Consider the following 46,512-nt stretch of genomic DNA (forward strand, 5'->3'; position numbering starts at 1 on the left):
AATCCGGGCACGGCGCTCAATAACCCGGTGGCCTCCTTGTCGAAGTCCGCAGCGGACCGCGTTGCGGGCAGCCATGGCGGCGGCGTCTCGGGCAGGGCGGTGGGCGACGGCGCGAATGCGCGCATGCCGTCGAGCGGAGCATCCCAGCGACTCGTTGCGGGCAGCAGGAACGCAAGCAGGTCCGCAGGCACTCGCTCGCGCAGCGCCGCGTGTGACAGCACATGCGTGACCTGGCCGTACTGCAGGTCGATGTACATGGCATAGACGGCGAGCAACGTGTCCTCAGGGCGCCACGGGACCGGTTGCGTGCGCAGCAGCCAGTATTCGAACGGCCGCGCGCGAAGCGAGTGCAGGCCGTCGTTGACGCCCGCCGCATAGCGTTCGATCAGTTGCCGCTGGTCTGCGGGCAACGCGGGGAGCGCTGCCCGCGCGTGTTCGCGAAAACGCATAGGCCGGTCGCGCCGGTCCAGCGCCAGCGCAGCCGGACCAATGAGCGCGGCCATCTCGCCGGCGGCGACCCGGCGCAGCAAATCCATCTGAAAGAAACGGTCCTGGGCGTGAACGAAACCGGTCGCATACGCGACGTCGTCACGTGTGCTGCCTTGTATCGTCGGCACCCCGAGCGCGTCGCGCGCGATCGTCACCGTTGCGGATACCGGTGCGTCGCGCGTGCCGTCGAGTGTCGGCAGGCTCGCCCGCAGAGTCAACCCGGCGGCCACCACCAACGCGGCCAAAGCGATGACTACGACGCACAGCAGAATCAGCGGCCACGCGCGGCGCCGCTTTTGCGGGAATGGCTCGAACGGATCATTGTGGATCATGCAGGCGGTCGTCCAATGCTTGCTGCAACGGCAATCTGATCGCCGATGCCTTACGACCATAGCATGTTCGTGTAGAGACAATATGTGTGGACGTCACCGGAGCCGGAGAATGATCGTCGTCGCGCTCCGCAATGAGGCGTGCTGATCTCCCGCGTTGACAAGCTCCGCTGGTGCTTCTGGCATGCCGAGCGGGAGAAGGCGAAAGCGCGGATGCAGGGCATTCTGACCATCTGTCGGGTAATTGTGCCTAAGACGCCGGGCATTGCGGAAAGTCTGGCGCAGCTTGACTTTCGGACTGGAGAGCTTTTTGAATACATCGAGGTAAATGGCGGGTCGACGATCAACTACGGCGCAGGACATGGTGGTGGCAAACCTATCCCGACCGCAACGGCCGAATCTGCGGTCAATCAGGTGTTGAACCGGCGCATGTGCAAGCGTCAACAGATGCGCTGGTCGCCGATCGGAGTTCATCTGCTTGCCCAGGTCCGATGTGCTGTCATCAACGGTGACCTAGTCGAAAGACTTGCGAGATGCGAGCCGCCAAGTGACATTGTCACGCGAAGCTGCCGAGCTTATGGAGCAGTTCGGGCTAGCATCAGAGTTACAGCCCCAAGGTTTTTAACGCTCCCGGCATCTACTGACAAAAGGGGATGCCTTTCGGAGGTCGATCTTGCAATTAGAGGCTGACTCCTATTGCGATGACAAACGGTTCTTTATTCTTTGCTTTCCAGTCCTGACGCATTGCTCGAGGTTTCCGATACCGTCCGCCGGAAGAGGGGCATGTCGATCGACGACGGTCGCTGGCGCTGCTTTGGATATCAGAACAAATTCGTTCCATCCCAGTCGCTGGGCGAATGACAATGCGATGAGGCCATTGACTATCTGATTGAAGATCCGTACATGCGCGGGAGGAAAGTCCGTAAGTTGGCGGCCTAACTAACGACGCCTTGCCTGACATAGAACGAAACGCGGAGCGCTGAAAATGCCTTGGTCCGTCAGACGGGAAAGGAATTCCGGCAGCGTCTGGAGCGTGCAGGGCGGTGATACGGTGCGAGCGCGGCGACGAACCCTTGCCGCCGTCTTGATCGTCGCGCTCGCTCTTGCGTGCCTGGAAAGAGAGTTGTCCCGCAAGCATGACGGTTCGCTTCGTTCGCTGCTTGCGCCATATATTGTCAAACTCACGGCGCGCGGGCTAACTGAGTGATGGGGGCGGTTTCGTTCAACAAAACGGATCAACTATGAGCCTGCGAAACAGGTGGTACGGATACGCTTTCGGCGTATTGATCAGCTCGACGATAATGTGCGCCGGCATGCTTTCCGCGCAGGCCGAGCCCAACCACGGTGGCACCCTGACATGGCTCGTCGCCCCGGAGCCGGCGTCGATCGTGCCGTTGACGACCACTGCCGGCGGCAACGCGGAGATTGGTCCGAAGGTAGTCGAGGGGCTGCTCACGTACGACAAGGATCTCAATCCGCAACCGCTGCTGGCGACCGCGTGGTCCGTCAGCAAGGACGGGCTCGAGTATCGCTTCACGCTGCGCCGGGGCGTGAAGTGATACGACGGTAAGCCTTTTACGTCCGCCGACGTCGCGTTCTCGATTCTGACGCTCAAGCAGGTACATCCGCGCGGCCGAAGCACGTTCGCGAACGTGACCGACGTGAAAACGCCGGACCCCTACACCGCGGTGATTGAACTGTCGAAGCCGGCGCCGTTCCTGCTGACCGCGCTAGCGGGCACCGAATCGCCGATCATCCCGAAGCATCTGTACGAAGGCACGGATGTCGCAGCGAATCCGTACAACAGCGCGCCGGTCGGCACGGGCCCGTTCATCTACAAGACGTTCGTGCATGGCAGCCATATTCTTCTCGAACGCAATCCGGACTACTGGGACAAACCGAAACCGTATATTGACAAGATCATCGTGCGCTTCCTGCCGGATGCGGTTGCGCGCGCGGCGGCGCTCGAATCCGGCGCCGCCAATCTCGCCGACCAGGCGATTCCGCTGTCGGATGTGAAGCGCTTCACGACGCTGCCGAACTTCAAGGTGGACACGACGAACTGGCCGTACAACAGCAATCACCAGCAATTGATCTTCAATCTCGACACGCCGGTTCTGAAGGACAAGGCGGTGCGCAAGGCGATATCGCAGGCGGTCGACGTCAATGCGTTGAACCGGGTCGTCTGGTATGGCTACGGCCAGGTGTCCGCTGCCGCAATCGGCGCGGCTAACACGAAGTATCACGACGCCGATATTCACTACTTCCCCTACGACGTGGCTCAGGCCAATGCCGCGCTCGACGCCGCCGGACTCAAACGCGGACCGGACGGCAAGCGCTTCAAGCTGCGACTGCTCTTCAACCCGTTCCAGGACCCGCGAGCCGCCGACTTCGTGCGGCAATCGCTCGCCCGAATCGGCATCGACGGCGAGATCGAAAGCTACGATTTCGCGACCTACGTGAAGAAGGCCTACACCGATCGCGCCTTCGACATCACGCTCGAAGCACTGTCGAATACATTCGATCCGACGGTTGGCGTGCAGCGGGTGTTCTGGTCGAAAAACTTCAAGATCGGGCTGCCGTTCTCGAGTGCCGCGCATTACTCCAACCCGGAAGTCGACCGTCTGCTGGAAGCGGCATCGGTCGAAACCGACGATGCGAAGCGGCGTCAGCTATTCATACAGTTCCAGCAACTCGTTCACGATGACATCCCATCGATCGAGTTCGGCGCGAACCCCAACATCACGATCGTGACGAAGTCGGTGAAGGACTACGCACCGACGGGCGAGGGACTGCGCGGCAATTTTGCCGATCTGTATATTCAGCCGTAAAGCCGGCAGCTGGCGGGCATGAGATATCCCCATCGTTCGCATGCTGCTTCCGCGTGCTCCGGATCTTTCAGGCAGATGCGACCGTCGCTATGTCTTCGGTTGCGCACCGCGTGCGCACAGCTTCGTGCGCTGCGCGCCGCAGCGCTTTCGCATTGCAGACACGCGAATAACGTAAGCGCAAATCGGTTGTTATCCGCGCAAAGACGCATCCCTATACTCACATGCTGTCCTATCGATAAACGTCGACGCCCGGCACATGCGTGCCGGTCTGCCTGTCCAGCACGAGGAAAGACGAATGCCCGCACCCGATCAACAGAACACCGCCGCGCACGAGCGGCTACGGACCGCGCTCGCGTCGCTGCCCGCGCTTGCGAGCGCCATCGGCGCGGACGCCGCGTCGCGCGAAGCGCGCCGCGAGTTGCCGTTCGACGGCTTCGCATTGTTCCGTCGCTCCGGTCTCGGGCGCCTGCGCTTGCCGGTCGAGTGGGGTGGCCTCGGCGGCTCGCTCGAAGACGCGTTCGAGGTCATCGCGACGCTGGCCGCCGCCGACAGCAATCTCGCGCACGCGCTGCGCATCCACTTTGATCAGGTCGAAGCGTTGCGGCTGTCGCCACGCACGCCGTTCAACGAAGTCCAGATTCAGCGGATCGCCGATGGCGCGATTTTCGGCGGCGCTTCAACCGAGCTGGGCACTGCGCGTCCCGGCGAAATCACGACACAGTTGCGCCGCGACGGTGCGCATTACCGGCTGAGCGGCCGCAAGTACTACGCGACCGGCACGGCTTTCTCCGACTTCGCGCGCCTGAACCTGCACGACGAGAACGGCAACGCGGTGCTCGCGATCGTGCCGGTGAAGCGCGAAGGCCTGCGCGTGCTCGACGACTGGGACGGCATGGGACAGCGCATGACGGCAAGCGGCAGCCTCGAATTCGACAACCTGCTGGTTCGCGACGATGAATTGACGCCGCGCGTGCAGACGACGCTCGTCGGTCGTCATGGCGGCGCACTGCGGCAACTGCATCTGGTGGCGGTGGCGGCGGGCATCGTGCGCAACGTCATAACCGATGCGAAGCACTATGTGTTGCGGCATGGCCGTCCCGCGCTGCACAGCCCCGCGCCGTCCGCACGCGAGGACGCGTTCATCCAGCAGGTGATCGGTGATCTGGGCGCGCACAGCCATACGATCGATGCGCTCGTGCGCGATAACGCACGCGTGCTCGAGCGCTCGGCGCGGGCGATCCGCGAGGGCGCTGCCGACGCGGATGCGCTCGTGCTCGAAGGTGCGCTGGCGACGGCCCGCACACAACTGGTGGTCAGCAAGCTCGCGCTCTACGCGGCGGAGCGCATGTTCGAGGCGGGCGGCGCGTCGGCGACGTCGCGCGCGCACAACTTCGACCGGCACTGGCGCAATCTGCGCACGATCTTCAACCACAACCCGCTGCTGCATAAGGCGCGCGTGATCGGCGACTACGAGCTGAACGGCGTGACGACGCATCTGACGGAAGGGCGAGTTTTTTAACCGACGCCGCACGCGGCGGCGAAATCGCGCCGCCAGCTCTCCAACAAGTTCGCTATCGAATTCATAAGGGAACCTACGCAATGAGCCGAGACCTTCTGATCCTGCTGGAACCTGGTTTCACCGATCCGCGCCATCCGGGCGAACGTTTCATCTGTCCGGACGGCGCGCCGATCGAGGGGCTGCTCGCGAGCGACCCCGCGCGCGTCGCTCGACTCGACGTGCTGCGCGTGCCGTTCGAGCGGCCCCGCAAGGCCGTCATCGAAGCGCTCGACGAAGCGCATCAGGGGCTGCCCGCGCTCGTGTTCGGCGACCAGCAGCCAGCGCCCGCCGATGCCGAATCGCTCGGCGAGCGGCGCTTCGTCACCGATCCGCGCCGCATCCTCGATCTGCTCGCCGAGCGGCACGGCTTTCCGAAAGTACATTGATCCAAAGCGGGGGACATCGCCGATGAGCCACCTTCCGGCACGCGCCGCACCGCGCCGTCTGCATCTGAACGTCAACATCCTGCACTCGGGTTTCGTGCCTTCGGCATGGCGGCTCGAAGAGGCTGATCCGCGCGCGTTCATCGATGTGGATCACTACGTTCACGTTGCGCGGATCGCCGAGGCAGGCAAGCTCGACGCGGTATTCCTCGCCGACAATGCGGCGATCGTCGATCAGATCGATTTCCGCCCGATTACCGCACTCGAACCGACGGTGCTGCTCGCCAGCATCGCCGCGGCGACGACGCACATCGGCGTGATCGGCACCGCCTCGACGAGCTACAACGAGCCGTACAACATCGCCCGGCGCTTTGCCACGCTCGACCACGTCAGCAACGGCCGCGCCGGCTGGAACGTCGTGACCACTGCGGACCTGCCGTCGGCGCGCAACTTCGGCCGCGACGCGGTGCCGAACCATGCCGAGCGTTACGAACGGGCCGCCGAATTCACCGAAGTGGTCAAGGCACTGTGGGATAGCTGGGAGGACGATGCGTTCGTCGGCAACAAGGCGGGCGGCCGCTTCGTCGACGTCGCGAAAGTGCATCCGATCGCGCATCGTGGCCGTTACTTCGACGTACAGGGCCCGCTGAACCTGCCGCGCACGCCGCAAGGGCATCCGGTGCTGGTGCAGGCGGGCGCTTCGGCGGACGGCCGGGAACTGGCAGCGCGTCATGCTGAAGCGGTCTTTTCAGCGTCGCAATCGTTCGAGGAATCGGCGGCTTACCGGCGCGATCTGAACGAGCGGGCAGCCGCCTATGGCCGCGCGGCCGTCAAGGTGCTCGCCGGTCTGACGACGATCATCGGCGCGACGCACAGCGAGGCGCTGCGCCGGCGCGATGAGCTCGTCGAGCAGATTCCGTGGCGCTACAGCCTGAATCGCCTCGCGGGTACGCTCGGCATCGACGTCGAGCGCCTGACGCTCGACGCGCCGCTGCCCGACGATCTCGCACTGCCGGGCGGCGGTAACGGCAATCACACGTTTTTTCACGCGACCATCGCCGAGGCGCGCCGTCACGGCCACACCGTGCGCGAGCTGATCCGCGCGCTGGCGGGCGGCACCGGTCATCGCGTGATCGTCGGCACGCCCGAGCAGATCGCGGACGACATCCAGCGCTGGTTCGACGGCGGCGCGGCCGATGGTTTCAACCTGATGCCCGACGCGCTGCCCGGCGGATTGCGCGATTTCGTCGATGGCGTCGTGCCGATCCTGCAACAGCGCGGCATTTTCCGCAGCGAGTACGAGGGGACGACGCTGCGCGAGCACCTCGGACTGAGCCGTCCCCACAACCCGCAACGCTGGCGCGACAGCGCCTAGGGTTGCGCCGCATCACCGCCGGATCAACGACTTGCACGGACCATGAGCCAACGTAAAGGACATCTGCGCCTCGGCGCGTTTCTCTATCCGACCGGACATCACATCGCCGCGTGGCGTCATCCGGACGCGCACGCGGATGCCGGCCGCGACTTTCGTCACTACGTGCAGCTCGCACAGGCCGCGGAAGCCGCGAAGTTCGATCTGATCTTTCTGGCCGACGGCTCGGGCACGCGCGGCGATAAAGTGGAGTTCCTGAGCCGCACCGCGCACAGCTATGTGGCCCAGTTCGAGCCGATCACGCTGCTCTCGGCACTGGCCGCGCTGACCGAGCGCATCGGCCTCGTCGGCACCGCTTCGACGACCTTCAACGAGCCGTATCACATCGCGCGCAAGTTTGCGTCGCTCGACCAGATCAGCGCAGGGCGAGCGGGATGGAATCTCGTCACGTCGTCGAGCGCGCACGAGGCGAAGAACTTCGGCTTCGACGAACATCTCGCGCACGCGCGGCGCTACGAGCGCGCGGTCGAATTCGCGGAGGTGGTCGACGGCCTTTGGGACAGCTGGGACGAAGACGCGTTCGTGCGCGACAAGGCCGCGGGCCGCTACTTCGATCCCGCCAAACGCCATGTGCTCGATCATCGCGGCGAGTTCTTTAACGTGCGCGGACCGCTGAACGTCGAACGCTCGCCACAAGGCCGGCCGGTCGTCGTGCAGGCCGGATCGTCGGAAGCGGGCAAGGCGCTCGCGGCACGCACCGCGGAAGTCATCTTTACCGCGCAGCAGACGCTCGACGACGCAGTCGCGTTTTACGCGGACGTGAAGGGCCGCCTCGCGCAGTACGGGCGCGAAGCGGACGACCTGAAGATCATGCCGGGCGTGATGCCGATCGTCGGCAAGACCGAGGCAGAGGCGCGGGAAAGGTTCGAAGCGCTGCAGGCGCTAATCGACCCGGCGGTTGGTCTTTCGCTGGTGTCCACGCTTACAGGCGGCTTCGATCTGTCGGGCTACCCGCTCGACGGTCCGATTCCCGAACTGCCCGAAACGAACGCGAGCAAGAGCCGTCAATCGCTGACTCTCGAACTGGCGCGGCGTGAGAATCTGACGATCCGCGAGCTTTATCTGCGGGTGGCCGGCGCGCGCGGGCACTGGCAACTGGTCGGCACGGCCGGGCAGATCGCCGATGCGCTCGAGGAGCGCTTCGTCAATTACGGCGGAGACGGCTACAACGTGATGCCGGCGTTGCTGCCAAACAGTCTCGACGACTTCATCCGGCTCGTGCTGCCGGAGTTGCGGCGCAGAGGCTTGTTTCGCCACGAATACGAAGGCCGCACGTTGCGCGAGCATCTCGGCTTGCGGCAGCCGGTGTCGCGCTATCAGCGCCAAGCCGTGACGGATTGAAATCAGCTGGCAGCGACGCGCAACGTCATATCGATAGCACCATCGCTTGGTTCGCCGTGGCCGTGGCCGTTGCTAGGATGACGAGCTATTCACTCCCCATCGATCCCGCAAGGAACCCGACCGAATGGCCCGTTTGACGCGACGCGAATTTTTGATTGCATCCAGTTCGGCATTGGCCGGCCTCGGCTTGCCTGGCGCGACGCGCGCACAGACCGTGACGCCAGCCGTGCCTCGCGGCGGCACGCTGAACGTGCTGATCAATCCCGAGCCGCCGGTGCTCGTGTCGATCTTCCAGACCACCGGCCCGGCGCTCGCGGCGAGTTCGAAAGTGCTGGAGGGGCTGCTCGCCTACGACTTCGACCTCAAGCCGAAGCCGCAGCTTGCAACGGCTTGGAGCATCAGTCCCGATGGCTTGCGCTACACGTTCACGTTGCGGCAAAACGTGCGCTGGCACGACGGCAAGCCGTTCACGCCGCAAGACGTGGCGTTCTCGATCGAGCTGCTCAAGACAGTGCATCCGCGCGGACGCAGCACCTTCGCCAACGTGTCGAAGGTGCTGACGCCCGATGCGCGCACCGTCACTATAGAGCTGACCAAACCGGCGCCGTTTCTGATCAAGGCGCTTTCAGCGGGCGAGTCGCCGATCGTGCCGAAGCATCTGTACGACAGCGGCGACCCGCTGACGAACCCGCACAACAATGCGCCCATCGGCACCGGACCGTTTCGCTTCAAGACGTGGACGCGCGGTGCGAGCATCGTCTACGAGCGCAATCCGGACTACTGGGACACGGGCAAGCCCTACATCGATTCGCTCGTCTACAAGGTCATTCCGGACCCGGCCGCGCGCTCGGCGGCATTCGAGACCGGCGCGCTCGATCTGGGTGGTGAGAATCCGGTGCCGCTGACCGATTTGCCGCGGCTCACGCAGCTGCCGCAGCTCGCCATCGAGACGCGGGGTTACCGCTTTCTGCAGCCCTTGTCCGAAGTCGATTTCAATCTCGACCATCCGATCCTGAAGGATCTGCGCGTGCGCCAGGCCATCGCGCACGCGATCAACGCGCAGGTGGTGCAGAAGACAGTGGCCTATGGCTATGCCGATCTGTCGCCGACGCCGATCACGCCCGCCTCGCCGTATCACGACGCCCAGCTTGCGCCTTATGCGTACGACCCCGCCGCGGCCGAGAAGCTGCTCGATGCGGCGGGACATCCGCGCAGCGCCGGCGGCGTGCGCTTTCAACTGACGCACGACTATCTGCCCTACGGCGACATGTATCGCCGCCAGGCCGACTACGTGAAGTCGGCGCTTGCGCGTGTCGGCATCGATGTGACGGTGCGCGCCCAGGATTTGCCGTCGTTTCTGAAGCGCGTCTATACGGATCGCGAATTCGACTTCACGAGCATCGGCGTGAATACGTTGTTCGATCCGAGTGTCGGGGTGCAGCGTCTGTACTGGTCGAAAAACATCCGGCCCGGCGTGCCGTTCTCGAATGCGCCGCACTACAGCAACCCGGAAGTGGACCGGCTGCTCGAAGCGGCGTCGACGGAACCCGACGAGAGCCGCCGCGTTTCGCTCTATCGCGACTTCCAGCAAACCGTCTATCGCGATCTGCCGATCCTGAATCTGGTCGCGCCGCGCATGGTGACGCTCGCGAACCGCCGCGTGCATGACCATACGGTCAGTGCGCAAGGGCTCGAAGGCAATTTCGCCGATGTATACCTGAGCGCCTGAGCACGAGGACCATCCCATGACACGACGCGCACGCTGGCAGACGATTCTGCGCCGAACCGCATGGCAGGCGCTGCCGACGGTGCTCGGCATCGTCGTGCTGAACTTCCTGCTGCTGAAGCTGATGCCGGGCGATGCCGCCGATGTGCTCGCCGGCGAAGCCGGGTCCGCCACCGCCGAAACGATGACGATGCTGCGCGCGAAGTTCGGCCTCGACCAGCCGCTGCTGCATCAGCTATGGAACTACCTGTCGCATCTCGCGCACTTCAGCCTCGGCTATTCGCCGCGCTACGACATGCCGGTGATGCAACTGATCCTGTCGCGTCTGCCGAACACGCTTTTGTTGATGGGGGTTGCGCTGTCGCTCGCGCTCGTCGCCGGCATCGTGCTGGGGGCCGTGATGGCGCATTGGGCGGGCAGGTGGCCCGATCGCGCGCTGTCGGTGCTGGCGCTGCTGTTTTATTCGACGCCGGGCTTCTGGATCGGCCTGCTTGCGATCGTGCTGTTTTCCGTGCATCTCGGCTGGCTGCCGAGCGGCGGCAACCTGACGATCGGCGCGAACCTGCACGGCGGCGCGTATTTCGCCGATCTTGCGAAACACGTGCTGCTGCCCGCTGCGACGCTCGCGACGTTCTTCGTCGCGATCTATGCGCGGCTCACGCGCGCGGCGATGCTCGAAGTGCAGCGCCAGGATTTCGTGCGCACCGCGCATGCGAAGGGCCTGCATCCGTGGCGCGTGACGGTTCGCCACGTTCTGCGCAACGCGTTGATGCCGCTCACGACCATCGTCGGTATGCACTTCGGCACGCTGCTTGGCGGCGCGGCCGTCACCGAGACGGTCTTCAGCTGGCCGGGCCTCGGGCGGCTCGCGCTCGACGCCGTGCTCGCGCGCGATTTCAGCGTGCTGCTCGGCGTGCTGCTGCTGTCGTCGCTGCTCGTGATCGTCGCGAACGTGCTCGTCGATCTGCTCCAGGCATGGCTCGATCCGCGCATCGCGTGATGCGTGAGAGGTGACGCGTATCCATCGTTTGTGAAGGGACCTGCCATGAGTACCGATTCCTCCGATTTTGATTCACCGGTAGCCGCCGAGGACGCGCCAGTGCACTCGCCGTGGCGGCGTCAGCTCGCGGGCGCGCTTTTCGGCCGCCGCGCTGGCGGACCAATCGCGGATGCACCTCGCCGCACAGGCGCAGGCGCATGGCGTGCGCTGCTGCGCAACCCATCCGCCTGCGCCGGACTCGTGCTGCTCGCCGCGTTCATCGCGCTCGCTCTGCTAGCGCCGCGCCTCTTTCCCGGCGATCCGCTCGACATGGTCGGCGCGCCGTTCGAATGGCCCGGCACCGATCCGCAGTACTGGCTCGGCACCGATTCGCTGGGACGCGACGTGGCCGCCGGCATTGCGCACGGCACCCGCGTATCGCTGCTGATCGGCGCGGCGTCCGCGGCGCTCGGACTCGTGGTCGGCACACTGGTCGGCGCGATCGGCGGCTACGCGGGCGGACTCGTCGACGATCTGCTGGTGCGCGTGACCGAACTGTTCCAGACGGTGCCGTCGTTTCTGCTCGTCACCGTGATCGTCGCGATCGGCAGACCCAACGTCGTCGTCATCGCGCTGGCGATCGGCATCGCTTCGTGGCCGACGGTCGCGCGGATCGTGCGCGCCGAATTTCGCGCGCTGCGTCACGCCGATTTCGTGCTGGCCGCACGCAGCCAGGGATTCAGCGACGTTCGCATCGTCTGCGGGGAAATCCTGCCGAATGCGTTGCCGCCCGTGATCGTCACCGCGTCGGTGATGGTGGCGAGCGCGATCCTGATCGAGTCGTCGCTGTCCTTTCTCGGCATGGGCGATCCGAATGTCGTTAGCTGGGGCGCGATGATCGGCGCCGGGCGCGAGTCGCTGCGCACCGCCTGGTATCTGACCGCGCTGCCCGGCGGTGCGATCGTACTCGCGGTGCTCGCGCTCAATCTGCTCGGCGACGGCCTGAACGATGCGCTCAATCCGCGGCTGCGGCAACGAACCTGAGAGAGGCGACGTGAGCCATCTGCTTGAAGTGCGCGACCTGCGCGTGAGTTTCGGCGCGCATGAAGCGGTGCGCGGCATCAGCTTCGAGATTGCGGCGGGCGAAACGCTCGCGCTGGTCGGCGAATCGGGGTGCGGCAAGTCGGCCACCGCGCTATCGGTGATGCGGCTCGTCGCGCCGCCGGGCCGCGTGACGGGCAGTGTCCGCTTCGACGGCCAGGACCTGCTGTCGCTGAACGCGCGCGAGATGCGCAAGATACGCGGCGGGCGCATCGCAATGGTCTTCCAGGAACCGATGACGTCGCTCAATCCGGTGCTGCCCGTGGGCGCGCAAATCGTCGAAACGCTGCGACAGCATGAGTCGTTGTCGAAGGCGGCCGCGGGCAAGCGCGCGGTCGAACTGCTCGATCTTGTGCGCATTCCCGAGCCGCAGCGTCGCGTGACCGACTATCCGCACGAACTGTCGGGCGGTCAGCGTCAGCGTGTGATGATCGCGATGGCGGTCGCCTGCCAGCCGCGCCTGCTGATCGCCGATGAGCCGACCACCGCCCTCGACGTGACGATCCAGGCGCACATCCTCGAACTGCTGAACGCGTTGCGCAAGGATCTGTCGATGGCGCTGCTGCTGATCACGCACGACCTCGGCGTGGTCGCGGATCACGCGAATCGCGTGGCGGTGATGCTGGCCGGGCGAAAGGTCGAGGAAGCGCGCGTCGAGGAGATTTTTGCGCGGCCGCGGCATGCGTACACGCGCGGTCTGCTCGGGGCCTCGCTGAATCTCGCGGAGGATTCGCACTATCGCTCGTCGACCTTGCCGGAGATCCGGCATGCCGCGCCGGCGCAAGGCGAAGCCGTGTTCACCGTCGTGCCGCGCACGGTCCGGGCGTTTGCGCCACGGGCAGAGACCGCGCCAGCGGGTGGAGCGCCGCTGCTTGCGGTGCGCGAGCTGTGCGTCGACTATGGGCAGCGTCATAGCCGCGCGTCGTTGCGCGCGGTCGACGGCGTCGGCTTCGACATCGGCCGCGGCGAATCGGTAGGGCTCGTTGGCGAATCGGGCTGCGGAAAGTCCACGCTCGCGCGCGCGATCATGCGGCTTGCGCCCGCCTCGCAGGGCGAGATCCGGCTCGACGGCGTCGAGCTTCTCGGGTTGAACGAGCGTGCCTTGCGGCCCTTGCGCCGCCACGCGCAGATGGTGTTTCAGGACCCTTATGCGTCGTTGAATCCGCGCCGCACGGTCAGACAGATTCTCGACACGGTGCTCGTCGTCAACGGCGTGAGCGACGCGCGAGAACGTCAGTCGCGCGTGCAGCGCATCTGGGACCAGGTCCGACTCCCGGCCGCGGCGCTCGAACGCTATCCGCATGAGTTCTCGGGCGGCCAGCGTCAACGCATCGGCATTGCTCGCGCGCTGGTGCTCGAACCGGCGCTACTGATTCTCGACGAACCCGTTTCGGCTCTCGACGTTTCCATTCAGGCGCAGATCCTGAACCTGCTGGTCGAGCTGAAGCAGGAACTCGGCCTGTCGTTGCTGTTCATCTCGCATGATCTTTCGGTCGTGCGATACATCGCCGATCGCGTGCATGTGATGCAGCGCGGACGCATCGTCGAGAGCGGCGAGCATAGCGAAATCTGGCGTCACCCGCGCCACGAATACACGCGCGCGTTGCTTGCAGCGATCCCCGGCCGGGCGCGTGAGGCGATCGCGGCTTGAGCGCGAGAATGAGCGCGAAAAGCAAAGCGCCGCGCATCGATGGGCAAGATGCGCGGCGCTTTGCGCTGACGCCTCGCGGCGTCAGCAGGGTCAGGCGGAAGGACTAGAAGTCGAAGCCGGGACCGCCCGCACCGGGTCCCGCTGGCGATGCGGCCGCTGCCGCATCCTTGGGCGCTTCGTGCACGGTGGCGTCGGTCGTCAGCAGCAGGCTGGCCACGGAAGCGGCATTCTGCAATGCCGTGCGCGTGACTTTCGTCGGATCGACCACACCCGTTTCGACGAGGTCGCCATATTCGCCGGTTGCCGCGTTGTAGCCATAGTTGCCGCTGCCTTCGGCTACCTTGGCGACGATCACGCTCGCTTCCTCGCCCGCATTCGCGACGATCTGGCGCAGCGGTTCTTCGAGTGCGCGGCGCACGATGTTGATGCCGGCGTTCTGATCCGCGTTCGCGCCCTGCAGTGCGGCGATCGCCTGCTTCACGCGGATCAGCGCGACGCCGCCGCCCGGCACGATGCCTTCTTCGACGGCCGCGCGCGTCGCGTGCAGCGCATCGTCGACACGGTCTTTCTTTTCTTTCACCTCGATTTCCGTCGCGCCGCCGACCTTGATGACGGCGACGCCGCCCGCGAGCTTTGCGACGCGTTCCTGCAGCTTTTCACGGTCGTAGTCCGAGGTCGCCTCCGCGATCTGCGCACGAATCTGCTTCACGCGAGCCTCGATGTTGCTCTTCTCGCCGGCGCCATCGATGACCGTGGTGTTCTCCTTGCCGACCTCGATGCGCTTGGCCTGGCCGAGTTCGGCGAGCGTTGCTTTTTCGAGCGTCAGGCCCGTTTCCTCGGCGATGACCTGGCCGCCCGTGAGGATCGCGATGTCTTCGAGCAGCGCCTTGCGGCGATCGCCGAAGCCGGGAGCCTTCACCGCCACCGTCTTCAGAATGCCGCGAATATTGTTCACGACGAGCGTCGCGAGCGCTTCGCCTTCGACGTCTTCCGCGATGATCAACAGCGGCCGGCTGGACTTGGCGACCTGTTCGAGGATCGGCAGCAGATCGCGGATGTTCGAGATCTTCTTGTCGTGCAGCAGCACGTAAGGTTGTTCGAGCGCGGCGATCTGCCGGTCCTGATTGTTGATGAAGTAGGGCGACAGATAACCGCGGTCGAACTGCAGACCTTCCACGACGTCGAGCTCGTCCGCGAGCGACTTGCCGTCTTCGACGGTAATCACGCCTTCCTTGCCGACACGGTCGATCGCTTCCGCGATGCGCTGGCCGATCGATTCTTCGCCGTTGGCCGAGATGGTCGCGACCTGAGCGATCTCCTTGCTGGTGGTCGTCGGCTTGCTGATCTTCTTCAGCTCCGCGACGGCCGCGACGACGGCCTTGTCGATGCCGCGCTTCAGATCGAGCGGATTGAGGCCCGCCGCGACGTATTTCTGACCCTCGCGGACGATCGCCTGGGCGAGCACGGTCGCGGTGGTCGTGCCGTCGCCCGCGGCGTCGCTGGTCTTGGACGCGACTTCCTTGACGAGCTGCGCGCCGATGTTCTGCAACCTGTCGGCCAGCTCGATTTCCTTCGCGACGGACACACCGTCCTTGGTCACGACCGGGCTGCCGAAACTGCGTTCGAGCACGACATTGCGGCCCTTCGGACCGAGCGTCACTTTCACCGCATTGGCGAGCAGGTTGACGCCTTCAACCAGTTTGGAACGTGCGTTATCGCTGAAAGCGACTTCTTTGGCTGCCATGTTTGCTTTCTCCTCAGATTTGAACGACTGCGACGATATCTTCCTCGCGCAGTACCAGCAGTTCGTTGCCGTCGACCTTCACCGCCTGCCCCGCATACTTGCCGAACAACACGCGATCACCGACCTGCAGGTCCGGTTCGACGCGCTTGCCGTCCTCGCCGCGGCGGCCGGGCCCGACGGCGAGGATTTCGCCCTGGTCGGGCTTTCCCGCCGCGCTGTCGGGGATCACGATGCCCGACGCGGTGCGGGTCTCCTGATCGAGACGCTTGACGATCACGCGGTCATGTAAAGGACGTAGGCTCATCGGTTGTTTCCTTCCTGATAGGTAGCGATAAGTAGCTATTGGTAATGCGCTCCGTGGCGCCGGATTCAGGACGTTAAGTCGGCGCGAACGCAAATCAAACCAATGTTTGCGCATATGAAAAGCATCGCCAGAACGAAAGCATCCGGCGCTTTGCATAGCAGAAGAAATTGGTTCACTACGCGATTCGGCCAGGCACACAATCGCAGATCGATGACGGTCCGTAGCGGACCGATGCCGCGAGGCTAACCGTGTGTTGCACAGGGATGCGTTCCCCCGCCGGAGAGGAAATGAAACGCCCGTCGTTGCTCAATCTTGCCGCCGTCGCCGGTGTCGCGATCGTCGTGACGCTGATCGGCGTGAAAAACGTTCATGGCGATGCGACCAACGAGATCCTGAACGTGTCGTACGATCCGACTCGCGAGCTGTATCGGAGCCTTGATGCCCAGTTCATCACGGCGTACCAGCGGCAAACGGGAATCAGGCTGCAAGTGAAGCAGTCGCACGGCGGCTCTTCCCGCCAGGCGCGCACGGTGGTAACGGGCGAGCGCCCACGCTGGCCTGCCGGCTGGCTGGATAGATAGCAAACCGGCTTTCCACTTCCTCACTTCGCGGAGCACATTGTCATGAAGTCGATTCGCACGATTCTGTTGGTTGCCCTGCTGCAGGCAGTGGCCGTGTCCCCGGCATTCGCCGCGGACGAATTCGCTCAGATCAAGTCGTCTGGTGTGTTCAAGGTGGGCACCGAGGGCACGTACCCACCGTTCACTTACCACGACGAATCGGGCAAGCTGACCGGCTTCGACGTCGAGATCGCGACCGACATCGCGAAACGTATCGGCGTGAAGCCAGAGTTCGTCGAGGGTAAGTGGGACGGTCTGATTGCAGGCCTCGACGTCAATCGCTACGACGCGGTGATCAACGAGGTGGCCGTCACCGACGCGCGCAAGGTCAAATACGATTTCTCCACGCCATATATCGCTTCCCATGCCGCGCTGATCGTGCGCACGGACAACACGACGATCAAGACCTTCGACGATCTGAAGGGCAAGAAGTCCGCGAACACGTTGACCAGCAATTTCGGCAAAATCGCTAAGGACCATGGCGCGGAAGTCATAGCCGTGCAAGGCTTTAACGAATCGATCGATCTGCTGACTTCGGGCCGGGTCGATGCGACCGTCAACGATTCGTTGTCGTTCCTCGACTTCAAGAAACACAAGCCGGATGCACAGGTCAGGATCGCCGCGATCGACAATTCCGCCGACAGCGACAAGTCGGCGGTCCTCGTGCGCAAAGGCAACCCGCAACTGGTGGCGGCGATCGACAAGGCGCTCGCGGATCTCAAGGCGGACGGCACCTACGGGAAGATCTCGCAGAAGTATTTCGGCAAAGACCTGTCGCAGTAAGCGCCGGGCGGATCTGACTCATGCCGGCATGGTTGCATCTGATGGCGCAGTCGCTGGGGCCGCTGTTGTATGCGGGGCTCGTGTTCACTGTGCCGCTCACGCTTGCGTCGTTCGGTGTCGGACTGACGCTGGCATTGGCCGCCGCGCTGGTGCGGCTGTTTGGTCCGCGCTGGGCGGTGGCGGTCGTACGCTTCTACGTGTGGCTGATTCGAGGCTCGCCTCTGCTGGTGCAACTGTTCGTGATTTTTTACGGTTTGCCCAATGTGGGCATCGTACTCGACCCGTTGACCGCGGCCACGATCGGCTTCTCGCTCAATGTAGGCGCATACAACTCGGAAGTGATTCGCGGCGTCATCGAGTCGATTCCGAAAGGGCAGTGGGAAGCGGCTTATTCGATGGGGATGACGCGCGCGGAGGCACTGCGCCGCGTGATTCTGCCGCAGGCTGCGCGGGTCGCATTGCCGCCGCTATCCAACTCGTTCATCTCGCTCGTCAAGGACACTTCGCTCGCGGCCGTGCTGACCGTGCCCGAGGTATTTCAGGCTGCGCAACGTATCGCGTCGGTGACGTATGAACCGCTGATTCTCTATACGCAAGCCGCGCTGGTCTATCTGCTGTTCAGTTCCGTATTGTCGTCGGTGCAGGTCAGGCTCGAGCAGCGATTTGGCCGCCATGCCTTGTTCGAAGCAGGCAACGCATGATCAAGCTGCAAAAAATCGACAAGTCCTTCGGCGCACAGCGGGTATTGAGTTCGGTGGATTTGACGCTCGCCCCCGGCAACGTGACCGCGTTGATCGGCCCTTCGGGCAGCGGTAAAAGCACGCTATTGCGCTGCGTGAACCTGCTTGAAATTCCCGATAGCGGTGTCCTCGAACTCGGCGATCAGCGCCTCGAATTCCGCCCGGACCAGAAACCCGCGCGCGATCAGTTGCTCGCTATCCGGCGCCGTACCGGCATGGTGTTCCAGAACTTCCAGTTGTTCCCGTATCTGACGGTGATCCAGAACGTGATGGAAGGGCTGCTTACCGTGCAGAAGTGGGACAAGGAACGGGCGCGGGAACGGGCGCGCGCACTGCTGACGAAGGTCGGTATCGCGCACAAGGCGGATGTGTGGCCCGCCACGTTGTCGGGCGGACAGCAGCAGCGCGTCGCGATTGCACGAGCGCTGGCGCCGTCGCCCGAGGTGTTGCTGTGCGACGAGCCGACCTCGGCGCTCGACCCTGGGCTGGCCGTCGAAGTGATCGAGGTGCTCAAGCAACTCGCCAGCGAGGGGATGACGATGTTGATGGCAACCCACGACCTGCGTCTTGCGGCATTGATTGCTCGTGACGTGGTGTTTCTGAACAACGGCGTCGTGGTGGAGGCGGGCCCGTCGCGCGATATTTTTACGCGGCCCCGCGAGCAGGAGACGGCACGTTTCGTGTCGACGTTGACCTTGAGTGTGCCGGACAGCTGCGGCGATTGAAGTCGATATCCGGTTGGGCGACGGCGCCGGATGCTCCTTCGCGCAGGAGTGCGTGCACCAACCGCCGTTAGTACCGGTACCGCTTCGCGACTGGACAGCGAAGTTCAGGCGGCGCGATTCGCATCGGACACTTCGATCAGACGGCCAGTGCGTACGTCGTAAATGTAGCCATAGATCGGAATGCCAGCCGGCACGAGCGGATGTGCCGCGATACGCCGTACGTCGTCGATGACGCTTTGTCTGGCATCGCTAATCGTGTGCCACTTGATATAGCGGCCCTCGGTCGAGCCCGGGCCATGACCGCTATCGTGCCAGCCGCTGGCGTCGATGTTCGCGGTCTCCAGGCTCTGCTCGAGCAGACCGGCAATGACATCGTCCGTGAACAGCTCCATGCCGCAGTCCGTGTGATGGATCACGAACCACTCGCGGGTCCCAAGCAGCTTGTAGGAGATCACCAGCGAGCGGATGGCGTCCTCGCTTGCACGGCCACCCGCGTTGCGAATCACGTGCGCGTCGCCCTCGGCGAGGCCCGCGTATCGGGCGGGATCGAGGCGGGCGTCCATGCAGGTCAGAATGGCGAAGCGCCGCGCGGACGGCAACGCAAGCGATCCTTTTTCGCCGAACGTTGCGGCGTACCGTTCGTTAGCCTCCAGCACTTCGTTCAGGACAGACATGATCAGGTATCCACGATGTTGGGGAACCGCAATCACGGTAATTCAGATACCGCCCGAAAGAACGCGGGGCTATAGAAGCAATTGCCATATGCATAGATTGCACGCTGCGCATCCCTGCGCGCGCGCGAATCGAATCACGCAGCCCAGCCGAGCAAGCGCGGCGCAGCAGCATTAAACTGGCGCGACCCTGTTCGCGATGGAGATCGGTTCATGTCACGTCAGCTTCGCCTCGGCGCCTTCATGCGTCCCACGACGATTCACACCGGTGCATGGCGCCATCCGGGCGCCTATCCCGATGCCAACTTCAATTTCGGGCATCTGAAGCGTTTTGCGCAGACGCTCGAGCGCGGCCGTTTCGACGCGTTCTTCATGGCCGACCACCTCGCGGTGCTCAATATGCCGCTCGACGCCCTCAGGCACAGCCACACGGTCACCTCGTTCGAGCCGCTTACGTTGCTCCCCGCACTCGCGGCGGTCACCGAGCGGCTGGGTCTCGTCGCCACCGCGTCCACGACCTTCGACGCGCCGTATCACGTGGCCAGGCGGTTCGCCTCGCTCGACCATATCAGCGGCGGCCGCGCCGGTTGGAATCTCGTGACGACGTCGAATCCGGACGCGGCGCTCAATTTCGGCCTCGACGAGCACGTCGAACACGACGAGCGGTATCGGCGCGCCCGCGAGTTCTTCGACGTGGTCACGGGTCTGTGGGATAGCTGGGCCGATGACGCTTTTATCCGCGATACGGCGAGCGGAACATACTTCGACCCGCAGAAGCTGCATGTGCTGAACTACAAAAGCGCGAACTTCTCGGTGCGCGGTCCTTTGAATATCGCCCGCCCGATTCAGGGCTGGCCCGTGATCGTTCAGGCGGGTTCATCGGAAGCGGGACGGCAGATTGCCGCGGAAACCGCTGAAGTCGTGTTCACCGCGCAAACCACGCTGGCCGACGGAAAGCGCTTCTACGCCGATGTAAAAAGCCGCATGGAGAAACACGGCCGATCGCGCGATCACATGAAGATATTGCCGGCGGCCTTCGTCGTCGTGGGCGATACGCTCGAAGAGGCGCGCGAAACGCGCGAGCGGCTCGATACCTTCGTTCACTATGAAAGCGGCATCGCTTCGTTATCGATTGCGTTGGGACACGATGTATCCGGTCTTGATCCAGACGGACCGCTGCCGGAAATTCCTGAGACCAACGCCAGCCGTACCGCGCGGCAACGAGTCGTGGAATGGGCGCAGCGGGATGGATTGACGATCCGCCAACTCGCGCAGCGCATCGGCGGATACTCCGGGCTGGAGATGGTCGGCACGGCTCAAACGATCGCGGACCAGATGGAGCAGTGGCTGCAGGAAGAGGGCTCGGACGGGTTCAACGTGATGTTCTCGCATCTTCCGGCCGGTCTCGACGATTTCGTCGATAAAGTCATTCCCGAGTTGCAGAAGCGGGAACTGTTCCGGCGCGAGTACGAAGGAAAGACGCTGCGCGAGAATCTTGGGTTGCCAAGGCCTGAGAACCGGTTTTTTCCCGCGTGACGCAGGCGCTGCCGGAGCAAGCGGAGGGCTCGCGCGCGGCCCGCCGCATTCTGGTCCGCGTTTGGTCCTCGTTTGCTCCGCGCGAAGCCGTCCGCCGCTACTTGGCCGCCAGTGAGGGCTTGCTGCCGAGCAGCGCCCACTGCCCATTCTCGACGACGAGGTTGACGCTCTTCACACCGATCACGCGTCGCGTGGCCGGATCGAACGTCGCTTTGCCGAAGACGACGCTCGGCGCGTCATGCAGCTTCGGCAGCGCATCACGCACGCCGCGGCGATCGAGCCCGCCTGTGCGCAACGCGTAAGCGGCAATGATCGTGGCGTCGTAGGCGAACGCATTGAAGGCGTCGGGCTCGTGATGGTACTTCGCTTCGAAGTCGCGAACGAAACGCTGGACTTCGGGGCTGTGGTCGCCGGGGAAAAAGCTCGTGTTGGTGGTCACGCCGTTCACCGCGTCGCCGCCGAGTTCCATGAATTTCGGCGAGTACACCGAACTCGCTGCCACGATCGGTAGGGTGATGCCGCCCGTGCGCGCCTGACGAACGATCTGCGCGCCGTCCGAGTAGTACGAAATCAGCACGAGCGCGTCGGGCTTCGTATCGCGCACACGCAGCAGCGTCGCCCGAAAATCCTTGTCGGTGGGCTGATAGCCTTCGGCCGCGATGACCTGCGCGCCGCGCGCCGCTGCCGCTCTCTCGAAGACGTCCTTGCTGGCGCGGCCCCAGTCGGTGTTCTGGAACAGCACGGCGATCCGCCTGAAGCCCTGCTTGACGGCCAGATCCGCGAGCAGCGGTTGCGCGTCCGCTTGGCTGACCGACGGGCTCCAGATGAAGTCGCCGCCCTTCGTGAAGTCGGGATGCGAGTTGGTAAAGCCTAGCTGGACGAGACCCGCGCGCTGATAGATCGGCGAGGCCGCCATCGAAGCTGGGCTCGAGAAATCGCCGAGTTCGATCAGGATGCGCTTGTCGTCCACGAACTTCTGCGCGATGGCGACCGACTGGCGCGGATCGCTCTGACTGTCTTCGAACACATACTGCAACGGATGGCCGTTGATACCCCCGTCGCTGTTGATTTGGTCGAGCGCGAGGTCGAAGCCGGCTTTCCATTGCGCGCCGTATTGCGCATTCGGACCGGTCAGCGGACCGCTGACGCCGAAGAAAACCGGCTCGCCGCTGGCGGGCGCCGCGAACGAAACGGCGGGAGAGGAGAGAGCGAATACAGCGCCGGCGAGTGCGAAGAGTCGGCGGTACAGCGCGGAAGAACGCGTGGTGGACATGACGGATTCCATCAAAACGGATTGGACTGCAAGTCTCTAATGCATCCCATCGCGCGGCAACCAAGCGATTGTCATATCCATTCGCTGGCAGCCGCGCTGCGTGGTCGAAGCGGCACTGACATCGATCAGTCGGGAAACACCGGTTCGCCCAACGTCAGCATCAAACGGTTGGCCCACGCAAAGATCGCAATCACGTGGCTCAGATCGAGAATCTGCGCATCGTCGAGCCCGGCGCGGCGAAGCGCGTCGAGGGATTCCGCTTTGACCGCTTGCGGATACAGCGTGAGATCGATCGCATATCGCACGATCGCGCGCTCGCGTTCCGTCGTGCCCGCGGTGTCGGGTGCGGCGAAGATCTGCTGGATCACGTCGTCGCGCTTCGCGAGTTGCTGGAAACGCTGCGCATGCACCGATGCGCAGTACACGCATCCGTTGACCCGCGAGACGACCGTGCTCGCGAGCTCGCGCTCCGCGCGCGACAACCCGCCTGGCGCATACATGATGCTATTGAATGCGCCCGATCGTTGCCGCAGGATTTCGGCCTCGTGCACCAGCAACAGGTAGTAGTCGGACGTCTTCGCTTGCGGGTGGCTCGCTTCGAGTACCGCGGTCTGCTCGGGCGAAGCCTGTTCGAGCGGCACCGTATCGAGCCATGCGGACCAGCCGAGTGTCTGCGTCGTAAAGCCGTGATTCGAACTCATGCTCGTGCCTCCAATGCCCGCAACACGGCGACGACCCGCACCTGGTATGTGACGAACGCGACGAGCTGCGAGAGCGCGACGATCGCGCGTGTCGTGAGGCCAGCCGCCCGTAGCGTCGCGAGTGCCGGCTTGGCGGTTGCGGCGGGACGCAGCGTCAGGGCTTCGGTATGAAGCAGGATCGCGGTGAGCCGCTCGTCCCTAGATGCAATCGGCGCGATCGGAACGGCTCGATGCTCGGCGATTGCATCGAGCAGCGAGTTCGTTGCCGCCGTCCCCGCGTCAGTGGCGGCTGCCAGTGCCAGCAGACGCCCGCGATACGCGAGCGCAGTCTGCTCCGCGTTCGACAACAAGGCCGCGTACCAGGCAGCATGGAGCCGCTCGCGAACCGTTAGATCGGCGACATCGTTCGAGAACAGCGCGTCGTGGCTGCCCTGCGTATAGCGTGTCGCGTCGCCGCGAAACGCGCGCAGCGCGGCGGTCGCGCCGTCGGGCGCCAGTCCCGCGAGTTGCGCGACGAAGTCGTCGGCCACGGTGGCCGGGAGGGAATCGGCGGATGAAGACATCAGGTCAGGGTCCATTAAAAGGCAGCGGTGTCGATGGGCAGCGTGCCGGCAGCGGCATCGGCGTCGGCCCATTCGTCTCCCGCGAGTTCCGCGGTGTCGAAAGCTTGCAGTGCGGCGTAGTGCGTATCGCGGTCGGCGTTGAACAGCATCGCGGCGATCGCGCGCGCGAGCCGCTGGGCGCCGTCGCTGATCGCTGGAATGTCGCCGGCGACCTTACCGTGCGTCAGACTTGCCGCGTGATTGAAGCAGTGGATGCGCGCCAGCGCCGGACAGGTCCCGGGAACGCGCTCCTGGAACGCGAAGTTGCGATCGAGGTCCGGCGAGCTGGCGAGCTCTTCGTTGGGCAACTCGGCCGCCGGTGTAAAGCGGTCGCGCCAGCGGCGCACGTGCGGCGCGATCGGCGCGAACTCGTCTCGCGTGTCGATTTCCGAGTGAAAGCCGGTCGCGAAGATCAGATAGTCGACGGTGTATTGTCCCCGGGGCGTGTCGAGGACGATCGTGTCGCCTTCGTGGCGCAGGCGCCTCAGCGGGCTCGCCAGGTGCAAGTGAGCCTGGGCGTGGGCGGCGACCCGCAGCACGCTGTCGCGCGGCGGTGGTGTCTGCGTGTGCGCGGAATAGTGCAGGAAGCGCCACTTCCAGGCGTCGGGCAGACTCGCGAAGCCATGAACGAGGCCAGGACTGCCGATGCCGGTCAGCTTGTTGATGCGCGGGAGCGCCGCGCGACGCACGAACAGGTCGACTCGTCCAGCCCCCGCCTCGAGAGCGCTAGCGGCGTTATCGAACGCGCTTGCGCTTGCGCCGATCACGCCGACACGTTTGCCGCGCAACGCGGCAAAGTCGATCGGATCCGACGAGTGTGCGCGCAGATGACGCGGAACGTCGCGGGCAACCTCGGGAACGTACGGGCCGCCGAGGCCCTCACGGCCGGTTGCTAGCACGACATGGCGAGCTAGCACGGTTTCGCGCTGTGCTGCGCCGCTGTCGTTGGCCGGGCCATGCAACAGCGCAAGCTCGATCAGACCATCGCTGCGCGTGCGCAATTTCTCGACGCGCGTGTCATTGCGTACCGGCAGATCGAGCACGCGCCGATACCAGCGCAGATAGTCCATCCATTGCGCACGCGGAATCTTGTAGAGCGCGCTCCATTGCTCGCGGCCGAACTGGGCTTCGTACCAGGCGCGGAACGTTAATGCGGGCAAGCGCAGCGCGGGTCCGGTCAGTTGTTTGGGAGAGCGCAGTGTCTGCATCCGGGCGTAGGTGACCCACGGGCCTTCCTCGCCGGCCGGCGCCTGATCGAAGAGCCGCTGATTGTCGATGCCGAGGAGGCGCAATTCGGCGCTCGCCGCGAGCCCAGCCATGCCCGCTCCGATGATGGCGACATCGAGCACCCGCTGTCCGTTGGACGTCTGCGCCGGTACCCACGAAGGCGCGGGAAGCTCGAGCCAGGCGAGGTCCTCGCGAAGCCGCGCTTCGAGCGCGGCCAGTCCGATGGTGGCGTGAGGAGGAGGCGTTGCGCTCATGCCGAGGCTCCGATGTCGTGGTGAGCATAAGAGGGGGAATCGGCAGAGCTATCGGTCCGATCGTGAGCAATCAGCGCGCCATGATGTGACGCCGCGTGACGCACGGCCCCAGGTAGAAGCGTATGCGACACCTCCGCGAGAATGTCGATCATCGCATTCACGTCGCCACCGCGCGGCCGGCTGGACAGTGTCACGACGCCATATAGGAACGGAATGGGCACATCGAGCGGTCTCACTTCGACGTCCGCGAGGCGCATGCCGAACGCGGTCACCGGATCGACGATGGCGACGCCGAGTTGTTGTTGCGCAGCCATCATCGCGTTCAGCGAAGCGTTCGTTTCGAGCACCACGTGAAGCGCGACACCGGCCTCGTCGAACGCACGATCGATGCGGCTGCGCAGACGATAACGGTTCGCCAGCGTAGCGACTGGCTGGCCCTCGAGGCGCGCGAGCGGCAGCACCGCCTCCTGCGCGAGCGGGTCGTGCCGATGCAGCACCGCGACGCACGGCGCTTCGATGATGTAGTGCACGTCGAGCGCCGCATGATCGAGCGGAAGCGTCGCGATACCGATGTCGGCGGAACGTGACAGCAACGCCTCGACGACCTGCTCGGCGGACGCGCTGCGCAGTTGCGTGTCGACGCGTGCGCTTCCTTGCGCGAGCTTCGCGAGCGCGCGCGGCGCCAGTGCCGCGGCGAGCGCGGGCGTCGCGACCACGCGTAATGGCATGGCCTCGTCGCGGCCGATCGCGCGCGCGCTGGCCTCGATCGCCGAGAGACCGATCAACGAGCGCTCGACTTCGCCATAAAGCCGGAACGCGCGGCTCGTCGGTGTGACGCGGGGGCCTTTGCGTTCGAACAGCGCATAGCCGATCTCCTGTTCGAGATCCTGGATCGTTCTCGTGACGCCCGGTTGCGAGCGCCCGAGCAATCGCGCGGCACCGGTCATGCTGCCCGTCGACATGACCGCCGAGAACGCTTCGAGTTGATGCAGCTCCATGCGATGCCTCATCCATGTGATGGGTGCATTTTAGGAGCCATTGAATGCGCAATTCTTATAATAAATTCCGCTATGCAATTGACAAAAGCGACGGTGCGCGGCTGCGTGCGCGCTCTGCGTCGGTCGAGTCGCAATGATCTCGAAACGCGCAAAAGCGCTTGAAATAAGGGGGTTTCTGAGTAGATGAGTCTGTCGCACGCGCTCTCGAACAGTGCCTCAGCATTCGTCTTCACAAGCTTTTTGGATGTACTGGAATAAGCTTAGGCACGTATCTTCGTTGGCCCGCGTCCGCGCGGATGGTTACATGGCCTCACTCTATTCGATAGCGTGAGACCTGTATGTCGATTCTGTGGAACAACAAGCGCAGTGCGGCCCGCACGCTGCTTCAACTGGCCGGCGCGCTGGCGATTGCAACCGGCGCCATGATGCCCGCGGCGCGCGCGGCCGATCCGTACTGGGTCGGCGTGACCGGACCGCTCAGCGGCCAGGATGCGCAATACGGCGAGCAATGGAAGCGTGGCTTCGATCTCGCGCTCGAACAGATCAACGGCAATGGCGGGATCGACGGCCATCCGCTCAGCTATGACTTCGAGGACAGCCGTAGCGATCCGCGTCAGGCCGTCGCGATCGCACAGAAGTTCGCCGACGACAAACGCATCCTGCTGGAATTGGGAGATCTGTCGAGCGGTGCCTCGATGGCCGCGTCGCCGGTGTACCAGCGCGCGGGTCTCGTGCAGTTCGGTTTCACGAACTCGCATCCTGACTTCACGAAGGGCGGCGACTATATGTGGAGCACGGCGATCAGCCAGGCCGAAGAACAGCCTTTGCTCGCGCACTACGTGACAAAGGGACTTGGCTTCAGGAAGATCGCCGTGCTTTACCTGAACACGGACTGGGGCCGTACCAGCAAGGAGATCTTCGCGAAAGCCGCTACAGCCGACGGCGCACAGGTCGTCGCGGCCGAAGCGTATCAACCGAACGAGAAGGACTTCCGCGCGACGCTCACGCGCGTGCGCAGCGAAGAACCCGATTCGATCGTGCTGATCTCCTACTATTCCGACGGCGCCCAGATCGTTCGCCAGGCGCGAGCCGCCGGTGTGCGCACGCCGATCGCGGCGGTCGGCTCCGTCTATTCGCCGAAATTCCTCGATCTCGGCGGGCCCGCGGTGAACGGCGTCTACACCGAATCGAACTTCTTCCCCGGCGACCCGCGACCTGAGGTGCAAAGCTTCGTGCAGCGCTATCGCGCCAAATATGGCTCCGATCCGGACACCTTCGCCGCCCGCGCGTACGACGCCATGATTCTGGCCAGCGAAGTGATCCGTCGCTACGGCGCGGATCGCGCGGCCGTGCATGACGGCTTCGCGAAAATCAACGACGTGCCGAGCGTGATTTTCGGCAAGTTCAAGTTCGATCCGCAGACGCGCCGCGTCGCAGGCGCAAAGAATCTCGATCTCGTGGTGAAGGACGGCAAGTTCGCGCTATGGGACGGCGCGAGCGCCGTGCACGCGCTATGACTGCCTGGTTCGACTACACGATCAACGGACTGATCGTCGGCAATATCTATGCGCTGCTCGCGGTCGGCCTCGCGCTGATCTTTGGCGTATCGCATCTGATCAATTTCGCTCACGGCTCCGTGTATATGGTCGGCGGCTTCATCGGCTGGCTGTGTCTGACGCGGCTCGGCCTGCCGCTGCCCGTGGCGCTCCTGGCGACTGTCGCGGGCTGCGCGCTGCTCGGCATCCTGATCGAGCGGATCGGCCTGCGGCCGCTGCAGGGCGCGGCCCGGATCGCGCCGCTGCTCGCCACCATCGGCATCAGTTTCGTGCTCGACCAGCTCGCGCAGATCGTGTTCGGACCCGACCCGCGTCCGGTGCCGAGTACGCTGCCGGAGTGGGCGCTGTCGATTGGCGGAGCCACGATTGGCTCGCTCGATCTGCTGATCGCGGTCATTGGCATCGGCGCGGCGGGCGTGCTTTACGTGTTCCTGCGCTTCACGCGACTCGGCTGGGCAGTACGCGCGACCGCCCAGGATCGCGATGCCGCGCAGCAGATGGGTGTCAATGTGAATGCCGTGAATCAGGCCGTGTTCGCGATTGCCTGCGGACTCGGCGGTCTGAGCGGCTTGCTGGTCGGCATGTACTACAACAGCATCGATCCGGCGATGGGCTTTCAGGCGACGTTGAAGGGCGTCGTCGCCTTGCTGATCGGCGGTCTGGGCAACGTGCCGGGCGCGATCGCCGGCAGCCTGCTGCTCGGTCTCGTCGAGAGCTACGGGGTGGCGCTGCTCGGTACCAGCTATCGCGACCTGTTCGCGTTCGTGCTGTTGCTGCTGTTTCTCGTGTGGCGGCCCAATGGACTCTTCAGCGCGAGCCGCCGGTTGCCGCCCGAGCCGCTGACCGGCACTTTCCTGTCGAATCGCCGCGCGCTGCGGATTCCGCGCCGCACGATTGCGGCGGTGGTGGCCCTTGCGTTCGTGCTGCCGCTCGTCGTTCCATCCTCCTACGTGCTGCAGACGCTGACCAATGGCTGGATCTATGGGCTGCTCGCACTGAGCCTGACGCTCGTCGCGGGCACGGTCGGGCAGATTTCGCTGGGCCATGCGGCACTGCTGCTGATCGGCGCTTACGCGTCGGCGCTGCTGTCGATCAATCTGGGCTGGTCGCCGGCGCTGACGATTCCGCTTGCCGGCCTCATCACCGCGGCGGTCGGCACGGTGCTGGTCTATCCGTCGTTCAGGCTGCGTGGACACTATGTGTCGATTGCGACGCTCGGGATCGGTGAAATCATCGGCCTCGTGGTGCTGAACTGGGACAGCCTCACGCGTGGGCCCGTCGGCATTACGGGCATTGCCCCGCTGTCGCTGTTCGGCTGGCAGTTGACGGGCGTGCGCGCCGTCTACTGGTTCACGCTCGCGGTGCTCGTGCTGCTCGCACTGCTGCAGGTGCGGCTCCTGCACTCGCACCTGGGCCGCACCTGGCGCGCGATCCGCGAGGATGACGTGGCGGCGCGCGCCTATGGCATCCGGCCCAACCGCTACAAGGCAATCGCCTTTGCCTGCGGCGGCCTCGCGGCCGGTATCGGCGGAGGCATCGCGGCGCATCTGTACAGCTACATCAACTATCAGACCTTCGACTCGCAAGTGTCGATTCTCGCGCTGACGATGGTGATTCTCGGCGGTCTCGGCAGCGTGATCGGCGCGGTGGCCGGTGCGCTCGCGCTGATCAGCCTGCCCGAGCTGTTCCGTTTTGCCGCCGACTACCGGATGCTGATCTACGGCGTGATATTGCTGCTGCTGGTGCGCTTCCGGCCACAAGGCCTGTTCGGATCGGTATGACGGAGACGACCATGACATCTTCTTTGCCACGCACCACTGACATCCTGTTCGACGTGCGGCGCGTCACGCGCCGTTTCGGTGGTCTGGTGGCCGTCGACGAGGTGAATTTGTCGGTTGCGCGCGGCGAATGCGTGAGCGTGATCGGTCCGAACGGCGCCGGCAAGTCGACGCTGTTCAATCTGCTGACCGGCATCGATACGCCCGATTCAGGCCAGGTGAAGTTCGCCGGCGAAGACGTGACCGGCATGGCGCCCGAGCAGCTTGCCGCGCGCGGCGTCGCGCGCACGTTCCAGCATGGACGGGTGTTCGGTAACCTGAGCGTGCTCGACAACGTGCTGATCGGCGCGCATGCGCGGCTCGAGATGACGCGCCGCGGCTGGCCCGTGGTCGGAGCGTTCGCGGAAGTACTACGTGCGCTGGTCGGCCCCACACCGGTACGCCGCGAAGACGCCGCGCTGCGCGACGAAGTGACAGCGCTGCTGGCGCGCTTCGGTACGCGGCTCTCGCCGCGTCTCGACCAGCCGGCGCACAGCCTGTCCTATGCGAACCGTCGACGCGTCGAAATTGCGCGCGCGCTCGCGCTGCGTCCGCGGATTCTTCTGCTCGACGAGCCGACCGCCGGCATGAACGAGTCCGAAACCGCCGAAATGCTCGAACTGATTCTCGAACTGAAGCGCGAGGGGCTCACCATCCTGTTGATCGAACACAAGCTCGACCTCGTGATGCAGCTTTCCGATCGCGTGCTCGTGCTCGAAGACGGCCGCAAGATCGCGTCGGGGCTGCCGACCGAGGTGCGCGACGATCCCGCCGTGATCGAGGCCTACCTTGGACATCGTCAGGTCGGCGCGGCGAGTGGCCGCAATGAAACGGCGGTCGCATGAATAGGTCCAGTCTTCATCTGGTTGCGCCGAACCCATCACCCTCTGCACAAACCGCCATGACCGAGCCGTTGCTGAAACTTGACCAGATCGACACGTTCTATGGGCAGATCCAGGTGCACTTCGGCGTGAGTCTCGGCATTGGCCGCGGCGAGATCGTAAGCCTGCTGGGCGGCAATGCGAGCGGCAAATCGACGGCGATGAAGGTGATTCTTGGCCTGCACAAACCGCGAGCCGGCACGATCAGCTTCGACGGTAAGCCGTTGAACGGCCTGCCGACCTCGCAGATCGTGCGGCGCGGCATCGCTTCGGTGCCGGAAGCACGGCGTCTTTTCGGCGACATGACGGTGCGCGAAAACCTGCTGATGGGCGCTTTCACACGCAACGATCGCGCAGGTATCAGCGACGACTACGAACGCATGCTCGAGCTTTTCCCTCGCGTGAAAGAGCGGCTGACCCAACGGGCCGGCACGCTTTCCGGCGGTGAACAGCAGATGCTTGCGATGGCGCGCGCCTTGATGAGCCGACCCGCGCTGGTCTGCATGGACGAGCCGACGATGGGCCTGTCGCCGCTTTACGTCGACAAGGTGCTCGAACTGATCCAGACGATCAACCAGCAGGGCCTCTCCTTTTTCATGGTCGAGCAGAATGCGAGCCTCGCGCTGCAGATCGCGCATCGCGGTTACGTGCTGCAGACGGGACGTGTGGTGTTGTCCGGCACAGCGGGCGAATTGCTCGGCGACCAGCGGATTCGTGACGCTTATCTCGGCGGATCGCTGGCGGCTCAGACCGCGTCGTGAGCGGCGCTGTGTCGCTTCTCTCGTCGTCGGCCGCGCGACGTTATTGAGCGTGGCGGGTCGAGTTGCCCGGTATCAGTTCGATGGTGGCGCCATGTGCGAGTGCGCGCTCGAGGCGGCGCGCGGTGCTATCCGCGAACGTCTCCAGTGCGACCGCGAAAACGCCTTCGCTTCGCGAGGCCAGGTGTCGTCGAAGGTCCGCTGCAAGGCCTTCGGGCTCGCGAGAATGGCCAGTGGGACTGGCGAGCGTGAGCGTCGTCGTGCCGAGCGACAGGATAGCCAATGCGATGTCATAACCGGGTAGCGGCGCACGCCGTACGTCGGGTTCTCCGAGCAGCGCGCGATATCGTGCGAGGCTGGCATTCAGGTCATTCACGGCGAGCGTAATGTTCGCGACACCGCGCGCGCCGTTTGCGTGATGGCGCACATCGCCTTCGGCGACGCGCAGGCGGCGCGGCGTCAGGTCGCCGCACAGGAAGGGCAGGTCCGCGCTCGATGGTTTGCCGATCTGCCATTCGAGGCGCTCGCCATCGGGACGCACGCGTCCGCCTGCGATGGGGCCGTCGTAGGAGAGCCCTCGTTCCTGAGCGGCGGCGATGGTGCTGGCAACCGATTGCGGCAGCAGCGCGAAATCAACGAAACCATCGCCTACGCGATCGCTAGCGTCCCACCAGCGATGCTCCGGTGCCTCGCGCAGAAAGGCGATCAATTCGACGTAGCTGCCATCCACGAAACCGATCAGCGCGTTATGCGTGGCGCCGTCGGCGTGCGTGCCGCCGCGTTGTACGGTAAAACCAAGCGTAGTGAAATCGGCGATAGTCTGTTCGAGATCCTGTACGCGGATCACGAGATGGTCGAGTGAAAGAGACATGACGGACGAACTCCGCAGTAGGGTCGCCAGCGAGTATGCGAAGCCTGCCGCCAAAACGCTAGTAATGGATTGTCGATTGCATAGCGCGGAAGGTGGATAGGCTCGCCTTGAACCGCGCAATCCCGATCCGTCGCCGGATCGGGATTTGTTGACTTAGAACGTATGCTTGATCCCGGCCGACACGACGACCTGCTTGTTCGTCGTGGACGGAGTGATATATCCGATGGCCGCGACCGCCGGACGTTCGAGCGAATCGGTGCCGCTCGCGTGCTGGAATGCGCCGGTCACATAAAGATCAGTCGCTTTCGAAAGCGAATAGGCGGCGCCGAGATTGACCTGTTCGTACTTTGCGCCTTCCTTGCCATTCACGCTGCCGCCTGCCGTATAGTCGAACGAGGTACCGAAGCGCAGGAAGGGCGTGGCCTGATAACGCAGGCTCGCGCTTACTGTGCTCAGTACCGCGGTGCCGCTATATTGCAACGCATTGAGCGCGGCGTTGGTGCCCAGACCGCGGAACTGCGTATTCGAATACGACACGCCAAAAATTGCGCCGCCCGCCGTATAAGTAGCCGCGACGGACACTGTCTGCCGAGAACGATAAGCAACCCGAATCACTGAAACAAACAATGAAATGCGATATGGATTTCGCTTATTTCTTTCGAATAATGGTCAACCCATCAATAAATCAGCGATAGCACCATTCACCGACGATAGATTTGCGATCCTTATTGGATCGATATCGCAAGACCGTGTGAATGCGTCGCGGCGGCCGCTTTCACAGCAAATGAATTCGTGATGTCGGGGTGAATTGGTAAGGAAGTCCGGTGTCGCGCGACGACTCTTGTGTCGTGCCTTTGCAACGCCGTCTTGCAAAATGCGGAACGAGGGCGGCTTCGCGCGCCGCCGTTGCCGTTTTCGAAAAGAGCTTATTGGCCGTCGAAATAAGCAGGCAGCCGGAAGCCGTCGTAAAAGTGGTTGCTGCGAATCGCACGCTGAAAATCGGCTGACTGGTAGGCCTGCACGATATCCTGCGTCGCCTTGCCATTGCGGTTGGCGGCCTTCACGACCACCTGGTTGATATACGGCGGCGTCATCTGTTCGAGGGCAAGCGCCTCAGTCAGCTTGTGGCCGCTGAAGATTGCGAAATTTCCCTGTATCGCTGCGTAATCGACATCGTCGAGCGCGCGCGGCGCCTGCGCCGATTCGAGCGGTACGAGCTTGATGCCGGCCGGATTGGCGATCACATCCTGCTCGGTCACGTCCACCGGATTCGGGTTCTGTTTGATCCTGATCCAGCCGACGCGCTGAAGAATTTTCAACGCGCGTTCCAGGTTGACAGGATCGTTCGGCACCGCGACTCGCGCGCCGGGCTTCACGTCCGCGAGCGAATGGTGGCGCGTCGAGTAGAGTCCCATTGGCGGCGTCGGAACCTGCACTACGCCGACCAGATCGGTGCCGTTGCGGTCGTTATACGACTTCAGATAGACCTCATGCTGCATCACGTCGGCGACGATCTCGCCTCGGTAGACGGCCTGGTTCGCCTCGAGTCCGGTACTGAACTCAACGTATTTGATCGAGTAGCCTTTCTTGCGCAGTTGCGGCTCGACGCCCTGCCTGAATTCGTCCGCGTAAGGTCCCGGGACGAAGCCGATGCGCAGTTCCTGTGGTGCGGGGTTATCGGTTGCGTGGACGGTAGCGGCGGCAAAACCGGCAAGCGTGGCCGCCAGCAGGGCAGCGCTCGCAAGACGCCGCCTGACGGCGAACGAAACAGCGGTGTTTCGGGTCATGATCCTGTTACTGAAAAGATAGTTGAAAAACCGCCGCGCCATGGGACGGGCTACGCTTCATATCCGGGCGGCACGAAAAAGCCGCCATACGCCTGTTCGAGCAGATGCGCGAAAGCGATCGGTGTACGGTCCTCGAGCCATGGGCCAACTGCTTGCGCACTGACGGGCAAGCCGTCGTCGTCGAGACCGAGCGGAAAACTGGTGGCCGGCAATCCCGGCAGCACCGGCAGGCCCGCCCAATGAAAGAAGTCGAGGAAGCGCACGTCGCGCACGCCGTTGTCGAAGGCGACCGGATAGGTGCGCTCGTCTTTGGGCTCCTCGTGGTTGTGACGGAACGCGGCGACCGGGGCGACCGGCGTGACGACCACATCGAATGCTTTGAAAAGCCGTTCCCACTGATGACGCAACGCATGGCGTTGCTCGTCGGCTTTGAGCCAGTCGCGGTGCGCGAGGTGTGGCGCCCGTAGCCAAGCGGCGTTGGCGCTCTCGTCATCGGGGGCGAGCGCGGCGAGGCGTTGTCGGGCCGCCTCGCTCGGCACATGCGGCTCGGCGAGCGACGACCCGAGCAGCGTCCGGTACAGCGCATGCGCACGCACGAGATCGGGCAGCAGGCCCTGCGGCAGATCGGCCGGGCTGCTGACCTGTGCACCTTGCGTGCGCAACCGCTCGACCACGCGCTCGATCACGAGACGCTCCGACACACTGCGTTCGGTGCCCGGCCATGTGTCGACCACCAGCACGCGGAAGTCGGCGAGCCGTGCGTGGCGCGCGGGTGGCAACGCGGCGCGCCACGCTTTGGCCGTCAGCGGATCGCGGTTGAGAAGCAGATCCAGTGCGAGTTCGAGATCAGCCGCGCTGCGCGCGAGCGGACCCGCCACGCTGAGATCGCGGGCGGACGCGCGGCCTCTCGGCACGCCGCTGCCGACCAGCGACACGAGGCCGTAGCTCGGCTTATGTCCAAAAACGCCCGTGAAGTGCGCGGGAATGCGGATCGAGCCGCCGATATCCGAGCCAATCTCGAGGGCGACATAGCCGGCCGCGAGCGCCACCGCGGAGCCACCCGACGAGCCCCCGGGCGTCCGTTCCAGATCCCACGGATTGCGCGTCAGCCCGTAGACTTCGTTATAGCTTTGCAGGTCCGCGAGACCGAGCGGCACGTTGCTCTTGCCGATGATCACCGCGCCTGCCTCACGCAACGCGGCGACAGCGAGCGAATCGCGTTCGGCGCGATTGTCCGCGAAAGCCGGATTGCCGACGCTGGTGGCGAGCCCGGCAACATCGAACGATTCCTTCACCGTGATCGGCACGCCAAGCAGCGGCCGTCGCTCGCCACGCGCAAGCGCCGCATCGGCTTCGCGGGCGGCGGCCCGTGCCGCTTCGAAGTCGCGCGCGACCACGGCGTTCAACACGTCATCGAAGCGCGCGATGCGAGCGAGGCTGTGTTCCAGCAGATCGACCGCTGAAACGCGGCCCTCGGCCAGGGCGTGGGCCTGTTGCTTCGCGCTCGCGAACGTCAGTGCATTCAGTAGCGCGGACTTCGGGTCGTCCAGTTCCAGTGTGCTCATTTTTCAGGGGCCCTCGTCAGAGTGTCAGGTTTTCGGTTCGATCCAGGTGTCGGAGAAATCGCCGGCGGTCAGGTCGATGCTGTTGTTCAGGTTGTGCACGCGTGCGTGATACACCTGCAATGCCGAGGGCACCGTAACGAGCGGAAGCACCGGCAGGTCGCGGCCGACGATCTGCTGGACTTGCCGGAACGCGGCCGCGCGGCGCGTCTCGTCGGATTCGGTCGCGGCCGCGCGAAATAGCTCGTCCACTCGCGGGTTCTGATAGTGCGACGCGTTGATCCAGATCAGCGGATGCCGGACGCCGTCCGACCAGTAGATGCGCTGCACGCCGACGGTCGGGTCGTACAACCGGCCAAGGCCATTCAGGTTCAAATCGAATTCGCGTGCCGTGTACGCGCGGCGCAGATAGGTCGGTAGATCGCCGTCGAGAATCGTCGCTTTGATGCCGATGCGCGACAACGCCGCGCGCAGATATTCCGCCGCGCGCCGGAAATCCGCGCCGCTGATGTAATTGATCTTCAGCGCGAAGCGTTGGCCGTCAGCCTGCTTCGGATAACCCGCCGCGTCGAGCTGATGGTTCGCGGCGTCGATGTCGAAGGGATAGTGGAACGTGCTGTCGTCGTAGTAGCTCGACAATACGGCTGGCACCGGCGAGTCGACCACGCTCGAGCGGCGGTAGAACACGTTGTCCTTGATGAAGTTCCGATCGATTGCATGCGCGATTGCCTTGCGAACCTCAGGCTTCGCGAGCACCGGATTCTCGAGGTTGAATTCGAGGAATGCCGCGTTGTTCAGATACGCGTCGTAGCTGTCGTCGATTTTCAGGTACGGCAGTTTCGCGAGGCGCCCGAGATCGGCCAGGCCGACATTGGTTGCGGCGTCGACTTCGCCGGTTTCCAGCGCCGTGGAGATGGACGCCTGGTCGGGCACGATCCGATAGATCACACGGTCGAGATGCGGTGCGCCCGCGCGCCAGTAGTTCGGATTTCTGCGCAAGCTGATGTGACTGCCTCGCACCCACTGATCGAACACGAACGGACCGGTGCCGATCGGCGCGCTCAGATTGGGACTCGTGAGCGGATCGCCGTCGCCATAACGGTGCTGCGGCACAATCGGCAATTCCGCGGACGACAAAGCCTTGATCAGATACGGTGTCGGTTTGCCGAGTACGACCACGGCCGTCAGCGGGTCGGGCGTGTCGACGCGTTCGACATTGGCGAGCGTGATACGTCCGCGCGGGCCGAGACGTTTTTGGGTGAGGATCGAGTAACGCACGTCGGCGGATGTGAAGCTCTCCCCGTCATGCCACTTCACGCCGGGCCGCAGCCTGAACCTATATTGCAGACCGTCGTCACTCGTGCTCCACGCGATGGCGAGCAAGGGCTGCGGCCTGAACTGCGCGTCATAACGCAATAGTCCCTCGGTGATTTTGGCGCTGATGTTGCGGATCACCGTGTTTGTGTCGAGCAGCGACACCAGCGACGGCGGCTCTTGTTGCACCGCGAAGGTCAGCGTGCCGCCCTGTATGGGCGTGGGATCGGCTCCGGCCAAAGCGCCCGCCGAAGCGGCGGCGCTGGTCGCGTGCGCGAGACGTCCCGAGGAGCCCAGCGCGCCGGCGGATAGAAGCGCCAGTGAACCCTGGATGAAATGCCGACGATCAAAGCGCATGGCTACCCCCGTTGAAGAAGTGTCTGGCCATGTTGGGCATCGCCATGACGCGCGAGGCGCCCAAAGAATGGATGCCCAGGATCATTGAAACCCGGCGTGGACGGATGTCCGCTCGTCACGAGCGAATCGACGAAGGCTTCGTCTTCAGCATTCAGGCGGTAGGCGAGCGCGGGCAGATAGTCCTGCCACTGCGCTTCGGTGCGCGGCCCGGCGATCGTCGAGCTGATATAGCGGCTATTGAGCACCCACGCGAGCGCGAATTGCCCGGCGGAAAGGCCGCGGGCTTGCGCGTGCTCGCGTACGCGCCGCGCCAGTTCGAGCGATTCGGGACGCCACTCGGTCTGCTGCAAGCGCCGGTCGCTACGCCCCGCGCGGGTGTCGGCGCCGGGCGTGGCGCCCGGTTCGTATTTGCCCGTGAGTACGCCGCGCGCGAGCGGGCTATACGAAATCACGCCGAGCCCGTAGCGATGCGCCGCCGTCAATTGTTCGGCTTCGGCCTGGCGGTTCGCGATGTTGTAGAGTGGCTGGCTCGCGGCCGGCGCGTCGAGTCCGAGCGCCTGAGCGGTATGGCTGAACTCGGCGATCTTCCACGCGCGATGATTGGACAGGCCAAAGTAGCGCAGCTTGCCGGCGCGAATCAGATCGTTGAGCGCGCGCACGGTCTCTTCAACCGGCGTCTGATGATCTTCGCGATGGATGTACAGCAGGTCGATGTAGTCGGTGCCGAGGCGCCGGAGGCTCGCATCGACGGCGCGCTCGATATGCTTGCGCGACGCGCCTCGCGCATTGACGTCGCGCTCATCGAGCGGATTGGCGAATTTGGTCGCGAGCACCCAGCGTTCGCGCTGCGCGGCAATCGCGCGTCCGACCACGCGCTCCGACTCGCCTTCGACGTAGACGTCGGCGGTGTCGATCGAATTGACGCCCTGTTCCAGCGCCTGTTCGATGATCCGCGCAGCGGTGGCCTCGTCGGTGGGCCCGCCGAACATCATCGTGCCTAGCGTCAGTGTCGAGATCCTGATACCACTGCGACCGAGTTGTCTGTATTCCATGAAAGTCGAATTCCGTAAGAGTTTGAGTCGAAAGCGCTTTAGCGTTGCAGCCAGACGTCGGCGAAACTGGCCGATACGCCGTCTGGTCCCGTCGTATGGTTATGGACCGCGCGTGAGTACACGGTCAGGTATTGCGGCGACACCAGGTTGATGTCAGGCAGATCGCGTTCGAGAATGCGCTGAATCTGCGAGAAGAGCTCCTTGCGTCTGGCTTCATCGGTTTCCTCGGCGACCTGCGTGAACAACTGGTCGATCTGTGGGTTGCTGTAGTGGGAACCGTTCGTGAACGGCACGCCGCGCCGGAAGTTGTTGCTCGTATAGAGCCGCGCCACACCGACCACCGGATCGAACAGGTTGCTCATGCCGTTGATCGAAAAGTCGAAGTCGCGGTCGGTATAGATACGCTTCAGATACGCGGGCAAATCCTGGCTGCGCACGGTGACCGCAATACCGACGCGAGCCAGCGCGGATTTCACGTAAGCGGCGGTGCGCGTGGGCAGATCGCCTATCGGCAGCGGGTCGACAGTCAGCGCGAAGCGGGTACCGTCCGCCTTGCGTGGATAGCCGGCTTCGTCGAGCAGTGCGTTGGCGTGCTCCACGTTGAACGGATACGGCGTGGGCGCCGGGTCGTAGTAGGGGCTCGTCGGGATGATCGGACTTGCGAGCGGCGTCGCGTAGCCGTAGAAGATCACCTTGCGGATCACGTCGCGATCGAGCGCCGACGCAATCGCCTGACGCACCTTGAGGTCCTTCAGTACCGGATTGTCGAGATTGAACTCGATCCGCGTCACACCAGCCTGGAACTCATAGCCGCGAGGGTCAAGCGCGAGCTTCGGATTGCTTTTCAGCCGCTCGATGTCGGAGAGCGGCACGGGCGTGTCGCCGCTCAGATCGACGGAACCGTCTTCGAAGGCGACGGTGCGCGCGGCCGGATCAGTGATGACCTTGACGACGATCTTGTCGAGCAGGGGTTTGCCCTTGTCCCAGTAGTCGTCGTTGCGTGCATATTCGATGTAGCTGCCGCGCACCCATTTGACGAAGCGGAACGGGCCGGTGCCGACCGGCGCGTTATTGGCCGGGTTGGTCAGGGGGTCGGTGCCTTCGTAAATGTGTTTGGGTACGATCGGCGTCTCCGACGACGAAAACGCCTTGATCAGATACGGCGCGGGCTTTGACAGCGCGATGACGACGGTGTAGGGGTTCGGCGTCGTCACATCGGTGACGTTCGCGAAGGTGGTCTTGGCGCGCGGGTGAACTTGCCTGAGCGTCTGGATCGAATACGCGACATCGGCGGAGGTGAAGGGCTGACCGTCATGCCATTTCACACCGTGGCGCAAATGGAAAACGTAATTGCGACCGTCGTCGCTGACTTCCCATGACGTTGCAAGCGAAGCTTTCGGCTGCAACTTGAAGTCGTATTCGAGCAGGCCTTCGACCACTTTGGGGCTGACCTTCAGCACATTGGTCGCAGTGGTCGCGAGATTGACGAGAGCGGTGGGCTCCGGCGTGACGACGAAATTGAGTGTGCCGCCGCGTGTCTGTGCGTCAGCGTGAGAAACAGAGAGCGCGACGAGCAGCGCAGCCGCGAATCCGAGCGCGCCGTTGACAAGGCGCGTGCGGCGGCGGCGCAGCGCGGCCTGCGATGTGACATATGCCATCGTACGGTTGTGCGAGAAGAGAGAAGGAAGGAGACCGTGAGTTGGTTCAGACCATGGCGGGCGCCGTCGTGTCACGGCGCGCGAGCGCGGCACGCAGTGGCGCGGGGTGGACCCATGCGTCGAAATCGAAGTCGGTTGGAATGAATCCCCACTTGAACAGGAATTGCTTGAAGTCGGCGAGCGCCGCCAACGCTTGCGGATCGAGTCCGATGCTCAATTGCCGATGCAGTCCGCCCGGATAGGCACGCTCGACCCAATGTTCCGCGCTGCGCGTTTCGCGAGCCACATAGTGCGCGACGTCGCCGGCATGGCGTTGCGCCCAGTCGCCGGTGTCGAGCGTGCGAGCGAGCACCCGTTCGACCAGATCGGGACGCTCGCGCAACAGCTGCGCGTCCACCGTCAATGGCCGAGGCGTGCCGTTGTTCGCGTGCAGCAGCCGATTCGGTTGTGCGCTGATATCGATGAGGATCTTCGCATTCAGCAGATTTGCGATATCGAGTCCCGTCGCGCCTTTGACGAACACGACGTCCGCTTCGCCGCGCAGCAGTGCTTCGGCTTCGCGGGCGAATTCGTGGGAGCGCTGGGCGTCCAGCCAGTCGGCGAGCGGGGCATCGGCGGCCGGCTTGGCATCTTCGAGGCCTCGCGGCGTATGCGGCAGGTCGACCAGATCGACGTCTTTGAGTTGCACGCCGAGCGCGCCGAGCAATGACGTGAAGCCACGCAAGGCAGTCGCGCGATGAAAGTCGACCACGCTTGCGCGCGCATTGAGCGGAAAGCCGAAGCGGCGTCCCGCAAGCGATTCGGCGCTCGCGTCGAGTCGCCGGTCGAGCGTGATCAGGGCCTGAAATTCATCCACCCAGCTTAGGCCGATCAGTCGTGTATCGCTGCCTTGCGAACGCGCCCACAGCGCGGGAATGTTTCCACCTTGGCGAAACGACCATGGCTGCGCGTGTGTGAAATGCGAGCGGCGAATGTTGACGTCGTCGGCGTCCTGGAGCGCTTTCACGTCGATGCCGTCGGTCGCGAATTCCTCTTCGAGCCAGCCTTTCTGTACGGTGATACCGAACGGAGTGGGGGCAGGGCAGCGGGTGTACCAGAGTCGGCTCATTCGATCGCCTTGAAGTTAGGAGAGGGTGGGCAGTCAGAGACGCAGGCCTGCCTCGCGCAATAGCGGCAGCACGCGAGCGCCGAAGAATTCGAGGTCCGGTTTGAAGTCAAAGAAGCTCAACTGCACGCCGTCGATACCCGCGTGATGCAGGCGCACGATGTATTCGGCGATCTGGTGCGGCGAGCCGACGATCGAGATGTTGCCGCCGACGGCTCGGGCGGCCGCCTGATTACGCTGCTCGGCGTTGCCGCGCCATGCGTGCGCGTCACTATCGAATCGATGGAAGCTGCCCTCGTCGCCATGCGCGACGATCGCGTCACGATAGGCGAGCGCTTCGGCTTCGGTTTCGCGGCAAATCACCATCGGGTTGATCAGAGTGCGGACTTTGCGCCCGTACTTTGCGGCCGTTGCCTTCACGCGCGCCGTGTGTGCCGGCAACGCGGCCAGCGCGGCTTCGATTTCGGAGCCAGCGGGACTGGTGATGAACACGACGTCCGAGTAACGTGCGGCGAAGTCGATCCCCGCATCCGATCCCGTCGCATTCACGAGCAGCGGGCGCCCGTATTGCGGCTTCGGCGTGACGAACGCCTTGTCGAGCTTCCAGCTCGACAGCCCTGGCGCGAAGCTGAAGTTATCCGGTTGTGTCCAAAGCTGTTGCACCGCGTCGAGAAACTCGCTCGCCAGCTCATAGCGGCGGTCATGTTCGATGCGCTGCCAGCCGAACATTTCGTGTTCGACCGCGCGATGTCCGGTCACGACATTGATGCCCCAGCGTCCCTTCGAAATGTGATCGAGCGTCGCGGAGAACTTTGCGAAATGCAGCGGATGCCACGGGCCATAAAGCACATGACTGGTGGCGACCAGAATGATACGGTCGGTTCGCGCGGTCATGGCCGCGAGCGACATGAACGAGTCGAGGGCCTGACCGTTGAACACACCGCCGTAGCCGCCCTTGGGCAGCCACTGGGACAGCGCGAATACCAGATCGAAGCCAAGGCTCTCGGCCTTTTGGACGAGCGCCAGGTTGTAGTCGAAGTTCCAGTCGGTGCTGCGCGGCAACGTTGAGGCGCTCCAGCCGCCTGCCTGAATCGGCAGGAATAGCCCGATCAGCAAGGGCTGTTCGAACGCGCGGGCAACCGGACTATCGGCGAATTCGACGGGCGAGCGCACATGTACGAAGGGGGTGGCGTCGCGCGTGGTGTCCGGCGATTGCGCTGACGCTTGCGACTGAGCGGCGAAAATGGATTGGGTCACAGGTATTGTCCGTGCCGTTTGACGTAAAAGGCGCTTGTTCTTTTCAAGCGCTCGGTCATCTTGCGTGATGGTTGGCGCCAGGCGTCCGTATCAAACCTCAGTGCAAACCGATAGGACTCGCGTCAACGCAGTAGATCACGCGAGGTTGGCAACGCAAAACAATGAATTCTTCTTTTCATTTGAGGCATTGCCGCGGCATGGGCTTCAGGTCTGCCCGGTGGGCGCAGGATGCACGCCGTTCAGATAGAAGTTGCCGACCGCCGCGTATTTCCAGCGCACCGGATCATGCACGGTGTGAACCCGCGCGTTGCGCCAGTGCCGGTCGAGATTGAACGACGGATGCGTCGAGCGAGTGCCAGCCAGCTCGAACAGCTTGCTGCCCGCTTCGATCGCGATTTCGGTCGTCAATGCCTTGGCTTGCGCGACGGCGATCGACGCGGCCGCAATCGAGTTGGGGCCGGTATCGGCGAGACAGCGATCGATCTCGCGACCGGCGCGGTCCATCATCGCTTCGGCCGCGTGCAGACGCGTGGTCATTTCGCCAAGCTGGTGGATCACATACGGATCGTCGCCGAGCGGCGGGATGGCGTTCGACGACGAAGCCGCGTCGCGTTCGCGAATAAAGGAGATCGTCGCATCGATCGCGGCGCGCGCAATGCCCGCGTCGATGCCGACATGGCTGATCTGCGTGACTGCGTTTTGCGGCCAGAGCGTGTAGCTTTGATGAATCGGTAACACGTTGAGCGGGGGCACCCAGACGTCCTCGAAAATCACGGTTCCGCTTGCGGTGGTTTTCTGGCCGAAGCTCTGCCAGTCGTCGATGATCTTCATGCCCGGGTGACCGGCCGGCACCACGGCTACAGTGCGGCGCCCTTCCTGGTCCTGGCCGATGGTCGACACATAGTCGGCGAAAAGCGCTCCGGTCGAATAAAGTTTGGTACCGGATAAACGGAAGCCGCCGCGCTCCGGTGTGATGGTCATCGCGGAGCCGCTGGGCAGCCGTCCGCCCACGTCGACGTTCGCATTGCCAAAACGCGCGCCGCCCAGAATCTCGCCGAGAAAGAACGACCGTTGTTGCGCGTTGCCGGTTTTCCAGATCCAGAACACCGCGCTATTGTGGTTCTGCTGGATTTGCGCGATCGACGGATCGGCTTCAGCGAGGATGGCGAATACACGAGCCACGGTCGCGTAGGAGACTTGTGCTCCGCCGTATTCGCGTGGCACGGTCATGGCCCACAGTCCTGCACCGGAACAGGCGTCGAGTTCCGCGAAAGGCAGGATGCGTTCGCTATCGCGGAGCGCCGCATCGAGCGCGAAGCGCTCGGCGAGCGCTTGCGCGGTGCGCAGCGCTTCATCGTCGGACTTGAGAATGTGCGCTGGTGAATACACGCGTGGGGTCACTCGGGCGGTCTCTTCGAACGCGATGTCTGAAGCGTGAGCGGTCATCAACGACTCCTGGGCAGTCCATTCAGGACCGGGACTAAGGCTGAACGAGTGATTCTTTTCAACATGCAATTGCTCTCGCATACGAAGTTCGTCATCGAGCAGCAATTTCCCGCGGCTGCGTTGAGCCCAAAAAAAGTACCGGCAAATAGACCCAATGGACAACGAACAATAATTTCTATCCTTATATGTGCGTTGAGCGGGCCCCAGCGCAACTGACGCATAGGTTTAAGCAAAGCAGAATCGCTTCGTTCGTTGATCCACGGTGGCTGGCTATGCTGTGCGGTGAATCCTCAATCGAAGTTTCGACGATCGATCGAACCATTCATTCATGACGACCCTGAACGAGTACCTCCAGCAGAAACGCATCGCCTGGCTCGCGAAACGCGAAACGGCGCGTAACGACCCGCATATCAAGGCTAACCAGCTGAAAGCCAATGTGCGTGCATTGGGACGCAGCGGTGTACGCGAAATCCGTATCCGCGATTTCCAGGTGATCAGCGACAGTCCCGCCGATTTCGCCGGCTACGACCTCGGACCTACGTCACCGGAATTGCAACTCGGTGTACTGGGGAGCTGCCTTACGCATATCACGCTGATTCAGGCTGCCGAGCGGCAATTGCGGATAGATTCAATCGATGTGGAGGTGACTGGAGAACAGCATCCGCTCGCGCAGCAACCGGGCTTCGAGCATGTGCCGATCTTTCCGCACAACATCCGCTATACGCTCGATATCGTGTCGCCGGAACCACCCGATGCGATTCGCGCGCTGCATGAAGCGGTAGAGGCGGTTTGCCCGATCTACAACCTGCTGAAGAACCCGCAGACGATCGTCGGTGAATTGCGGCACGTTAGCGCGGCGTAACAACCGTTCGGTGTGGCGCAACGTGAAAACGTGGCGGTCGCGGCGATGCGCCGAGGGGCGCCTTTTCATTGCATCTGCGCGAATAACCTAAGTGGAAATCGGTAGTTGTCGGCGCGCAGGCTGTCCCTATACTGACTCGCCGGCACATGCGTGCATCGTGTGCAAAGTTCATGCTAAGGATGACGGATGAACGAAATCCATACATTGCACGCCGCCACGTCGCCGATCAACCCCCAAACACGTCGCGCGACAAGTGCCGCGACCAAGGAGAGCAACGATGAGTGCAGCCCCCGCTACCGACGAAGCCGAACTGCGGATCAGTCCGCTGTCCGCGCATATCGGCGCGGAAATCAGCGGAGTCGATCTGACCCGGCCGCTCGACCAGAAGCAGATTCAAGCGATCCGCGCCGCGTTGCTGAAGTGGCGTGTCGTGTTCTTTCGCGAGCAGTTTCTGAGCCACGAGCAGCACGTCGCCTTTTCCTCGCAGTTCGGCGAGCTGACGGTCGGGCATCCGGTGTTCGGCCACGTCGAAGGCCACCCGCAGATCTACTCGATTTCGAAATTCCGCAGGGCGACGCGTTTCGAAGGGCAGCCGCTGCTGCGGCCGTGGACCGGCTGGCATACCGATGTGACCGCGGCCGTCAATCCGCCGTTCGCGTCGATCCTGCGCGGCGTCACGATTCCGCCGTACGGCGGCGACACGCAATGGACCAACCTCGTGATCGCTTATGAAAAGCTGTCCGAGCCGCTGCGCAAGTTCGTCGACGGTCTGCGCGGCGTGCATCGCTTTGCGCCGCCGCAAGGCGCGAAAGGCACCGAAGCGTTTGCAGCGGCGGTCGAGCGGCATACGCTCGTCAGCGAGCATCCACTTGTGCGCGTGCATCCGGAGACCGGCGAGCGTGCGCTCTACGTGAGCCCCGGATTTCTGAAGCAGATCGTCGGCGTCACTCCGCGCGAAAGCCAGCTGCTGCTCGAACTGCTGTGGGAACACGTGACGCGGCCGGAATTCACGGTCCGCTTCAGATGGGAAGCGGGCAGCGTGGCGTTCTGGGACAACCGCACGACCGCGCATCTCGCGCCGACCGATATTCTCGATCTCGACTTTGATCGCCAGTTGTACCGCACGACGCTCGTCGGCGATGTGCCGGTCGGACCGGACGGGCGCGCGTCGGTGTCGCTGGAAGGTTCGCCTGTTGGGGCGGCCGCCGCCATTGCGCTGAACTGAACGGAGACCGCCCATCGGGCGGTCCGGTTCGATTTCCTGCGCTGTCAGAACGCGAAGCGGCCTTCCGCAACGAACGTCGCCAGCGGATTACGCGGGCTCGGTGTCTCACGCGTTTGCAAGGCCTCGGGCAACGAAGCCTTGTCGCCGGCGCGGCCGATGGCAACGGCCGCTTCGATCGCATAGTCCTCGGGGATCGCGAGTTCCGAACGGATTTGCTCGCGCTCGATGCCGGCAAGGCCGTGCGCCTTCCACCCTGACAGGCTCGCCTGCAGCGCGAAATAACCCCACGCGGCGCCGGTATCGAACGAATGCGAAGCGAGCGGCACTTCCGCCGCTGCGCCCGGCGGCGTGAAGGTGCGTTTCGACAGCACGATCAGGATCGCCGCAGCATGCTGCGCCCAGCCGCGGTTAAACTCGTTCAGAAAGCCCAGAAAGCGCGCCCAGTGCTCGGTGCCGCGACGCGCATAGACGAAACGCCACGGTTGCGAGTTATACGAAGAGGGTGCCCAGCGGGCCGCTTCGAGAAAGGTCAGCAATGTCGATTCGGGAATCGTGTCCTGCGTGAACGCGCGCGGCGACCAGCGCTCGAGAAATTGTCTGTCGATCGGATGCTCGGCGGTACGGAAGTTCGAAGTGGTCATGTCTGTGCCATTGAGAAGAGAACGGGGTGGGACGCTTTTGAGCGTACGCGCGCCAGAATCAGGACGTTAAGTCGAGGCGAACGCAAATCCAACCAATGTTTGTGCATATGAAAAGCACTCGACGGGAGAATGCGTTTCATCGGCACCGCCGGGCCGACATTGCATTCACAGCGCAATGCATTGCACAAATGCTTGTTTGCGCAAGCGCGCGCCGCTGACTAAATTGAATAAATGTCATCAGCAGGGAATGAAATGAACGCGTCCCACCCGTGAATGTGAGCGCAAAGGGAGGTGGATCCTCACGGGCCAACGGCATCGATGTGCCCACGTGGAAAATACGAAGTTTCCAGGCAAACCGGAGGATC

Annotated in this window: 38 protein-coding genes and 3 pseudogenes (1 of these 41 cut by a window edge); 21 read left to right on the plus strand and 20 right to left on the minus strand. The window is 63.7% G+C overall.

Annotation, left to right across the window (positions count from 1 at the left end):
- Positions 1-821, minus strand: the beginning of a protein-coding gene (locus AB3X96_RS33260) for a penicillin acylase family protein (RefSeq protein WP_368592989.1). 1,714 nt of this gene lie to the left of the window's left edge; only the first 821 of its 2,535 coding nucleotides appear in the window; the start codon lies at positions 819-821; the stop codon falls past the left edge of the window.
- Between the two features lie 393 nt (positions 822-1,214).
- Between AB3X96_RS33260 and AB3X96_RS33265 the strand changes: the two are divergent.
- The 10 genes and pseudogenes from AB3X96_RS33265 to AB3X96_RS33310 form a co-directional block, all read left to right on the plus strand.
- Positions 1,215-1,414 (plus strand): annotated as a pseudogene (locus AB3X96_RS33265) (ISKra4 family transposase); the annotation flags it as partial.
- 645 nt (positions 1,415-2,059) lie between these two features.
- Positions 2,060-3,649: pseudogene (locus AB3X96_RS33270) on the plus strand (ABC transporter substrate-binding protein).
- Positions 3,650-3,944: 295 nt separating this feature from the next.
- Entirely contained in the window at positions 3,945-5,168 is a 1,224-nt protein-coding gene (locus tag AB3X96_RS33275; RefSeq protein ID WP_368592990.1) for an acyl-CoA dehydrogenase family protein, read from the plus strand.
- A gap of 80 nt (positions 5,169-5,248) precedes the next feature.
- Positions 5,249-5,593, plus strand: coding sequence for a DUF3088 domain-containing protein (locus AB3X96_RS33280; RefSeq protein WP_368592991.1), 345 nt, complete (start codon positions 5,249-5,251; stop codon positions 5,591-5,593).
- 22 nt (positions 5,594-5,615) lie between these two features.
- A complete protein-coding gene (locus AB3X96_RS33285; protein WP_368592992.1) occupies positions 5,616-6,965 on the plus strand; it encodes an LLM class flavin-dependent oxidoreductase in 1,350 nt (449 codons plus the stop codon).
- Positions 6,966-7,007: 42 nt separating this feature from the next.
- Positions 7,008-8,363 (plus strand): LLM class flavin-dependent oxidoreductase, encoded by a 1,356-nt coding sequence (locus AB3X96_RS33290; protein ID WP_368592993.1) that lies wholly within the window; start codon positions 7,008-7,010, stop codon positions 8,361-8,363.
- Between the two features lie 124 nt (positions 8,364-8,487).
- The gene (locus AB3X96_RS33295) at positions 8,488-10,092 is read left to right on the plus strand and encodes an ABC transporter substrate-binding protein (protein WP_368592994.1); all 1,605 of its coding nucleotides are present in this window, start codon (positions 8,488-8,490) and stop codon (positions 10,090-10,092) included.
- Between the two features lie 16 nt (positions 10,093-10,108).
- Positions 10,109-11,089: an ABC transporter permease gene (locus AB3X96_RS33300; RefSeq protein WP_368592995.1), complete on the plus strand. Its 981-nt coding sequence runs from the start codon at positions 10,109-10,111 to the stop codon at positions 11,087-11,089.
- 45 nt (positions 11,090-11,134) lie between these two features.
- Positions 11,135-12,112 carry an ABC transporter permease gene (locus AB3X96_RS33305; protein WP_368592996.1) on the plus strand — a complete coding sequence of 326 codons (978 nt, stop codon included), beginning with the start codon at positions 11,135-11,137 and terminating at the stop codon, positions 12,110-12,112.
- A gap of 10 nt (positions 12,113-12,122) precedes the next feature.
- Complete coding sequence (locus AB3X96_RS33310) at positions 12,123-13,820, plus strand: ABC transporter ATP-binding protein (protein ID WP_368592997.1); 1,698 nt, start codon at positions 12,123-12,125, stop codon at positions 13,818-13,820.
- A 103-nt stretch (positions 13,821-13,923) separates the two neighbouring features.
- On the opposite strand, the gene groL is transcribed toward AB3X96_RS33310, so the two are convergent.
- Together groL and AB3X96_RS33320 are read right to left on the minus strand one after the other, a co-directional pair.
- Complete coding sequence (gene groL / locus AB3X96_RS33315; RefSeq protein ID WP_368592998.1) at positions 13,924-15,564, minus strand: chaperonin GroEL; 1,641 nt, start codon at positions 15,562-15,564, stop codon at positions 13,924-13,926.
- Positions 15,565-15,577: 13 nt separating this feature from the next.
- Entirely contained in the window at positions 15,578-15,868 is a 291-nt protein-coding gene (locus AB3X96_RS33320; RefSeq protein ID WP_368592999.1) for a co-chaperone GroES, read from the minus strand.
- Positions 15,869-16,155: 287 nt separating this feature from the next.
- Between AB3X96_RS33320 and AB3X96_RS33325 the strand changes: the two are divergent.
- From AB3X96_RS33325 to AB3X96_RS33340, 4 genes and pseudogenes are all read left to right on the plus strand, one after another.
- Positions 16,156-16,410, plus strand: a pseudogene (locus AB3X96_RS33325) (sulfate transporter subunit); the annotation flags it as partial.
- A gap of 81 nt (positions 16,411-16,491) precedes the next feature.
- On the plus strand, positions 16,492-17,271 hold the full coding sequence (locus AB3X96_RS33330) for an amino acid ABC transporter substrate-binding protein (RefSeq protein WP_368593000.1): 780 nt from the start codon (positions 16,492-16,494) through the stop codon (positions 17,269-17,271).
- 20 nt (positions 17,272-17,291) lie between these two features.
- Complete coding sequence (locus AB3X96_RS33335) at positions 17,292-17,972, plus strand: ABC transporter permease subunit (protein WP_008920877.1); 681 nt, start codon at positions 17,292-17,294, stop codon at positions 17,970-17,972.
- The gene (locus AB3X96_RS33340) at positions 17,969-18,736 is read left to right on the plus strand and encodes an amino acid ABC transporter ATP-binding protein (RefSeq protein WP_368593001.1); all 768 of its coding nucleotides are present in this window, start codon (positions 17,969-17,971) and stop codon (positions 18,734-18,736) included. Before AB3X96_RS33335 ends, AB3X96_RS33340 begins: the two co-directional genes overlap by 4 nt.
- A 104-nt stretch (positions 18,737-18,840) precedes the next feature.
- Here AB3X96_RS33340 and AB3X96_RS33345 read toward each other — a convergent pair whose 3' ends face one another.
- A complete protein-coding gene (locus AB3X96_RS33345; protein WP_368593002.1) occupies positions 18,841-19,410 on the minus strand; it encodes a beta-class carbonic anhydrase in 570 nt (189 codons plus the stop codon).
- Between the two features lie 210 nt (positions 19,411-19,620).
- On the opposite strand from AB3X96_RS33345, the gene AB3X96_RS33350 reads away from it, so the two are divergent.
- Positions 19,621-20,943, plus strand: coding sequence for an LLM class flavin-dependent oxidoreductase (locus AB3X96_RS33350; protein ID WP_368593003.1), 1,323 nt, complete (start codon positions 19,621-19,623; stop codon positions 20,941-20,943).
- A 97-nt stretch (positions 20,944-21,040) separates the two neighbouring features.
- Here AB3X96_RS33350 and AB3X96_RS33355 read toward each other — a convergent pair whose 3' ends face one another.
- The 5 genes from AB3X96_RS33355 to AB3X96_RS33375 form a co-directional block, all read right to left on the minus strand.
- Positions 21,041-22,216 carry an ABC transporter substrate-binding protein gene (locus AB3X96_RS33355; protein ID WP_368593004.1) on the minus strand — a complete coding sequence of 392 codons (1,176 nt, stop codon included), beginning with the start codon at positions 22,214-22,216 and terminating at the stop codon, positions 21,041-21,043.
- A gap of 125 nt (positions 22,217-22,341) precedes the next feature.
- A complete protein-coding gene (locus tag AB3X96_RS33360; protein ID WP_368593005.1) occupies positions 22,342-22,917 on the minus strand; it encodes a peroxidase-related enzyme in 576 nt (191 codons plus the stop codon).
- Positions 22,914-23,480, minus strand: coding sequence for a CMD domain-containing protein (locus AB3X96_RS33365; RefSeq protein ID WP_368593006.1), 567 nt, complete (start codon positions 23,478-23,480; stop codon positions 22,914-22,916). Before AB3X96_RS33365 ends, AB3X96_RS33360 begins: the two co-directional genes overlap by 4 nt.
- 14 nt (positions 23,481-23,494) lie before the next feature.
- The gene (locus AB3X96_RS33370; protein WP_368593007.1) at positions 23,495-25,000 is read right to left on the minus strand and encodes an NAD(P)-binding domain-containing protein; all 1,506 of its coding nucleotides are present in this window, start codon (positions 24,998-25,000) and stop codon (positions 23,495-23,497) included.
- The gene (locus AB3X96_RS33375) at positions 24,997-25,998 is read right to left on the minus strand and encodes a LysR substrate-binding domain-containing protein (protein WP_368593008.1); all 1,002 of its coding nucleotides are present in this window, start codon (positions 25,996-25,998) and stop codon (positions 24,997-24,999) included. Before AB3X96_RS33375 ends, AB3X96_RS33370 begins: the two co-directional genes overlap by 4 nt.
- Positions 25,999-26,336: 338 nt before the next feature.
- On the opposite strand from AB3X96_RS33375, the gene AB3X96_RS33380 reads away from it, so the two are divergent.
- The 4 genes from AB3X96_RS33380 to AB3X96_RS33395 are packed head-to-tail and all read left to right on the plus strand — an operon-like array spanning position 26,337 to position 31,013.
- On the plus strand, positions 26,337-27,515 hold the full coding sequence (locus tag AB3X96_RS33380; protein ID WP_368593009.1) for an ABC transporter substrate-binding protein: 1,179 nt from the start codon (positions 26,337-26,339) through the stop codon (positions 27,513-27,515).
- Positions 27,512-29,335: an ABC transporter permease gene (locus AB3X96_RS33385; RefSeq protein ID WP_368593010.1), complete on the plus strand. Its 1,824-nt coding sequence runs from the start codon at positions 27,512-27,514 to the stop codon at positions 29,333-29,335. Before AB3X96_RS33380 ends, AB3X96_RS33385 begins: the two co-directional genes overlap by 4 nt.
- Positions 29,336-29,346: 11 nt before the next feature.
- On the plus strand, positions 29,347-30,216 hold the full coding sequence (locus AB3X96_RS33390; protein ID WP_368593011.1) for an ABC transporter ATP-binding protein: 870 nt from the start codon (positions 29,347-29,349) through the stop codon (positions 30,214-30,216).
- Positions 30,213-31,013, plus strand: a complete 801-nt coding sequence (locus tag AB3X96_RS33395) for an ABC transporter ATP-binding protein (protein WP_368593012.1) — start codon at positions 30,213-30,215, stop codon at positions 31,011-31,013. Before AB3X96_RS33390 ends, AB3X96_RS33395 begins: the two co-directional genes overlap by 4 nt.
- A gap of 40 nt (positions 31,014-31,053) precedes the next feature.
- On the opposite strand, the gene AB3X96_RS33400 is transcribed toward AB3X96_RS33395, so the two are convergent.
- The 10 genes from AB3X96_RS33400 to AB3X96_RS33445 all read right to left on the minus strand — a co-directional run bounded on the left by AB3X96_RS33400 (position 31,054) and on the right by AB3X96_RS33445 (position 43,419).
- On the minus strand, positions 31,054-31,881 hold the full coding sequence (locus AB3X96_RS33400) for a VOC family protein (RefSeq protein WP_368593013.1): 828 nt from the start codon (positions 31,879-31,881) through the stop codon (positions 31,054-31,056).
- A 153-nt stretch (positions 31,882-32,034) separates the two neighbouring features.
- Positions 32,035-32,496 carry a porin gene (locus tag AB3X96_RS33405; protein WP_368593014.1) on the minus strand — a complete coding sequence of 154 codons (462 nt, stop codon included), beginning with the start codon at positions 32,494-32,496 and terminating at the stop codon, positions 32,035-32,037.
- A gap of 311 nt (positions 32,497-32,807) precedes the next feature.
- Positions 32,808-33,668, minus strand: coding sequence for a MetQ/NlpA family ABC transporter substrate-binding protein (locus AB3X96_RS33410; RefSeq protein WP_368593015.1), 861 nt, complete (start codon positions 33,666-33,668; stop codon positions 32,808-32,810).
- Positions 33,669-33,718: 50 nt separating this feature from the next.
- Positions 33,719-35,233, minus strand: a complete 1,515-nt coding sequence (locus tag AB3X96_RS33415) for an amidase (RefSeq protein WP_368593016.1) — start codon at positions 35,231-35,233, stop codon at positions 33,719-33,721.
- A gap of 24 nt (positions 35,234-35,257) precedes the next feature.
- Complete coding sequence (locus AB3X96_RS33420; RefSeq protein WP_368593017.1) at positions 35,258-36,901, minus strand: ABC transporter substrate-binding protein; 1,644 nt, start codon at positions 36,899-36,901, stop codon at positions 35,258-35,260.
- Positions 36,902-36,903: 2 nt separating this feature from the next.
- On the minus strand, positions 36,904-37,953 hold the full coding sequence (locus AB3X96_RS33425) for an aldo/keto reductase (protein WP_368593018.1): 1,050 nt from the start codon (positions 37,951-37,953) through the stop codon (positions 36,904-36,906).
- A gap of 38 nt (positions 37,954-37,991) precedes the next feature.
- Positions 37,992-39,611: an ABC transporter substrate-binding protein gene (locus AB3X96_RS33430; RefSeq protein WP_368593019.1), complete on the minus strand. Its 1,620-nt coding sequence runs from the start codon at positions 39,609-39,611 to the stop codon at positions 37,992-37,994.
- A 46-nt stretch (positions 39,612-39,657) separates the two neighbouring features.
- On the minus strand, positions 39,658-40,719 hold the full coding sequence (locus AB3X96_RS33435) for an ABC transporter substrate-binding protein (RefSeq protein ID WP_368593020.1): 1,062 nt from the start codon (positions 40,717-40,719) through the stop codon (positions 39,658-39,660).
- Between the two features lie 33 nt (positions 40,720-40,752).
- Positions 40,753-41,961: an LLM class flavin-dependent oxidoreductase gene (locus AB3X96_RS33440; protein WP_368593030.1), complete on the minus strand. Its 1,209-nt coding sequence runs from the start codon at positions 41,959-41,961 to the stop codon at positions 40,753-40,755.
- A 216-nt stretch (positions 41,962-42,177) separates the two neighbouring features.
- Entirely contained in the window at positions 42,178-43,419 is a 1,242-nt protein-coding gene (locus AB3X96_RS33445; RefSeq protein ID WP_368593021.1) for an SfnB family sulfur acquisition oxidoreductase, read from the minus strand.
- 328 nt (positions 43,420-43,747) lie between these two features.
- Here AB3X96_RS33445 and AB3X96_RS33450 point away from each other — a divergent pair, with 328 nt between their 5' ends.
- On the plus strand, positions 43,748-44,281 hold the full coding sequence (locus AB3X96_RS33450) for an OsmC family protein (RefSeq protein WP_368593022.1): 534 nt from the start codon (positions 43,748-43,750) through the stop codon (positions 44,279-44,281).
- Positions 44,282-44,558: 277 nt separating this feature from the next.
- Positions 44,559-45,506: a TauD/TfdA dioxygenase family protein gene (locus tag AB3X96_RS33455; protein WP_368593023.1), complete on the plus strand. Its 948-nt coding sequence runs from the start codon at positions 44,559-44,561 to the stop codon at positions 45,504-45,506.
- A gap of 44 nt (positions 45,507-45,550) precedes the next feature.
- Here AB3X96_RS33455 and AB3X96_RS33460 read toward each other — a convergent pair whose 3' ends face one another.
- Entirely contained in the window at positions 45,551-46,147 is a 597-nt protein-coding gene (locus tag AB3X96_RS33460) for a nitroreductase family protein (protein WP_368593024.1), read from the minus strand.
- Between the last annotated feature and the right edge of the window lie 365 nt (positions 46,148-46,512).

Origin of the sequence: Paraburkholderia sp. BR13439 (assembly GCF_040948805.1) — a bacterium.
GTDB lineage: Bacteria > Pseudomonadota > Gammaproteobacteria > Burkholderiales > Burkholderiaceae > Paraburkholderia > Paraburkholderia youngii.

Coding starts and splice junctions, on each gene's coding strand:
- AB3X96_RS33275 (WP_368592990.1), top strand. CDS start 3,945: ATGCCCGCACCCGATCAACAGAACACCGCCGCGCACGAGCGGCTACGG.
- AB3X96_RS33280 (WP_368592991.1), top strand. CDS start 5,249: ATGAGCCGAGACCTTCTGATCCTGCTGGAACCTGGTTTCACCGATCCG.
- AB3X96_RS33285 (WP_368592992.1), top strand. CDS start 5,616: ATGAGCCACCTTCCGGCACGCGCCGCACCGCGCCGTCTGCATCTGAAC.
- AB3X96_RS33290 (WP_368592993.1), top strand. CDS start 7,008: ATGAGCCAACGTAAAGGACATCTGCGCCTCGGCGCGTTTCTCTATCCG.
- AB3X96_RS33295 (WP_368592994.1), top strand. CDS start 8,488: ATGGCCCGTTTGACGCGACGCGAATTTTTGATTGCATCCAGTTCGGCA.
- AB3X96_RS33300 (WP_368592995.1), top strand. CDS start 10,109: ATGACACGACGCGCACGCTGGCAGACGATTCTGCGCCGAACCGCATGG.
- AB3X96_RS33305 (WP_368592996.1), top strand. CDS start 11,135: ATGAGTACCGATTCCTCCGATTTTGATTCACCGGTAGCCGCCGAGGAC.
- groL (WP_368592998.1), bottom strand. CDS start 15,564: ATGGCAGCCAAAGAAGTCGCTTTCAGCGATAACGCACGTTCCAAACTG.
- AB3X96_RS33320 (WP_368592999.1), bottom strand. CDS start 15,868: ATGAGCCTACGTCCTTTACATGACCGCGTGATCGTCAAGCGTCTCGAT.
- AB3X96_RS33330 (WP_368593000.1), top strand. CDS start 16,492: ATGAAGTCGATTCGCACGATTCTGTTGGTTGCCCTGCTGCAGGCAGTG.
- AB3X96_RS33335 (WP_008920877.1), top strand. CDS start 17,292: ATGCCGGCATGGTTGCATCTGATGGCGCAGTCGCTGGGGCCGCTGTTG.
- AB3X96_RS33340 (WP_368593001.1), top strand. CDS start 17,969: ATGATCAAGCTGCAAAAAATCGACAAGTCCTTCGGCGCACAGCGGGTA.
- AB3X96_RS33345 (WP_368593002.1), bottom strand. CDS start 19,410: ATGTCTGTCCTGAACGAAGTGCTGGAGGCTAACGAACGGTACGCCGCA.
- AB3X96_RS33350 (WP_368593003.1), top strand. CDS start 19,621: ATGTCACGTCAGCTTCGCCTCGGCGCCTTCATGCGTCCCACGACGATT.
- AB3X96_RS33355 (WP_368593004.1), bottom strand. CDS start 22,216: ATGTCCACCACGCGTTCTTCCGCGCTGTACCGCCGACTCTTCGCACTC.
- AB3X96_RS33360 (WP_368593005.1), bottom strand. CDS start 22,917: ATGAGTTCGAATCACGGCTTTACGACGCAGACACTCGGCTGGTCCGCA.
- AB3X96_RS33365 (WP_368593006.1), bottom strand. CDS start 23,480: ATGTCTTCATCCGCCGATTCCCTCCCGGCCACCGTGGCCGACGACTTC.
- AB3X96_RS33370 (WP_368593007.1), bottom strand. CDS start 25,000: ATGAGCGCAACGCCTCCTCCTCACGCCACCATCGGACTGGCCGCGCTC.
- AB3X96_RS33375 (WP_368593008.1), bottom strand. CDS start 25,998: ATGGAGCTGCATCAACTCGAAGCGTTCTCGGCGGTCATGTCGACGGGC.
- AB3X96_RS33380 (WP_368593009.1), top strand. CDS start 26,337: ATGTCGATTCTGTGGAACAACAAGCGCAGTGCGGCCCGCACGCTGCTT.
- AB3X96_RS33385 (WP_368593010.1), top strand. CDS start 27,512: ATGACTGCCTGGTTCGACTACACGATCAACGGACTGATCGTCGGCAAT.
- AB3X96_RS33390 (WP_368593011.1), top strand. CDS start 29,347: ATGACATCTTCTTTGCCACGCACCACTGACATCCTGTTCGACGTGCGG.
- AB3X96_RS33395 (WP_368593012.1), top strand. CDS start 30,213: ATGAATAGGTCCAGTCTTCATCTGGTTGCGCCGAACCCATCACCCTCT.
- AB3X96_RS33400 (WP_368593013.1), bottom strand. CDS start 31,881: ATGTCTCTTTCACTCGACCATCTCGTGATCCGCGTACAGGATCTCGAA.
- AB3X96_RS33410 (WP_368593015.1), bottom strand. CDS start 33,668: ATGACCCGAAACACCGCTGTTTCGTTCGCCGTCAGGCGGCGTCTTGCG.
- AB3X96_RS33415 (WP_368593016.1), bottom strand. CDS start 35,233: ATGAGCACACTGGAACTGGACGACCCGAAGTCCGCGCTACTGAATGCA.
- AB3X96_RS33420 (WP_368593017.1), bottom strand. CDS start 36,901: ATGCGCTTTGATCGTCGGCATTTCATCCAGGGTTCACTGGCGCTTCTA.
- AB3X96_RS33425 (WP_368593018.1), bottom strand. CDS start 37,953: ATGGAATACAGACAACTCGGTCGCAGTGGTATCAGGATCTCGACACTG.
- AB3X96_RS33430 (WP_368593019.1), bottom strand. CDS start 39,611: ATGGCATATGTCACATCGCAGGCCGCGCTGCGCCGCCGCCGCACGCGC.
- AB3X96_RS33435 (WP_368593020.1), bottom strand. CDS start 40,719: ATGAGCCGACTCTGGTACACCCGCTGCCCTGCCCCCACTCCGTTCGGT.
- AB3X96_RS33445 (WP_368593021.1), bottom strand. CDS start 43,419: ATGACCGCTCACGCTTCAGACATCGCGTTCGAAGAGACCGCCCGAGTG.
- AB3X96_RS33450 (WP_368593022.1), top strand. CDS start 43,748: ATGACGACCCTGAACGAGTACCTCCAGCAGAAACGCATCGCCTGGCTC.
- AB3X96_RS33455 (WP_368593023.1), top strand. CDS start 44,559: ATGAGTGCAGCCCCCGCTACCGACGAAGCCGAACTGCGGATCAGTCCG.
- AB3X96_RS33460 (WP_368593024.1), bottom strand. CDS start 46,147: ATGACCACTTCGAACTTCCGTACCGCCGAGCATCCGATCGACAGACAA.